Below are 53,036 nucleotides of genomic sequence, written 5' to 3'. Positions count from 1 at the left end.
CCCGAGTTGGCTCACTTGCTTAGTGCGTGACCTTCCCGGCCTTGGAGTGCGTCGAGGATCGCTTGCTGGGGTGCGGGGACAGCGGGGGCGAAGGTCTGGGTGGTGCCGTTGATCGCGATCGTCGCCGAGCGCAGCGGCCGGAGCTGTCGGATCAGGTTGCCGATCGCCAACCCGGTGCGGTTCTGGGCCTCTCGGGCAACGGCGAGGGCTGCGAAGACGACGGTCAGGTGAGCCTCGATCGCGTCGCGGGTGTGGTGGAACATCGGCCGGGCCCGCAGATCGGTTTTCGACATCCGGAAGGACTGCTCGACCCGCCACAGGTCGTGGTAGCTGGCGATGACCTCGCTGGCGGGCATCAGCTGGGCGCCGATGTTGGTGACGTAGCCCTTCAAGCCGACCAGCGACTGGGCGCGCGCCAGTGAGGTCTCGTCCAGCGTGCGTGTGCCGTTGGCGGTTTTGACGAATCGCGGGGTGCGGGCAGCCCGCTCGCCGGCGATGACCTCCCGGGCCCGGGTCTCCTGCAGAGCGAGGGTCTTGCGGTCCCGCGCGGCTCGCTTGGCCGAGTAGGCCCACACCGCCCGCCACGAGCGGGGGTGGGCTGCGGGGTCCCACACTGGTTCGGCCTTGCGCTTGACGTCGTTCTCGCTGCCCCCGCCGGCGCTCTTGCTGCCTCGGCTGGTCTTGGGGGTGAGGGTGTCGATGACCTGCCCGTCGGTGAACGCATCCCCGTGCCAGTGGAAGTGGGACTCCAGATCGACCGGGGCCTTGGTCACCCGGGAGCCGACGATGAACCGCAACTGCGCGTCATCCAGTGCGCGCAGGTTGGCCGCGGAGAGCATTCCGGCGTCGGCGACCACGACCATGTCGGCGATCCCGTGCCGTTCCTGGAACCGCTCGATGATCGGGACCAGGGTCGTGGTCTCGGCCTTGTTGCCTTCGAAGCAGCCGATCTCCAGCGGGAAACCGTGCCGGTCGACCAGCAGACCGACCACGACCTGCGGGTCGACTCGGCGCTCCTTGGAGTAGCCGACCTTGCGCAGGTCGTCTTCCTTCTCGGCCTCGAAGTACAGGGTGGTCACGTCGTACAGGCACAACGACAGGTCCCCGCTGGCGGCGGCGTGGGTGAAACAGGCGGCGGCGATCCGGTCGCGGTACTTGCCGGTCGTGGCCCGCGTCAGGGTTCGCTTCATCGTGGCGTAGCTGGCTGGGGCCCGGTCCAGATCGCGCAACACCCGGCCGGTGTCGAGCAGCGAGGTTGGCTCGACGACTCGGGCGATGACCAGATCGGTGAACACCTCGTCGTCGACCGCGTCGAACCCGAGCGCGGTGAACACTGAGGCCAGGGCGTCGAACAGCAGACGTGAACCGGTGCCCACGACCCGGCCGGCGGCATCACGCCCGACTGCCACCGCCGGAGTCTGCGATCCGGGGAGGACGCCCTGTCCGGAGGGGGTGCCCACCAGTCCGACCACCGGCGGTGTGGGCTCCACGCCGAGGTCCAACATCCCCTGCGCCGGGTCGGCCAGCAACTCCCGCGCCCGCTCCATCAGCACTCCGAGCTCGGCGTCGGTGTGCGCCGACCCGACGTGGGCGACGATCCGCTGCCGACCTGCGAAGTACTCCGCGACCTGCACGGCGGTGGCCCCCGACGCGGTCCGAACCCGCCGGATGAACGCCACACCACGACCCTAGGCCGACCCCGTTAGTGCGTGAACCACGCACCAAGACGACGCGTAGTCGCAGGTCAGCGCCGAGCAGTCGGAACGATCACGCTGCAGTGAGCCAAGTCAGGTCGGCAGGCCGCCGCAGGCGTCGAGGTGAACCTGACGACATGAACGCCTCCCGAATCATCGCCGTCATCCTCCTCGCCGTCGGCGATGGGCTGCTCCGCTGATCCGGCGAACGACGACGCGACCGCGGCAACCGCACCGGCGACGTCCACGCGGGTAGAGCCGGAGCCGAAGCCGACGACGGAGCCTGCGCTCCCCCGCCCGAGCCGCGCGCCTGACTGCACCAGCCCCACGAACTCACCGAGGTGCACCAGTCCAAGGCCTGGTCGAGCTCCGGTGCGCAGAACGCCACCAGGCAACTCCCCCGTTCCCTCGGGGCCGACGGTGCAGGTGCGGCATCGGCACGGACATTGCCCGCGCGCGCTCCGGTTGACAGCGGTCGGTTCGTGAGCACGATGACCTGGGCGGACGCCGCCGGGGCGCCGCGCGCCTGTCCCCGGAAGGGAGGGCGTCATGCACGCCCGCACCACCACGATCTCCGCCGACCCGAACCGCATCGACGCCGGCATCGCCGACGTCCGCGACAACGTCATGTCCGCCGTGAGCGGCATGGACGGCTACGTCGGGCTCTCGATGCTCTGCGACCCCGACTCCGGCCGCTCCATCGTCACCACCGCCTGGGAGAACGAGGCGGCGATGGCCGCGACCCGCGAGGCGGTCCTCCGGATGCGCGAGCAGGCGACGAAGCAGTTCGGCGCGGAGAAGCCGGAGGTGCGCGAGTGGGAGATCGCGGCGATGCACCGGCTGCACCCCGCAGGGGACGACTCCTGCGCCCGGGTCACCTGGTCCCGCGTCGACCCGGCCAGCATCGACAAGGTCCTCGACGTCTTCCGCACCGACCTCATCCCGCGGATGGACGAGATGCCCGGCTTCTGCAGCCTCAGCCTGATGCTCGACCGGCAGACCGGCGACAACTCCCTCACCGCCGTCTACGCCGACCGCCGGGCCATGGAGGCCTCCCGCCAACGGGCCATGTACATCCGCGACGAGTTCCGCCGGGCGCTGCACATGTCAGCCACCGACGTGGCCGAGTTCGACGTCGTCCTGCACCACCTGCGCGTCCCCGAACTGGTCTGACCGGCACGGAACCGCACCCGACCCCGACCGGCCGGGCGAGGGGCGGCTGCACCCGACGGTGACCGTCCACCGTCCGAGGGCGACGGACCGTGTCGCCTCGCCCGTCGCGCTGCTCACCACGCCCGCACCCCTGGGCGACGGGCCGGCCGCAGGCCCAGCATCGTGGTCCGTCCGCCCGCCACGGCGATGACCCGGGAAGCCCTCATGAGCGCCCGACGCGCACTGATCAGCACAGCAGCGGCCAGCGTGCTGCTGATCGCCCCGGCGACAGCCGCGTGGGCGGAACCCGGGTCCGGCGGGTGCCAGGCCTTCGGCCAGGGCGTCAGCACCCTGGCCAACACGGTGTTCCCGAAGGGCCAGTTCGGGGAGAACGCATCCACAGTGGCGACGTCGGGGCCGCGAGCCTTCCCGGAGCAGATCGTCTACCCGGAGCAGGACGCCGCCTGCCCGTAGGGCACCGGGTGACCGGTCACGGCGCCTCAGCCGCCCGCCGATGAGGCAGCCATGACCAGTCGACACGTCGGTCCTGCGGAAGCGGCGCACGCGGCGGCGGCCAGCGCCATCCAGGAGCTCTACGAAGAGGCGCTCCGTCACCTCGACGTCGTCGCCCGTTCCCTGGGGGCGGCCGCCCCTGCGGCGGAGGAGGCCGGCCAGCCGCACGAGCCCCACACGGATGGGGGCCACCCGACCCTCGAGCTCCCCCGCCGGCTGATCTCGCCGGTGGCCGCTGCGGCCTGACCCCTGCCGAATGGTCGTCCGCGGCCGGCTGGGTTAGGGATGCCTCATGCCCTTCATCCAGATCACCATGATCGCCGGCCGCACCGAGGAGCAGAAGCGCGACCTGCTCGCCGCGGTCAGCCAGGCCACGACCGATAGCATCGGCGCTCCGCCGGAGACGGTGCGGGCCTGGATCGTCGAGGTGCCGCCGACCGACATCGCGGTCGCCGGCGAGACGCACGCGGACCGCCGCGCGAAGGCCGACCAAACCTGAGGCGCGGGACGCCGGAGTGCTTCATTCGTCCAGCGACCGGATCCACAGCGCCGCCGCGCCGTAGGCGAGCGAGCTGACGACGGCGCGCGTGGTGGTCCGCCCGCCGGCCTTGCCCGCGCCAGCCAGCGCGGTCAGCGTGTCGAGCGCGTTCATCGCCGCCACCGCGGCCAGGCCGCGGTCGACCTCCTCGTCGGTCTTCGCGGTGAGCGCCAGCGCAGAGACCACCAGCGCCCGGCTGCCGAACAGCCGCTGCAGCTGGAGCCCGGCGGGCGTCACCGGGACGCCGTAGCCGCTCGCCACCGACCGCGGCGCCAGGACGCTGATCGCCCCGAACGCCACACCCACGGCGCCCAGCGCCTGCGCCATCGACTTCTTCGACGTCTCGGCAGCGGTCTTCTTCTTGGCCATCGTCAACTCCCGGAACTGGACAAGGACGGCGTCATCTCACCGCACCGGCCACTCAACCAGCGGCGCCGCCCGCCTGCAGCGCGAACGTCCCCACCGGCCGCTACCGTCCCGACCATGACCGCCGGCCACCGCAACCCCGGGTCGCACCCCCGGCCGGTCGACGCCCGGTAGACCGTGCCCTCGGCCCTCGATCTGCAACACCGCGCCACCTCCTGGGGCGCGATGCGCAGCCGGGTGGCCGGCGAGCGACGGCCCGGAGTCCCCGAGATCGTCGTCGTCCACGGGCTGGCGGTCGCCGACTACCTGGAGCCCGCCGTCCGCCAGCTCGGCACCTGGACCCGGGCGCACCTCGTCGAGCTGCCCGGCTTCTCCGGTAGTGCCGACCCGCCGCGCCCCATGGACGTCGCCGACCACGCCGACGCCGCCCTCGAGTGGCTGGCCGCCGCCGAGCTGGACGACGTCGTGCTCGTCGGGCACTCCAGCGGCACCCAAGTCGCCGCGCACGTCGCCGTCCGGGAACCCGACCGCGTGCGGGCGCTGGTGCTCGCCAGCCCGACCATCGACCCCGCCTACCGCAGCATGCGCCGCGTCCTGCTCGCCTGGCGTCGCAACCACGAGCTGGAGCCCCCGGAGCTCGACGTCGCGCACATCCCCGACCGGCGCCGCGCCGGCCTGCGCCGGGTCCGCCACGCGCTGGCCGTCCACCTGAGAGACCGGCTCGAGGACACCCTCGAGCGGGTTCCCCAGCCGGTGCTCGTCCTGCACGGCGACCGCGACCGCCTCTGCACCGAGGCCTGGGCGCGCGAGCTCAGCGAGCGCGCGCAGGACGGCCGGTTCCGCAGCGTCCCCGGCGCGCACAGCTTCGTCTGGACGTCGCCCGACGCCTGGTCCGCCCCGATCGCCGAGCTCGCCTCCGTCGCGCCGCCCGACGCCGATTGACCCCCGGTGGGGCGGACGACACGATGACCCGACCGCCGACCGAGAACCGTGAGGGACACCATGAGCGCCACGGAGGCCATCCAGATCCCCCACCTCGGTGGCTCGAACATCGGCTACCGGTTCGGCCGGCCCTACGACCCGTCGCTCCCGACCCTGGTGATGGTCAACTCCTTCACCACCTCCGTCGAGCTGTACCGGCCGCAGTTCGCCGACGAGCAGCTCTCCACCACCGCCAACCTGCTCGCCATCGAGCCCTACGGGCACGGGCAGACCCGCGCCGCGTACGCGCAGTTCACCTACTGGGACACGGCCGTCGCCGCGCTGCAGGTCCTCGATGCGCTCGGCATCCCCGATGCCTTCGTCCTCGGCACCTCGCAGGGCGGCTGGATCGCCGCCCGCATGGCGATGCTCGCCCCCGGCACCGTCAAGGGCATCATCCCGCTCGGCACCTCCATGGACTTCGAGAGCCAGCGCAGCCGCGAGCTGGGCTGCTGGAACGGCGTCGAGTTCTGCACCCCCGCCATCGACGCCCTCGCCCAGCCCGTCGGCGACGACTGGGTCATCCCGACCGAACTCGTCGACGCCACTCTCGCCGAGGGCATGGGCGACGACGTCCCGGACGACGAGCGCGCCTTCTGGCACCGGACGCACCAGCAGAACTACGCCGGCGACGCCGGGCGCGAGCGGCTGCGGATCAGCAGCATCAACCTCCGTGACCGGGACGGCCTGCACGGCCGGCTGGACGCCGTGCGGTGCCCCGTCCTGTGGATGCACGGCACCGCAGACCGCGTCTACTCGGTGGCGAACGCCGAGGAAGAGATCGGGCTCTTCACCGGCAGCGCCAAGGCCGAGCTCCGCGTCGTCGAGGGCGGCCAGCACTTCCTCAGCGCCACCCACCCCGAGGTCGTCAACGCCGCCACGGTCGAGTTCATCGACCGCTGGAAGTAGCGGCGTCGACGCGTCGCCGCGCTAGGCTCGCGGACGTCCCGAACGTCCGTGTGTAACTACCTGCTGCCGGCCCGACCGGCGGATCAAGGCGGCACGCCCGATCCGCAGCAGCAGAGGTCATGTTCCGCACGCGCCCCACCACCTCCGCGGTCATCCGCTCCGCCGGTCTCTCCTACTTCCCGCTCGCGTTCGTCGCGCGGCTCCCCTTCGCGATGATGACCGTCGGGGTGCTCACCCTGGTCGTCGCCGAGCGCGGCTCGGTCACCCTCGGCGGGCTCAACTCCGCCGTCGCCGGCATCGGCACCGCGTTCGCCGGCCCGCTCCTCGGTGCGGCGGCCGACCGCCTCGGCCAGCGCCGCGTCCTGGTCCCGGTCGGCCTGCTCCACGGCGCCCTGCTCGCCGCCTTCCCGCTCGTCGTCGCGAGCACCGCCGCGGACGCCGCCGTCCTCGCGCTCTCGGTGCTGATCGGCATGTCCGCGCCGCAGATCGCGCCCATGTCCCGCACCCGGCTGATGGCCGTCATCCGCCGCACGGTGCAGCGCGACCGCCGCGAGCGGGTGCTCAACGGGACGATGGCCTACGAGTCCGCCGCCGACGAGATGGTCTTCATCGTCGGCCCGTTCCTCGTCGGCCTCCTCGCCGTCGCGATCGCCCCGTGGGTCGCCATCGCCGGCGCCGCCGCGCTCACCCTCGTCTTCGTCACCGCCTTCGCCCTGCACCCCACCGGCCGGCTCCAGCCCGGCGCCCAGCACAGCCGCACCACCCAGGCGCCCGCCCGCGAGCTGGCCCGCTTCCCGCTGCTCACCGTCGTCGCCGGCACCCTCGGCGTCGGGCTCTTCTTCGGCGCCACCCTCACCTCGCTCACCGGTTTCCTCGCCGCGGACGACGGAAGCGGCGACCGGGCCGGCCTGCTCTACGGCGTCATGGGCATCGGGTCGGCGGTGCTGGCGCTCGGCACCGCGGCGCTCCCCCAGCGCTTCTCGCTGCGGGCGCGCTGGGCGACGTTCGGTTCCGTGCTCCTCGCCGCCGCGCTGCTCTACGCGACCGCGCGCTCGGTGCCGGCGCTCGTCGTCGCCCTCGCCGTCCTCGGCTGCGGCATCGGGCCGACGCTGGTCACCCTCTACAGCGTCGGCGCGCTGCTCAGCCCCGCCGGCCGCTCGGCGACCACCATGACGATGCTCAACTCGGCGGTCGTCGTCGGCCAGGCGCTGGCGGCCGCGGTCACCGGCGCCGTCGTCGACCGGCTCGGCGTGGGCACCGCGCTCGCCGCCCCGGCGCTGGCCGCCGCGCTCGTGGTCGCCGCCGCGGCGGCGTACGCGGTGTCGCAGCAGCGGGCAGCGACGCAGCCGGAGCCCGTCCCGGCCTGAGCAGGTCCCGACCGGACGTCACCCCTCCCCGAGCCGGCTCCGCAGCCAGTCGTGGAACAGCGCGAGGTGGTGCTCGACGGGCACCAGCACGCCGCCGGCCGCGTAGGCCCGCGAGCTCATGCCGGGCTGGGTGCGCTCGCAGGCGGCGAAGTCCTGCTGGTTGACCCGGTGGAACAGCTCGACCGACCGGGAGACGTCCAGCCCCGCGGCGACCACCTCCGGGGCGTACAGCCAGTCGCACTCGACTCCCGTCCGGTCGACGGCCAGCGGGGTCATCCGCAGCAGGATCACGTGGTCGGGCACCAGGTTGAGGAACACCGCCGGCTTGATCGTGGCCGCGTAATAGCGCCGGTCCCGGTCCTGGTCGATCCCCGGCAGCGCCGGGAAGCCGACCGACCCGTCCACGGTGAAGCCGTCGACACCAGCCGCGAACTCCGCCCCGTGCCCGACGAAGGACTGCGCGGCGTGCCCGCGGCTGAACTCCGGCAGGACGTCGGTCAGCTCGGGGTGGATCGTCGCGCAGTGGTAGCACTCCATGAAGTTCTCGACGACGAGCTTCCAGTTGGCCGCGACGTCGTAGCGGATCCGCCGGCCCAGGGCCAGCCGCCCCACGTCGTACCCCTCGATCGCCGCCGGGTCGCCGAGCCGCTCGGTCACCGCGCCGACCACGTCGTCCTCGAACGACGGCGGGTCGTCTGCCAGGCACACCCACGCGTAGCCCAGCCACTCGCGCAGGTGCACCGGCACCAGCCCGTTGGCCACCCGGTCGACGTCGGGCATCCGCGCCAGGTTGGGTGCGGCGACCAGCGCACCGTCCAGCCCGAACGACCAGGCGTGGTACGGGCAGCGCAGCGTCCGGGTCACCTGCCCCGACTCCTCGGAGCACAGCTGCGCGCCGCGGTGCCGGCACACGTTGAGGAACGCCCGCAGGCCGCCGTCCCGGCCGCGCACCACCAGCACGCTCTCCCGGCCGACCTGCACCCGCCGGAAGCTGCCGGGGGCGGCGACCTCGTCGGTGCGGGCGACGCAGCACCACATCGCCTCGAACACCAGCTCCTGCTCGCGGGTGAACAGCGCCGGGTCGGTGTAGTACCGCCCGGCCAGGGTCGGCATCAGGCTTGAGGAGGGAGCGGGGAGGGTCGCGGTCATGAGGTGGCCTCCAGCGCGGGCCGGCGGGGGTCGAACAGGTCGATCGGGTGCGTGGTCGTTCCCGTGGTGGCGAGGTCGGCGAGGATCTCGCCGACCACCGGCACGAACTTGAAGCCGTGCCCGGAGAAGCCGCAGGCCACGGTCACCTGCGGGTGCTCGGGGTGCGGGGCGATGATGAAGTGCTCGTCGGGCGTCGTCGTGTACATGCAGGTCGCGGCCTTCAGCAGCTCGCCCGGCAGGGTCGGCAGCACCCCGGCCAGGTGCCCGGCCATCGCCGCGACCTCCTCGGGGTGCACGTCCCGGTCGATCGTGTCCGGGGTGCACGGGATCCCCCGCCGGAAGAACGCGACCTTGGCCCCGCCGTCCGGTCCGTCGATCGCCGGGAAGCCGTAGACCTGGGTGCCGTCGGCCGCCTCGTGGATGTAGATCGGGTGCCGGTCCGGCGTCCAGGCAGCGGTGCCGCCGGTCGGCTGGAACCAGTACATGACCTGGCGCTCCACGGTCAGCGGGACGCCGAGGTCGGCCAGCACCTCCGGCGCCCACGAGCCGGGGCTCACCACCAGCGCACCCGCCTCGTACTCCCCCGCGGCCGTCCGCACCCGCACCCCGCCGCCCGGGGTCGCCGTCCAGGAGAGCGCCGGCTCGCGGAAGCGCAGCTCCGCCCCGCGCGCAAAGGCCAGGTCGAGGTGCGCGGCCACGGTCGCCTCCGGGCGGGCGAACCCGGCCGCGGCCTCGACCAGCCCCACCTCGTCGCCGGCCGGGGTCAGCGTCGGGAACCGGCGGCGGACCTCGGCCGCGTCGAGCAGCTCGTGGGCCAGCCCCCACTCGCGGGCCGCCCGCAGACTGCCGGCGACCGTGCGGCTGTCGGGCCGGCCGAGGAACACCCCGCCGGTGCGCACCAGCACGTCGGTGCCGGAATCGGCGCACAGCTGGTCCCACAGCTCGTAGGCGCGCAGCAGCAGCGGCACGTAGGCGGGGTCCTCGAAGTAGGCCTGCCGGGTGATCCGCGAGCCGCCGTGGCTGGACCCCTGGTCGTGCGCCGGGCCGAACCGCTCCAGCCCGAGCACGCGCTGCCCGCGGGCGGCCAGGTGCGCGGCCGCCGCGCTGCCCATGCCACCCAGCCCCAGGACGACGACGTCGTAGGCCATCGTCAGCACCGCATCCGCGTGCCGGAGGGATCGACCAGCGGCTCGGCGGCGACGGTCGCCGCGACCGGGTTCCCGAACCAGTCGATGGTCACCGCGGTGCCGGGTTCCGCGTGCGACGCCGGCAGCCAGGCGTAGGCGATCGACCGGCCGATCGTGCAGCCGAAGCCCGCGCTCGTGACGTGGCCGACCGGCGTCCCGTCGATCCGCACCGGCTCACGGCCCAGCACCGTCGTCGCCGGGTCGTCGAGGGTGAGGCAGGCCAGCCGCCGGTCGTGCGGCCGGTGCTCCAGCGCCGCCCGCCCGACGAAGTCCTTGCCCTGACGGACGGCGAACGACAGCCCCGCCTCGACCGGGTCGTGCTCGGCCGTCATGTCGATCCCCCAGGCGCGGTAGCCCTTCTCCAGCCGCAGGCTGTCGAAGGCCCGGCGGCCGGCGGCGACCAGCCCGTGCCGCTGCCCGGCGTCCCACAGCACGTCCCACAGCCGCAGCCCGGTGGCCACGTCGGTGTACAGCTCCCACCCGAGCTCACCGACGTAGGAGACCCGCAGCGCGGTCACCGGCACCCCGCCGACGGAGAGCTCCCGCGCCCGGAAGTACCCGAACGCCTCGTGCGAGACGTCGCTGCTCGTCAGCGGCTGCAGGACGTCGCGCGCCCGCGGGCCCCACAGCCCGATGCCGCAGGTGCCGGCGGTGGTGTCGCGCAGCTGCACCGAGCCGTCGTCCGGCGCGTGCTGGCGGAACCAGTCGAGGTCGAGCGGGCCGTTGGCGCCCACCTGGAACCGGTGCTCCCCCAGCCGGGCGACGGTCAGGTCGCTGCGGATCCCGCCGGCGGCGTCCAGCAGCAGGGTGTAGGTGACCCGGCCGACGGGCTTGGCGACGTCGTTCGTGGTCAGCCGCTGCAGGAAGTCGGGCGCCCCGCGGCCGGTCACCTCGATCCGGGTCAGCGGGGTCATGTCGTACATCGCGCCGTGCCTCCGGGTGGCCAGCGCCTCGGCGGCGACGGTCGGCGACCACCACCGCGAGGCCCACGCGTCGCGGGGCGGCAGGTCCAGCCCCTCGGCCAGCGGCGCGTTCGACTCGAACCACAGCGGCCGCTCCCAGCCGCCCACCTCGGTGAGGACGGCGCCGAGCTCCTGCTGGCGGACCCAGAACGGGCTCGTGCGCAGCGGGCGGAGCACCGCGGGCGGGTCCAGCGGGTGGACGATGTCGTAGACCTCGACGAACTGCTGCGCCCCGCGCCCGGCCACGTACTCCGGCGAGAGCTGGACGTCGGTGAACCGGTGCAGGTCGCACTCGTGCACGTCGGTGCGCGGCTGCCCCTCGACCAGCCACTCGGCCAGCGCCTTGGCGACCCCGGCCGAGTGGGTCACCCACACCGCCTCGGCGACCCAGAAGCCGGGCAGGTCGCGGTGCTCGCCGAGCAGCGGCATGCCGTCGGGGGTGAAGGAGAAGACGCCGTTGATGCCGGCCGCGACCTCGGTCCCGGCGAGACCGGGCAGCAACGCGAGGCTCTGCTTCCAGGCGTCGGCGAAGTCGTCGGGGGTGAAGGGCAGGCAGCTGTTCGCGTGCGCCTCGGCGTCCTGCGCGGTCACCGGCATCGGCCGGTGGCCGTAGGAGCCGATGCCGATCCGGTCGCCGTGCTCGCGGTAGTACAGGTCGGCGTCCTGGTGCCGCAGGATCGGCGCGCTGATCTCCCGCACCGCGCCGGCCAGCGCCGGCACCGGTGCCGTGGTGGCGTACTGGTGCGCCAGCGGCTGCAGCGGGACGGTCAGCCCGGCCAGCGCGCCGACGTCCGGGCCCCAGAAGCCGGCGGCGCAGACGACGACGTCGGCCGGCACGAAGCCCTGGTCGGTGTCCACGCCGGAGACGCGCCCGGCGGCCGAGAAGACGCCGGTGACGCGGTGCCGGGCGAGGAAGCGGGCGCCCCGCTCGATCGCCCGCCGGGCCTGCGCCTCGCCGGCCGGCACGGCGTGCGCCAGCCCGTCGCTCGGCACGTGCAGCCCACCCAGCACGGCGCCCGGGTCGAGCAGCGGGTGCAGCCGGGCGCACTCGCCGGGGTCGACCAGCCGGGCCTCGATGCCCCACGAGGTGGCCAGGCCGTGCCGGCGGGCCAGGTCGGCCCAGCGCTCCGGCGTCGTCGCCACCTCCAGGCCGCCGACCGGCCGGAAGACCGGTTCGCCGTCGAGCGCGAGGTTGCCCAGCTTGCCGACGGTGTAGCTCGCGAACTCCGCGAGCGTCTTCGACGGGTTGGTCTGGAAGACCAGACCCGGGGCGTGCGAGCTCGACCCGCCGGCCGCGAACAGCGGGCCCCGGTCGAGCACGGTGACGTCGGTCCAGCCGCGCGCGGTGAGCTCGTCGGCCAGCGAGCACCCGACGATTCCGGCGCCGATGACCACGACGCGGGGCGACGTCCTGCGGGGAGCCATGTCCATGGCCACGCCCTTCGTCCGTTGCGGCATCCGCAACTACTGGCGGGATGCGCAACAGGGTCCGGAGCGGATCCGCACCCCGTCAAGGGGCACCGGCGTGTCGGCGCGCGTCCTGACACGGTGTTCACACCGGCGCCACGGAGCGCCGCCCCGGTGCCTCAGCCGAGCTGCCGGCCGGTCTCCGTGGCGACGGCGCACAGCCGCTCCGCGATGTCGGCGAACCGGTCGCGGGGCAGCCGGTAGGACGGCGCGGACACGCTGAGCGCGGCGACCAGCCGCCCGTCCGGCGCGCACACCGGCGCGGCCACCGCGTTGAGGCCCAGCTCCAGTTCTCCCTCGGTGGCCGCCCAGCCCTGCTCGCGGACCCTGGCCAGCACCTCGTCGAGCACCGCGACGTCGGTGATCGTCGACGGGGTGTACCGCTCCAGCGCCGTGGCGGACATGGCCGCGCGCGCGGCCGCCGGCCCGTACGCCAGCAGCACCTTGCCGCTGGAGGTGGCGTGCAGCGGGGTGCGCCGACCGACCCAGTTCAGCACTCCCACCGAGGCGCTCCCGTGCACCTGGCTGATGTTGACCGCGCTGTCGCCGTCGAGCACCGCGAGGTTGACGGTCTCGTCGAGCTCGGCGGCCAGCCGCTCGCACACCTCGCGACCCAGCCGGCTGAGGTCCAACTGCGCCGCGCTCGCCCCGGCCAGGCGCACCAACCCGAACCCGAGCCGGTAGGTGCCCCGCTCCCCCAGCTGCTCGACCAGCCCGTGGGCCTCCAGGGTGGCCAGCAGCCGGGAGGCGGTGGACTTGTGCACGCCGAGCTCGGCGCCGAGGTCGGTGGCACCGGCGCTGCCGCGGTCGGCCAGGACGGAGAGCATCGCGAGCGCCCGGTCGACGGACTGGACGAGCGGAGGTTGGCCGCCGCCGTCGGCACCGTTGCGCATGACGCAACGCTAGCCGAGGGCGCGACCTGCGGGCAGGGCCGCTGCCGGGCGGAGATGCCGCGAACAAGTCCTCGTCGCATTCTGCTAGCAGCCAGCTAGCATCTTGCCCATGCGAACCCTGTACCTGCGCAACGTCCCGGATGAGGTCGCTGAAGCTCTCGAACGGCTGGCGGCGCGTGAAGGCATGTCGGTGAGCGCGGTCGCCCTGCGGGAGCTCACGGAGGTCTCCCGCCGGGCGGACAACCCCCGGCTGCTCGCCACACTCCCCGATCTCGGCGTTCCTACCCCCGACGTCCTCGCAGACATCGACGACGACCGCGCTGCTCGGTGATCGTCCTCGACGCTTCGGCCGCCGTCTCCGCACTGTTGAACGACGGTCAGGCGCGGGCGGTCGTCGCCTCGGAGTCGCTGCACGTCCCGCACCTGATCGATCCCGAGATAGCGCAGGCGCTCCGCCGGCAGGTGGTCAACCGGACGGTGAGCCCCGACGACGGCTGGCGGGCGCTCGACACGTGGCGGCGGCTGGGCGTCGCACGGCATCCGATCACCGGGCTGCTCGACCGGGTCTGGCAACTGCGGGACAACGTCTCCGCGTACGACGCTTCCTACGTCGCGCTCGCCGAAGCGCTCGGCTGTGCGCTCCTCACGGCGGATGCACGGCTCAGCCGCGTCCCGGGGCTGCGCTGTGCGGTCACCGTCGTCCCGCGCTGACCCACCGCTCCGGCGGTGGCCGGACGGACGACGTCCACCCCGACGTCGATCAGGCGAACAGGCCGCGGATGTCCTCGGCCGTCAGCGCCCCCGACAGCGTCCCGCCGTCGTCGTCCAGCACCCGGGAGAACAGGTCGCGCTTGCGCTCCTGCAGCGCCAGCACCTTCTGCTCGATCGTGTCGGCGGCGACCAGCCGGTAGACCATCACCGTCTTGTCCTGCCCGATCCGGTGCGCGCGGTCGATCGCCTGCGCCTCCGCCGCCGGGTTCCACCACGGGTCGAGCACGAACACGTAGTCGGCCTCGGTGAGGTTGAGCCCGAACCCGCCGGCCTTGAGGCTGATCAGGAATACCGGCGCGCCGCCCTCGCGGAACTCCTCGATCCGCCGCTCCCGGTCCCGCGTGCGCCCGTCGAGGTAGGCGTAGGGCAGCCCCGCCTCCTCCAGCCGCCGGCGCACCGTGCCGAGGAAGCCGGTGAACGAGCTGAACACCAGCGCGCGGTGCCCCTCGGCGACGACCTCCTGCAGGTGCTCGAGGAACGCCTCGGCCTTGCTCGACCGGATATCCGCGTAGCCGTCGTCCACCAGGGAGGCGTCCAGCGCCAGCTGCCGCAGCAGGGTGAGCGACCGGAAGATCGTGAAACGGTTGCGGTCCAGGTCGTCGACCAGGCCGAGCACCTTGCGCCGCTCCCGCTGCAGGTGGGTGTCGTAGACCTTGCGGTGCTTCGGGTCGAGCACCACCTCGAGCACCTGCTCCTGCTTGGGCGGCAGCTCGGCGGCGACCTGCTCCTTGGTGCGCCGCCGCATCAGCGGCCGGATCCGCCGGCGCAGCGCGGCGAGCACCTCCGGGTCGCCGCCGCGCTCGATCGGCGTCCGGTAGTGCTCGGTGAACCGCTGCGGGCTGGGGAACAGCCCCGGCGCGACGATCGAGAGCATCGCCCACAGGTCCATCAGGTTGTTCTCCACCGGCGTGCCGGTGATGGCCAGCTTGAACCGCGCGGGCAGCCGCCGCGCGGCCGCGTAGGTCTTCGCCTGGTGGTTCTTCACGAACTGCGCCTCGTCCAGCACCAGCCCGCGCCACGGCAGCGCCCGGTACTCCTCCTCACCGAGCCGCAGCAGCGTGTACGAGGTGACCACCAGGTCCCCGCCGTCGACCGCCTCGGCCAGGGCGGTGCCCCGCTTGCGGCCGGTGGCCTCGATGGTCCGGACGACGAGACCCGGCGCGAACCGGGCCGCCTCCCGCGCCCAGTTCGCCACCACGCTCGTCGGCGCCACCACCAGCACCGGCGCGGTCAGCTCCCCGGACTCCTTCGCCCGGCACACCAGCGCGAGGGTCTGCAGCGTCTTGCCCAGCCCCATGTCGTCGGCGAGCACCCCGCCCAGCCCGGCGTCCCACAGCACCGAGAGCCACTGGTAGCCCTCCAGCTGGTACGGCCGCAGCTGCGCGGCCAGCCCGGCGGGTGCCGCGGGCGGCCCTGCACCGTCGACGTCGAGCAGCGCCCCGACGTCGCGCGCCCACCGCCGGCTCTGCTCTGCGACCACGCCGAGCTCCACCAGCTCCTCCCAGAGCCCCGCCTGGTAGCGGCTGATCCGCAGCCCCGGCCGGTCGGCATCCTGCAGCGCCCGCGCCTCCTCGATCAGCGCGCGCAGCCGGTCGAACTCCGGCCGGCGGACGTCGAACCAGGTGCCGCTGGGCAGCAGCAGGTGCTCCTCCCCCGCCGCCAACGCCGCGAACAGCGGGGCGAACGGGATCTCCTCGCCGTCCACGCTCACCGTCACGCCGAGGTCGAACCAGTCGCCGTCCTCCCCGTCGGTGGCCGACACCGCCACCACCGGCGCGGCCTCGGACCGCCGGTAGCCCACCGGCTCACCGGTCTCCTCGACGAGCACGCCGGCGTCCGTCAGCCTGGGCAGGAACTCGGAGACCAGGACGACGACGTCCATCCCCGCGACCTCGGCGCTCTCGATCGGCCGGGGTCGCGGGCCGACGTGCCAGATCCGCAGCAGCCGCTCCGGTGGGGCGGGCAGGGCGCGCAGCTGCTCGTCCTCCGCTTCGACGTCGCGCCCCGGGTCGGGCGCGGCACCGGCCTCGCGCGCCAGCGGCAGCCGGGGGCCGTCGTCGCCGTAGCGCACCGACCAGGTCAGCCGCGCCCGCTGTCCGGGCAGGTGCTCCACGGAGAGGCCCAGCCGAGGCGCCACCACCTCCGGCAGCTCCACCGACCCGTCCGACGACCGCACCGGCAGCGCGCGGCGCAGCGCCGGGTAGAAGGCGGTCAGGAAGCGGTCGCGGTCGGCCGCCGGCACCCGCACCGGCCCGCTGCCCGCCAGCCGCTGCGCGCTCCGGGGCACCCGCTGCAGCGGCACGAGCACCAGCCCCTCGCGCGAGATGATCTCCCCCGGGACACCGGTGCCGGGGGCCAGGGCGGCGCCGTGCGGGGGGCTGCCCAGCAGCAGCACCGACTCGGCCGGGACGCGCACGTCGTCGCCCAGCTCCACCACCGCCTCCACCCGCAGCTCCCCGCCCTCCTCGCGGACGTCCACGGCCAGCTCCCCCGGCGCGCCGACCCGCACCCGCCCACCCCACTTCGTGAGCAGGGGCACGCCGTCCTCCACCGCCTGCCGCAGCGCCGGCCACAGCGCCGGACCGAAGTCCTCCAGCAGTACCGGCGGTTCCCCGGAGCCGTAGTAGTAGCCGGGTGGGTCCGCGGCCTGGTGCGCCTGGTGCAACCCGCGCAGCGCGGCCGCGTGCGCGGGATCCCGCTCGGAGAAGTAGTCGCGCTCGAGGTTCCGCCACGACACCCCGGTGCGGACCCAGCGCCCCTTCGCGCCGGGCACGACCGGCCGCAGCCGCACCGACGCCGGGCCGGGTCCGGCAGCGCGCTCGACGTCGAACTGCAGGCCGACCGGGGTGCCAGCACCGGACGGCGCGGCCTGCACCAGGTCGCCGAGGACGAGTTCCCAGTCGGGTGTGCGGGCCACCGGCGATGCAGCCGAGGCGGCGAGCCGGACGGTCAGGAGCACCGCCGCGACGTGCTTGCAGTCGTACCCGACGGGGCAGCTGCACTCGCCCCACCAGCGGGCGGCCCCGGCATCGTGCTGCGCCACGGTCCGGTAGATCCGCCGCTGGCTGCCGACCACGATCGCCGTGAGCTCGCCGGTCGTGCGCGAGCGGGTGATCTCCGAGACCCGGCCCTCCCGCGCGTAGGCGACGCCGCGGCGCCACGCGTCGTCCCCGACCGACCGGCGGATGACCGCATCGGAGAGCGCCGGGCGCAGCTCGTCGAACACCACCGGAGGCTATCGACGCCGACGACCGTCCCGGGCGTTCGTCCACAACCCGAGCCGGAGGCGGTTTCGCTGCCCCACGGATCGGGGAGTCGGGATCCCATGGCTGCACACGACGTCGTGATCATCGGCAGCGGGATCAACTCCCTCGTCGCCGGCGCCACCCTGGCGAAGGCCGGGCGGGACGTCGGCATCTACGAACGCGCACCCCGCCTCGGCGGGGCGATCCGCACGGAGACCGACACCCCGGCGCCGGGCTACACCACCGACCTCTTCTCCTGCTGGCACCCGCTGTTCGTCGGTGGCCCGGCCTACCCGGCGCTCGCCGACGACCTCGCCGCCCGCGGCGTCGTCTACCGCAACACCGACCTGCCCGCCGCGGCCGCGCTGCGCGACGGGTCGACGGCGGTGCTCTCCACCGACGCCGACGTCACCGCCGCCGAGTTCGACCGGCTCGCCCCCGGCGACGGCGACGCCTGGCGCTCCTTCCTCGAGGAGTTCGGCAGCTTGGCCGGCATCGCGTTCGGCGCGCTGGGCACCGAGCTGCTGTCGCTGGACGGGCTGAAGCTCGCCGGCCAGGCGGTCCGCCAGCTGGGCCCCCGCGGGCTGCAGCAGTTCGGCGCCGAGGGCCTGGAGTCCGCGCGCACCTGGCTGTCCGGCACGTTCGAGTCCCCCGCGGTGCACGGGTTGCTCTCCCCGTGGGTCGGCCACGAGGGCCTGGGGCCGGACGACGCATTCAGCGGCTTCATCAACAAGGTCATCGCGCTCGCCCTCGCCCAGGGCGGCTGCCCGGTGCCCGAGGGCGGCGGGGTGCGGGTCGTCGAGGCGCTGGCCGGCATCGTCACCGACGCCGGCGGCAGTACCCGCACCGACGCCGACGTCGTCGCCGTCCAGACCACCGACGGGCGAGCCACCGGCGTGCGGCTGGCCGACGGCGAGGTGGTGACCGCGCGGGAAGCGGTGCTGGCCAGCGTCACCCCGCAGTCGCTCTACCTGGAGCTGCTGGACGGCGTCGCGGCGGTGCCCGACCGGGTGCGGGAGGCGGCCCGCGGCTACCGCTACGGCCGCGGCGACATGCAGATCCACCTGGCGCTGTCCGAGCCGCCGCGGTGGGCGGAGGACCACGACCGGTTGTCGCGGGCGGCGATCGTGCACGTCAGCGACGGGCTGGACAGCGTGAGCCGTGCGGTCAACGAGGCGCAGCGGCACCTGCTGCCCGTCCACCCGACGATCGTGACCGGGCAGCCCGCCGCGCTGGACCCCACCCGGGTGCCCGACGGCGCCGGCGTGCTGTGGCTGCAACTGCAGGAGACCCCGGGCCGGCCGACGGGCGACGCCGCCGGGAGCATCGACGTCGGCGACGGCACCTGGACCGAGGAGCTGCGCGAGCGGTACGCCGACCGCGTGGTCGAGGAGCTCTCCCGCCACGTGACCAACCTGGACTCCGCGCTCACCGCCCGCCGGGTGCTCTCCCCGGCGGACCTGCAGTCCTGGAACCGCAACCTGGTCGACGGCGACCCGTACTCCGGCGCCTGCACCATCGACCAGTTCCTGCTCTGGCGGCCCACCCCGCAGACCCGCGGGCACCGCACCGCCGTCGACGGGTTGTGGCACATCGGCGCCTCCACCCACCCCGGACCGGGCCTGGGCGGGGCCAGCGGGCTGCTGGCCGCGCAGCAGGTGATCCGGGCGGCGAAGCCCGGGCTGCTCGCGGCCGGCCGCCGGGCGCTGGGCGGCTGACCCGCGGTCCCGGGAACGCCGGCAGCCGGCGCAGCACGACAGTCGGTGGGCGCCGGTAGCGTCCGCCGCGATGGCGAAGAACAAGAAGCGGGCCCGGTCCCGGCAGAAGCAGCGGCGGCACACGACGCCGGAGGTCGGCCTGCTCGATGCGCTGGGCGCGGGCATCGATGCGCCTGCCCCGGGGCCCCTGCTCGGCGTCGTGAGCCTGGCGCTCTCCGTGGCCGCGGCCGACGACGATCCCTCAGCAGCGTTCGGCACCCTGGTCCGCAGCTTCTCCGCCGCGGACCGGGTCGAGACGTCGGCCGCCCTGCTGGCGATCGCCACCCTGACCGTGGATCCCGACCTGCGCCGGCGGGTGCGCCGCGAGATCGCCGAGCGCGGTCACGTCCTGCCCCAGTGGCTGGCCGAGCTGCACCGGTCCGAGCCGGTGGACCGGGCCGGCGAGGTGAGCACGGTGTTCCGGGACGTCGACGATCTGCTCGTGGGCGTCACCGTGCCCGGAGGCGGGCCGCTCACCGCCGTCGTCCGCGTGAACAACGAGTTCGGGGCTGTCGCCACCGACGGGTACGTCGTCGGGGCACCGCTCGACGAGGTCGTCGGCCTGCTGGGCGAGACGGACGACCCGGACCTGCGCGTGCGCGACATCTCCCCCGCCGACGCCCGTACCCGCCTCACCCACGCCCTCGCCGAGATCGCCCTCGGCCCGGGGTGGGTCACCTCCGAGCAGCTGACGGAGGCACGCCCGCTGGTGGAGTGGATGCTGTCGCTGCTCCCGGAGGGCGGCCAGGACACCGGGCTCCGGGAGTTGTCCGAGGAGGAGCTCGACGGCATCGCCGAGGCGTTCCTCGCCTCGCCCTTCGGCCCGGCGTGGGCCCGCCTCGAACTCCGCCCGCTCGTCGACGACGTCCTGACCGCGGGGAGCGCCAACGGCATCGGCGATCCCCTCGTCTGGAGCCGCAAGAACGTCCGGGGGCTGCTCGACCTCGACCGGACCGCCCTGGACCCCGACGTGGTCCACGTCGAGCGGACCCCGGAGCTGCTCCGCGACCTGATCCGCTACGGGCACGCCGAGCGCGGCCTCCACCCGCAGCTCACCGCCGACGCGCTCTCCGAGGTCGACGCGCGCGCCGACGCCTTCCAGGCAGCCCTGCGTGCCCTGGCGGACGACGAGGCCTGACGAGGCGGTTCAAGCGGCGGTGCCCGGCGTCGGCTACGCCGCCGACGCCTTCAGCCCTGCACGGAGCCCGAGTACGTCCCGCCCGCGCCGGCCGTCGCCTCGACCCGGAGCAGCCCGCGCGCGTCACCGGAGAGCAGCATCAGGCCGCGCACCTCGCCGCCGGGCCGCGTGATCCCGGTGTAGACCAGCCGTGCGTCGGCCGGCTCCCCCGCCACGGTGCCGGTGAAGGTGCCGGAGAAGAGGAAGACGTCGGCGAACGTGCCGGGCGGGACGGCGAACGCCTGGTCGCACGGCGCGTCGACGGCGATCCGGATCGTGCCGGGCGCCGTCCCCTCGAGCGTGCCCTCGAAGGCGAGCGTCACCGGGACGGTCGCCAGGCACCGGTCCCCCGGCAGCGGCTGGAGGTCGGGAGCCCCGGTGATGGCGACCGTGAACGCGCCGTCGGCGGGGACCCGCGCCGACGCTGCGGCCGGGGCGACGCCGACCCCGACCAGCGCCGCACAGAGGACCAGGGCGAGCAGCAACCTGCGCATGGCGCGACGCTACGAGCGCTTCACCATCCGCCCCAGAGACCTAGGGCCCCGGACAGCGGGACGCCGCGCCGACCAGGACCCGGCTCACACGCCGACGTGCGCCAGCGCCTGCAGCAGCAGCGCGCTCTGCCCGTTCGCGAGCTCCGCCAGCACGGTGGCCTCCCGCACCTCGTCCGGGCTGAACCAGGTCAGCTCGAGCGCGTCCTGCTGCGGCGAGCAGTCGCCCTCCACCGGCACCACGTACGCCAGCGACACCGCGTGCTGCCGCGGGTCGTGGAACGGCGTCACCCCCGGCGTCGGGAAGTACTCGGCCACGGTGAACGGCTGGGGCGCCGGCGGGACGCGCGGCAGCGCCAGCGGCCCGAGGTCCTTCTCCAGGTGCCGCAGCAGCGCCGCGCGCACCCGCTCGTGGTACAGCACCCGCCCCGACACCAGCGCCCGCTTGATCTGCCCGTCCTCGCCGGCCCGCAGCAGCAGCCCGATCGAGGTCACCGTGCCCTGCTCGTCGACCCGCACCGGCACCACGTCGACGTACAGGATCGGCAACCGCTCGCGCGCCGCGTCCATCTCCTCGCGGGCCAGCCAGCCCCCGCCTGCCGCCGTCGTCAGCTCGGTCATGGCACCTGTCTAGCCGACGCACCCGGCCGCCCGACACCCGCGCGGCCGGACCGGGGACGTGCTCCCGGTCACGCCGCCCCCTTCCCTTCCGCACCCCAGGAGTAGGCAGATCACCATGACCGCCGTCGCCACGGGGACCGCCACCCACCCGCTCGCCCGGCTCACCGCCGAGGAGGTCACCGCCGCAACGGGGATCGTCCGCGCCGCGGGCCTCTGCGCCGACTCCGGCACCTCCGTCTACGTCGCCCTGGAGGAGCCGCACAAGGCGCAGGTGCTGGCCTGGCAGCCGGGCGACGCCGTCGAGCGCCGCGTCCGGGCGCTGCTGCTCGACCGGGCCACCGGTGCCGGCCGCGACGTCACCGTCTCGCTGACCACCGGCGCCGTCGTCCGGGGCTCGCGGTCGTTCCGCCCGGCTGACCAGCGGGAATTGTCGTAGGTCGGGTCTACGGTCGCGGGCATGGAGGACGACGGGGTGCCGGGGCCGCTCGACGGCGTGCCGATGCCGCTGCTGCCCGGCGAGGTGGTGCCGCCGGCGTCGGGTGAGTTCGAGCTGGTGTGCGACATCTGGTCGGCCGATGCCCACATGGCCCGGGAGTACGCCCGGCAGGCGGCCGCGATCGCCGAGCTGGCGCGTCGGCGCTCGGCCGAGCGGGATGCCGACTACGGCCCCCGCGGCGGGCCGGGGCCGGATTCCCGGGCGATGCGCCCGGCCGCGCTGGCCGATGTCTGCGACGACTTCGTCTCCGAGCTGGCGACGATCCGCGGCTGCTCGGAGGCCGAGGCCGGCCGCCTGGCCGCCGAGTCGATCCTGCTCACCACCAAGCTGGCCGCCACGTGGGCGGAGCTGTTCGCCGGGCGGCTGACGATCCGCAAGGCACGGATCCTGCTCGACCTGCTCGGTGACGCCTCCGACGCCGTCGCCGCCCAGGTGCAGGCGCGGGTGCTCCCCGGTGCTGGGAACTGCCCGCCGTCCCGGCTGGGCGACCGGGTCCGCTACCACCTCTACCGGGTGGACGCCGAGGCCAGGGAACGCCGCCGCAGGGACGCCGAGCGCACGGCCGACGTGCGGGTCGAGCGCACCGCCGACGACCTGGGCCGGCTGGTCATCGAGGGCCCGCTGCCGGCGGTGCACGCAGCCCGCGACGCGGTCGACCAGTACGCGCGGTGGATGCGCGCCGACGGTGATGACCGGCCCATCGGCGTGCTGCGCTCCACGGCGGCGCTGGACCTGATCCTGCGGCCGTGGGACACCAGCCGCCCACCGGTGACCGCCCACCTGCACCTCCACGCCGCGCTGCCCTCGCTGCGGCCCGACGCCCCGGCCGGCGCCGCGCCGGCGGAGCTGGACGGGCAGCTGATCTCCGCCGCCCAGTGCCGGGAACTGCTCGACACCCTCGACATGCTCGGCCTGTCGGCGGCGCCGGCCGGCGGATCGGTCCACGTCGCGATCGACGACCCGGCCACCGGCGAGACCCTCGCGGTGGCCACCCGCGCCGAACTGGCCCGCGCCGCCGGCCGGGGCCGGCGCGTGCGCCGCGGGAAGGCCTCACGCGGCGCGCACCCGCCCGGGCAGCCCGACGGGCCCGGCCTCCGGCCGCCACCTGCGACCCGCGGGTACCGGCCCACCGCCGCTCAGGACAGGCTCGTCACCGTGCGCGACCGGCACTGCCGCATGCCCGGCTGTCGCCGCCGCGCCGGCCGCTGCGACATCGACCACGGGCAGGCCTTCGCCGACGGCGGCCCCACCGACTGCTGGAACCTCTGCTGCCTGTGCCGGCGCCACCACCGCATCAAGACCTTCGCCCGCGGCTGGTCGTTCACCCTGCACCCCGACGGCCGGCTCGTCGTCCGCACCCCCTCAGGGATCTCCCGCACCACCCGCCCGCCCGGCTGGTACCACGACCCCGAACCCGACCCGCCCTGGCTGGACGACCTCGCACCCCCGGATCCGCTCCGCACCTGAGGCCCGCAGGTGGTCGACACGGTGCCCGGCGACGCGACGGTGGCCGCGGACCTGCCTGGACGCACCCCCCGGCGTACCGTGCAGTGACCGTCGTCACGGGGGCGCCATGAATCTGCTGCACCGGCTGGGCTCCGCCGCCCGCCAGGCCACGCAGGTGGCCGTCGGTGCCGCTGCGCTGGCCACCCTGCCGGTGGTCGTGGGCGCCGGCCTGGTGGGCGGGACGGCGTCGGCCGCCACGCGGGCCGCCCGCGCCGGGGTCGCGGGTTCGCTGCACGTGGCGCACGGGGTCGCCGTCTCCGGCACCCGCGCGGTCGGCACCCTCGTCACCGGTGCCGACCCGCTCCCCAGCGGCCACCTGCACGACCTGGTGGACGCCGCGAAGGGCCTGCTGGAGCCCCCGCCGGCCCGGCACACGCGGCGGGTCTGGCGCGACGGCGACCGCCTGCAGATCGAGGTCGAGGACCCCGCCGACGACGACGCCCCCGCCGCCCGCGCGGCACTGCGCCGCCAGCTGGAACGGCTCGAGGGCGTCGAGTGGGCCACCGTCAACGACGTCGTCGGCCGGGTGCTGGTCGCCGTCGACGCCCGCCGCGTGGGCATCGAGGACGTCGTCGGCGTGGTCACCGAGATCGAGCAGGCCCGCGGCGGCACCGGCGTCTTCCCGCAGCGCCCCGACCACCCGGCCGACGTGGAGCCGCTGATCGCCGCCGTCCTCGCCGCCGCCGTCGACGTCGCCGCCTTCGGGTTCGCCACCGCCGGGAAGTACCTGCCGATCCCGGCGGTGCACCGGCACGCCACGCTGGTCATGGCGCTGCTGGACACCCAGCAGTGGCTCAAGCGCGCGCTGTCCGACCGGATCGGCCCGGTCGGCACCGACCTGGTCTTCGAGGGCACCGGCGCGCTGCTGCACTCGCTCACCCAGAGCCCGACCGTGCCGGCGCTCAACGCCGCCGCCGCGGTCCAGCGGGCACTGGAGGTGCGTGCCCGCCGTCGGGTGTGGTGCCGCCGCGAGCGCGAGCTGTGCGGCCCCGAGCCGGACGACGACAGCGCCCCCGGCCCGCTGCCCGGCACGCGCCCCGGCGCGCTCCCGCGCGGGCCGGTCGAGACCTACCGCGACCGGCTCGGCCCCGCCGAGCTCGGCACGGCGCTCGGCCTGCTCGCGCTCACCCGCAGCCCGGGCCGCTCCGCCGACCTCATCCGGGCGCTCACCCCCAAGGCCGCGGTGCAGGGCCGCGAGTCCTTCGCCGCCACGCTCGACCTGCTGCTCTGCCGGCAGGGCGTGCTCCCCCTCGACGGCTCGGTCTACCGCCGGCTCGACCGGGTCGGCGCCGTCGTCGTCGACAGCGCCGCCCTCTGCACCGGCCCGCCGGTGGTCGTCGAGGCCGTCGCGGAGGCCGACGGGTGGGACGACGCCGCCGTCTGGTCGGCCGCCACCCGCCTGCTCACCGGCGACGGGGAGGAGGAACGGCTCCGCCTCGGGCCGGTCCGCCGCAGCGACGACACCCCCGGCGGCGAGGTGCGCTCGCTGCTGCAGGGCCGCCGCCGGGTCGGCAGCGTCACCGTCGCCGCCGAGCTCGACCCGCACGCCGAGGCGCTGCTCACCACCGTCGCCGACGCCGGCCTGCGGCTGGTGCTCACCCGGCACGTCGGTGCCCGCGACGTCGCCGGGCTCGCCGACGAGGTTCCCGACGCGGGCACGCCACTGGTGGACGTCGTGCGGGGAGCGCAGGCCGACGGGCACGGCGTGCTGCTGGTCTCGGCCACCGACGGGCCCGCGCTGATGGCCGCCGACGTCGCGGTGGCCCCGGTGCTGCGCGGCCGGGCCCCGACGTGGGGCGCCGACCTGGTCACCGACCCCGGGCTCGCCGACGCCTGCCGGATCGTCGCCGCCGTCCCCGACGCGAAGGCGGTCAGCCGCCGGGCCACCGCGGCCGCGCTCACCGGCAACGTCCTCGGCGGGCTGCTCGCCGCCGTCGGCAGCCCCCGCGTCGGCCAGGCCCGGGCGACGACGCCGGGCAAGTGGGCGACCGCCGGCACGATGGCCGGCGGCACCCGCGCCGCCGTCCGGGCCGCCCGCCGCCCGCTCCCGGCGCCGACGGTGCACACCCCCTGGCACGCGCTCGACCCCGACGACGTCCTGCGCCGGCTGGCCGACGCCCCGATCCCGCCCGACCACCCCCCGGGCCGGCTGCCCGCCCTCGCCCGCCGGGCCGCCGCCCATCCCACCGTCCGGGTGCCGGCCCGGTTCGCCCGTACCGTCGGCGCCGAGCTCGCCGACCCGCTCACCCCGATCCTGGCCACCGGCGCCGCGGCCACCGCCGTGCTGGGCGAGGTCACCGACGCGGTGCTGGTCGGCAGCGTCACCGCCATCAACGCCGTCGTCAGCGGGCTGCAGCGGATGCGCGCCGAGAGCACGCTGGAGTCGCTGCTGCTGGAGCAGGCGCACTGCGCCCGCCGGGAGACCGACGGCGGCACCGAGGAGGTGCCCGCGACCGCACTCCGTCTCGGGGACGTCGTCCTCGTCGAACCCGGGACCGTCGTGGCTGCGGACGCCCGGCTGCTGGACGCCGAGGACCTGGAGGTCGACGAGTCCAGCCTCACCGGGGAGTCCCTGTCGGTCGCCAAGTCGGTGCCCGCCACGCCGGGGGCCGAGCTCGCCGACCGCACCTGCATGCTCTTCGACGGCACCACCGTGGTCGCCGGCCGCGGGCGGGCCGTCGTCGTCGCCGTCGGGCCGGCCACCCAGGCCGGGCGGGCCGCGCGCGCCGCGGGGGGCGCCGCACCACCGGCCGGCGTCCAGGCCCGGCTGGCCGAGCTCACCCGCGCCGTCCTCCCGCTCACCCTCGCCGGCGGCGGCGCGGTCACCCTGCTCGGGGTGCTGTGGGGCCGCCCGCTGCGCGAGTCGGTCGCGGCCGGGCTGGCGATCGCCGTCGCGGCCGTGCCCGAGGGGCTGCCGCTGGTCGCCACCGTCGCCCAGCAGGCCGCGGCCCGGCGGCTGTCGCGGCGCGGCGCGGTGGTGCGCAGCGCCCGGGTGCTCGAGGCGCTCGGCCGGGTGGACACCGTCTGCTTCGACAAGACCGGCACGCTGACCGAGAACCGGCTGCGGGTCACCCGCCTGCTGCCGCTCGACGACGGCGGCGAGGACGAGCTGCTGCGGCTCGCCGCGACCGGCATGGGCAACGGCCACGACCACGCGCACGAGACCGACCGCGCGGTGCTGGAGGCCGCCGGCGACGCGTGGGAAGGCCCGCCCGACGCGAGCCTGGCCTTCGCCGCCGGCCGCGGCTTCTCCGCCGCCGTCCGCGAGGGACGGCTCGTCGTGAAGGGTGCGCCCGAGGTGGTGCTGCGCCGCTGCGCCGACGCCCCCGAGATCCGCGACCGCATCCGGCAGCTGGCCGGCGAGGGGCTGCGGGTGCTCGCCGTCGCCGACCGCGCCGTCGAGGGGACGCCGGACGACCTCGACGAGGCCGCCGCCGACCTGACCCTGCGCGGGCTGGTCGGGCTGTCGGACACGCTGCGGGAGTCCTCGGTGCGGGCCGTCGAGCAGCTGCGGGCCGCCGGCGTACGGGTGGTGGTGGCCACCGGTGACCACCCCGAGACCGCGAGCGCCATCGCCGCGCAGGCCGGCGTGCCCGATGCCGACCGGGTGGTCACCGGCGCGGAGCTGGCCCGGGCGACGGACGCCGAGCGGGCGCGGCTGGTCGCGGGGACCGCCGTCTTCGCCCGGCTCTCCCCCGAGCAGAAGGTGACGCTGGTGCAGGCGCTGCGGCGGGCCGGCGCGACGCTGGCGATGACCGGCGACGGCGTGAACGACGCCGCCGCGATCCGGCTGGCCGACGTCGGCGTCGGCGTCGAGGGCGCGGAGTCCCCCGCCGCCCGCACCGCCGCCGACCTGGTGCTCACCGACGTGGACCTCACCCGGCTGGTCGACGCGATCGCCGAGGGCCGGGCCATGTGGTCGCGGGTGCGCGACGCGGTGTCGGTGCTCGTGGGCGGGAACGCCGGCGAGGTGGCGTTCACCGTGCTCGGCACCGCCGTCGGCGGCCGCGCGCCGGTGAACACCCGCCAGCTGCTGCTGGTCAACCTGCTCACCGACATGTTCCCGGCGCTCGCCGTCGCGGTGGCGGCTCCCCGGCAGGCCGCGGTCGGGGAGGACGACGGGCCGCTGGCCGGGCACCCACTCGCCCCCGTGCTGCGGGCCGGCCCGCACCGGGGCTTCACCGCGGCGGTGCAGCGGATGGTGCTCGTGCGGGGCGCGGCGACGACGGCCGGGGCCACCGCCGCCTGGCTCGTGGGCCGGGCCACGCCGCTGTTCCCCGGCCGGGCCAGCACGATGGGCCTGGCTGCGCTGATCACCACGCAGCTCGCGCAGACCGCGTGGTCGGGGCGGCGCAGCCCGCTGGTGCTGGTCACCGTGGTGGGGTCGCTGGCGGCGCTTGTGGCGATCGTGCAGACGCCCGGGGTGAGCCGGTTCTTCGGCTGCACCCCGCTGGACCCGGTGTCGTGGGCGGTGGTGCTCGGCTGCGCCGCCGCCGGAGCCGCGGGCGCCGAACTGGTGCCGGGGCTCGTCACGCGCCGGAGCCCCACTGTCCACGGGAGATGAGCGACCGGGACGGAGAAGGGCGCCTCGGGCCACCCAGGTACATGCATGACGGATCCGCAGCACGTACCAGCGCTGTCGCAGTCTGCTAGCAGCGCGCTGTGCGTACCGGGGCACCGCTGCCCGGTCACGGTCGTCCCGCGCTGAGCGGCTACCCCTGCGATCGGTGGTGCTGATCGGGTATCCCGTACCGGGTTCGATGGACGACCGGGGGTGCTCCCATCGCCGTCCTCGGGCCTCTAGCCTGGCCGGGTGAGCAAGCGCTCCCACCCCCGCAAGCAGCGCCGGGTCAGGAAGAACCGGCCGCACGGCCGGTCCCGTGCCCCGGGGCGGCAGCAGGTCCTGCAGAACCCGCTGGCCGACGTCGCCGCGGCCCTGGCCTCCGACGAGCCGATGGCGCTGCTCGGGCTGGCCAGCGCGCTGCTGGCCGGCTTCGACGAGCGCCCCTCGCCGGGGCGGCGGGACGAACCATCGGCGCCGCCGCTTGACGAGCTCCTGCAGGTCTTCTTCGCCATCGACGTCGTCGAGACGTCGGCCCTGCTCGCCGCACTGGCCGGTCTCACCGGCGACGAGGCCCTGCGCCACGAGGTCCGGCGGGAGATCGCCGCCCGCGGGCACGTGCTGCCCCGCTGGCTCCTCGGCCTCGACGACGCCGAGCCGGTGGAGCGGGCGTTCGAGATGCGCCACGTGCTCGGCGACGGCGAGAACCTCGTCATCGGCGTACGGCTCCCCGGTGACTCCGAACTGTGCGCCGCGGCCTACGTCGACCACAACCTCGGCACCCTGGTGAAGGACGCCTTCGTGTCCCCGGATTCCCTGCCGGAGCTGATCGACATGATGCGTGAGGGCGTCGACGATCCAGACACGCTGCTGACCGATCTGCCTCCCGCCGACGCCCGGGCCCGCATCACCGAGGCGATCGAACTGAGCCGCATCACGTTCCCGCCGATCGAGACCGATACCTGGCCGGCCTGCCGCCCCCTGGTCGAGTGGATGATCGGCCTGCTGCCTGCCGGGGGCACCGGCTACGTGCGGCCGGAGTGGCCCGAGGATGCGCGGCAGGCCTTGGCCGACCGCTTCTTCTCGTCGCCCTTCGGCGCCGGGCTCGACGACGCCGACCACCGGAGTCTGCTGGAGTCGCTGCTGTGGTTCGGCGCCGACTACGGTCCCGGTGACCCGCTGCGGTGGAGTCCGGTGGCCGTGGAGATCCTGCTGGCCGACTGGATCCCCCGCAAGATCGTCGCCGACGTGCCCCACCTGACCCGGGCGCCCGAGCTGCTGCGCGCCTTGATCCGGTTCTGCCACGCCGAGCGCGGCATCCGGGCCGAGCTCACCGCCGAGACCCTCGCGGCGGTCGACGAGCTCGAGGACGTGTACCAGGCGACGATCCGCACCCCGCGCCCGCAGGGACCGGCCGCGCTGCTGGCGCGCATGGGCGCGCTCGATCCGGACGGTCTCTGGCCGGCGGTGGACGACGCGTCGTGGGACTTCGACTCCCTCGACACGCTGGCCGAGGCCGTCGGCGGCCGCGACGCGCTGGCCGCGCTCGACGGGAAGCCGCTGCCCGAGGAGGCGTTCGACTGGGACCGGGTGCCGAACGACGTCCGCCCGCGGGTCGGCCAGGTGCTCGACCTGATCGACCGCTGCTGCGACGAGCTGCTCGGAGCCGAGCTGCGGACCGCGGCCCGCCGGCTGCTGGCCCGGGTGGCCGCAGCCGACCCGGAACTCTTCCTCCGCCGCGCCCGGCCCGAGGGAACCGCCGCCGCGGTCTGCTGGATCATCGCCACGGCCGACCACCTCTTTCGCGACCGCCGCCTCACCGTCAAGCAGCTGACCAGCTGTCTCGGCACGTCGGGCTCCCCGTCATCACAGGCCAAGGCCGTGCTGAAGGCCATCGGCGTGGAGCCCGACGGCTACGCCTACGGCGACGGCCACCTCGGCTCCCCGGACTACCTCACCGGCGATCACCGGGCCGGCATGGTCGCGGCCCGGGACCGGCTCGCGTGAACGAGGGTCTCGCCGGCGCTGGGGCCACCGAGGGGCCGGCCGTCCGGAACACCGAGCCGGAAGCCCTGGCCAACCTCGCCGCCGTCCTCCGGCTCTGCCAGGCCGGGCGGTTGCAGTGCAGCGCGAAGACGTCGCGGCCGTCGGCCGCCACCGTGCGCGCCGTGGCCGGCGTGCTCGTCGCCGGCGACTTCTACCCGGACGACGCGATCGCCGCCTTCGCCTGGCCGCTGCTGCTGCAGGCCGGCGGGCTGGCCCGGCTCAACGGTTCCCGGCTGGCGCTGACCCCGAAGGGACGGCGCGCCCTCGGGCAGCCAGCACACGAGGTCATCCGCGACATCTGGCAGCGCTGGCCGCGGCACGCGCCGATCGACGAGCTCAGCCGGGTGGAGCAGATCAAGGGCCAGAAGGCCGCGGCGGTGCTCAGCGCGGCGGGTCCCCGCCGGGAAGCGGCCACGGCCGCCATCCGGCACTGCCCGCCCGGGGAGTGGGCCGGCGTCGACGGCCTGTTCACCACGCTGCGCCGCCACGAGCACCGGCTGACCGTCGCCCGATCGGAGCGGGCGCTGTGGAAGCTCTACATCGTCGACCCGGAGTACGGCAGCCTCGGCTACGACGGCTACCACGACTTCCGCGTCCTGGAGGGCCGCTACGTGCTCGCGGTGCTGTTCGAGTACGCCGCGACGCTCGGGTTGATCGACGTCGAGTACGTGGCGCCGGCGCAGGCGCGCGACGACTTCCGGCACATGTGGGGCGCCGACTGGCTCGACGCGCTGAGCCGCTACGACGGGTTGGGCGCCGTCCGGTTGACCGCTCTCGGCGCATACGCCTGCGGGTTGGCGTCCGAGTACGCGCCACCCGCGCCGCCGGTGGCCGAACGGGCCCTGGAGGTGCTGCCCAACCTCGACGTCGTCGTCCTCGGCGACCTGCCCGCGGCCGACCGCCTCCTCCTGGACGCCTTCGCCACCCGCGGCTCCGACCGGGTGTGGACGCTGTCTGCTCCCAGCTTGCTCGCCGCCGCCGACGCGGGCCACCCACCCCGCGAGCTGGCCGGCTTCCTGGCCGACCGGGCGGTCCACGGGGTACCGCCGGTGGTGCAGACCCTGATGGACGACGTCGAGGCGCGGCTCCAGCGGGTCCGCGACCTCGGCCTGCACCGGGTCGTGGAGTGCGCCGACGTCCAGACGGCCACCCTGCTGGCCGCGGACCGGACCCTCCGCGGGCTGTGCACGCGGATCGGCGATCGGCACCTGCTCATCGAGCCCACCGGCGAGGCCAAGGCCCGGGCCGCGTTGCTGCGGCTGGGCCACCCGCTGGGACCGCCGTCCTGACGTTCCGGATCGCCGGCCCCGATACGGTCGCGGTGGCCGGTGAGGTCGACCCGATCCCGGCGTGACGTGAGGAAAGCGTTCAGGTCATCGACACGCGTGCCTGGGCGTCGCCCGCGCCGGGAACCAGTCCTGTCGGTGGCCGTCCCTAGCATCGCCGTCGGGTCCGGCACGAAAGAGGTGGGCATGCACTACGACGACGTCGCGGCACTGCAGCGCCACAGCTCCGCCTGGCGGCTGGTCCGCGCCGACCACGCCCCGCTGATCATCAGCTTCATCGACCAGGTCTTCGTCGAGGGCAACGTCCGCGGCATCGCCGCCGGCGAGCTGGCCGACCGGCTCGACGACGTCCTCCATGCCCTGAACGAGGGGCAGGATCCGCCGCTGTTCCCCAAGCCGGCGCGCGCCTACCTCGATGCCTGGGCCGCTCCCGACGCCGGCTGGCTGCGCAAGTACTACCTGGCCGGCTCCGACGAGCCGCACTTCGACGCCACCCCCGCCGCCGAGAAGGCGGTCGCGTGGTGCGCCTCCCTGCGGGCGCGCACCTTCGTCGGCACCGAGTCCCGCCTCAACACCGTCGTCGATCTGCTGCGCCAGATGGTCTACGGCGCCGAGGCCGATCCCGACACCCGCCTCGCCGAGCTCGAACGCCGTCGGCAGGAGATCGACGACGAGATGGAACGCGTCCGCCGCGGCGAGGTCGACGTCATGGACCCGTCTGCGCAGCGCGACCGCTACCAGCAGTTCGCCGGCACCGCGCGCGAGCTGCTCGCCGACTTCCGCGAGGTCGAGGGCAACTTCCGCGCTCTCGACCGCGACCTCCGCGAGCAGATCACGATCTGGGACGGCGCCAAGGGCGGTCTGCTCGAGCAGGTGGTCGGCGGCCGGGCCAGCATCGCCGACTCCGACCAGGGCAAGAGCTTCCACGCCTTCTACGACTTCCTCCTCTCCCCCACGCGCCAGGAGGAGCTCGCCGACCTGCTGCGACGGGTGCACGAGCTGCCCGCCCTCGCTGACGGCGACGACCGTCTGCGGGCGATCCACCACGAGTGGCTGGCCGCCGGCGAGCGCACCCAGACCACCGTGCGCACCCTGTCCGAACAGCTGCGCCGCTACCTCGACGACCGGGTCTGGCTGGAGAACCGCCGGGTCATGGACATCCTGCGCAGCATCGAGACATCGGCGCTCCAGCTCCGCGGGGAACGCCGCGTCGAACTGGACGTGGAGATCGACGCGCTGGCCCCGACGGTCGTCCTGCCGATGGAACGCCCCCTCTACAGGCCGCAGACGCGGATCGCCGTCCACAGCAGCGACCTGCAGAGCGGGGACGACGACTTCGACGCCACCGCGCTGTTCGGCCAGGTGCACGTCGACCCGGCACCCCTCACCGCCCACGTCCGACGGGCCCTGCTGCAGCGACCGCAGGTCGGCCTGGCCGCGCTCCTGCACGACCACCCGCTCGAGCAGGGCCTCGCGGAGCTGGTCACCTACTTCTCCCTCACCGACGGCGCCTTCGACGTCGTCTTCGACGACACCCCGGAACAGGTCGCCTGGACCGACCACGACGGCCGCAGCCGGCGGGCCACCGTTCCTCGGGTCACCTACGCCCGAGCAGCCGTGCGACCGCAGCCGACACCGACGTGACGACCGAACCACCACACCCGTGGGGTCTCCGAGCACATCACGATCCGGCACCGTCATGGGACGAGCGAGCAGATCGCCGTGCGGTGGTGCCCCACGCAGGGGAGCGTGCGCGGCGCAGGGACGTGGCGGCGCGGGATGCCGGGATCCTCGCCGCCGACCCCGACGATCCTGACCTCGGCGCCCTCGCCGCCCTCGCCGCAACCGTCCGGATGGATGACCTCGACTGATGGGAGTCGGCCCGCCCCCATCGCAGGCGTCGACGTCGCCGTGCCGACACGCCGAACCGGGCGCGGTTCTGTCGTATCCGCTTCTTAGCATCGGCAGCGGTTCTCGATCCCTACCCGGAGGTGGCACGTGACCGCACCGCCCGCCCACTCCGAACTCGACCTCCCGCTGGTTGCCACCTCGCTGATGAAGGGAGTGGTCTACCGCGACACCCATGAGCAGGTCTGGCGTCACCTGCTGCCACTGCAGAGCCGGCTGCGCGAGTACATGTCCACCATCGGCCTGGTCCCGGTGATCGACGAGGCCGAGGGCTACGCCTTTCTCCGGCAACGGGACGACGACGCCGCCGAGCAGAACGCCACCTCCGTGCCGCGCCTGGTGGCCCGCCGCTCCCTGTCGTTCCACGTCAGCCTGCTGCTCGCGCTGCTGCGCCGCCGGCTGGCCGAGTTCGACGCCACGGACGCCGGCAGCCGGCTGATCCTCACCCGCGAGCAGATCGTCGCGATGCTCCGGGTCTTCCTCCCCGCCACCAGCAACGAGGCCCGCCTGGTCGACCAGGTCGACCAGCACGTCACCAAGGTCGTCGAGCTCGGCTTCGTCCGCCGGGTGCCTGGTTCGGACGGCGCGGTCGAGGTGCGCCGCATCCTCAAGGCCTTCGTCGACGCCCAGTGGCTGGCCGACTTCGACACCCGGCTCGCCGCCTACGCCGCCCAGCTCCGCGGCGAGCCCGATGCAGCCGCCGGAACCGAAGAGGGTGCACAGCCGTGACCTCGCCCGTCCACCTCGCCGCCGACGAGCAGCCGAGGCCCGACGTCTCGCCGGGTTTCCGGCTCGACCGCCTCGAGCTGCTCAACTGGGGGACGTTCGACCAGAAGGTGTGGACCCTGCGGGCCGGCGGCGCCAACACGCTGCTCACCGGCGACATCGGGTCGGGCAAGTCCACCGTCGTCGACGCCGTCACCACCCTGCTGCTCCCCGCGCAGCGGATCTCCTACAACAAGGCCGCCGGCGCCGACACCCGCGAGCGCAGTCTCCGCTCCTACGCGCAGGGGCACTGGCGCTCCGAGCGCAACGAGGCCACCGGCACCACCCGGCAGGTCGGCCTGCGCGCGGGTAGCACCTACTCGGTCCTGCTCGCCGTCTTCACCAACCCCGGCTACGACGCCACCGTCACCCTCGCGCAGGTGTTCTGGCTCAAGGACGGCGACAGCGGCCAGCCCGACCGCTTCTACGTGACCGCCGACGGGGACCTCGCCATTGCGGCCGACTTCGCCGACTTCGGTACCGATGTCGCTGCCCTCAAGCGTCGCCTGCGGGGCCGAGCCGGGGCCTCGGTGCAGACCTCCTTCCCCGAGTACGGCCGCGACTACCGCCGCCGGCTCGGCATCGACTCCGAGCAGGCGTTGGAGCTGTTCCACCAGACGGTGTCGATGAAGGCGGTCAGCGATCTCAACGGGTTCGTCCGCAGCCACATGCTCGAGCCCTTCGACGCCGCCGGCTGGATCGACCAGCTGGTCGGCCACTTCGACGACCTCACCCGCGCCCACGAATCCGTGGTCCGCGCCCGCACGCAGCTCGACCAGCTGCGCCCGGTGCTCACCGACGCCGACGCCCACGACCGGCTCGCCGCCGAGATCGCCGCGCTCGACGCCCAACGCGAAGCCCTGCCGGTGCATACCGCCCGCCTGCGCGCCGAGCTGCTGGCCCACCGCATCGAACAGCTGCGGGAGTCCGTGGCCGAGGACGATCGCGAGCTCGCCCGGCTGGCCGACGACCTCGGCCGGCACCGGGCGCGAGAGAGGGAGCTGATCGTCGAGCGCGCCGGGCACGGCGGCGATCGGCTGGCCCGCATCGACGAACTGGTCGATGCGGAGGAACGCGCTCTCGACGCCCGCCGGCAGAAGGCAGCCACCTTCGGCGACCTGCTCACCACCGTCGGCCTCGACCCGGTCGCCGACGAGCGCGGCTTCAGCGCCCGGCGGGCCGAGATCCGGGCCGCGGCGGCAGCCGCCGAATCGGACGCCGCCGAGGCCCAGAACCGGCTCCGGGAACTGGCCGTCGACGCGCGCGGCCTGCAGGACGAGTCCGACGACCTGCGCGCCGAGCTGGCCAGTCTTCGCCAGCGCACCAGCAGCCTTCCCCGGCAGAGCTTGGAGCTGCGGCAGCGGCTGGTCTCCGAGCTCGGCATCCCCGGGGCGGCACTGCCGCTCGCCGGTGAGCTGATCCAGGTAGCGCCGGCCCACCGCGCCTGGGAGGGCGCCGCCGAGCGCCTGCTGCGCGGGTTCGCCCTGTCGCTGCTCGTCCCCGACGAGCACTACCCCGCCGTCTCGCGATGGATCGACGCCCACGACCTGCGCACCCGGCTGGTCTACTACCGCGTCCCCGCCCGCGTTCCGGCGTTGCCTGCCCTGCCGTCCGCCGATTCACTCGCCGCGAAGCTGGAGATCAAGGACTCCGCGGTACGGCCCTGGCTGGAGGCCCAGCTGGCCCACCGGGCCGACCACGCGTGCGTCGACTCCATCGAGGCCTTCCAGCGCACCCCGAAGGCGCTGACCCGCGCCGGCCAGATCAAGGAACCCGGTGGCCGGCACGAGAAGAACGACGCCACCCGCATCGACGACCGCCGCTCCTACGTGCTGGGGTGGAGCAACGCGGAGAAGATCGAGGCGCTGCTCGCCCAGGCCCAGCGGCTGCAGGAGCGGCTCAACCGGCTGGCCGACGACCGCGCCCGGGTGGAGGCCACCTACCGCACGGCGGCCGAGCGAGGCCGCACGCTGAGCAAGCTCGACGTCTTCGACACCTGGTCCGAGCTGGACTGGCCGGCCGTCGTCCGGCGCATCGCCGACCTGACCGCCGAACGCGAGCGGCTGCTGTCCGCCTCGGGCAAGCTCGGGCGCATCGACCGCGAGCTCGGGGCGGTCCGGTCCGCCATCAGCGAGACGGACGGTGCGCTGTCGGCCTGCCAGCAGCGACGCGGCGGGCACGGCACCGAGCTCGCGGACGCCGAGCAGCGCGCCACCGCGGTCGCCGCCCGGCTCGGGACTGCCGGGGCCGTGCCCGCCCAGCATCTGGACGCTCTTGCCGGCCGGGCCGCGGCGCGCCCCGGCGGACCACCCACCACGCTGCCGGACGTCGACGCCTGGGAAGAGGCGCTGCGCAGCCAGCTGACCGACGAGCGTGACCAGCGGGCCAAGCGCCAGTCCGGCGTGGAATCCCGGCTGGTCCGCGCGATGGCACGGTTCATCGGCGACCATCCCGTCGAGACCAGCGAGATGGACGCCTCCGTGGCTGCGGCCGACGAGTTCCGTGCGCTGCACGAGCGGCTGACCGGCGACGACCTGCCCCGCTTCGAAGCCACCTTCAAGCGGTACCTGAACGAGAACACCATCCGTGACATCGCCGGCTTCCTCGCCGAGCTCAACAAGCGCGCCGAGCTGATCGCCCAGCGGGTCGCGACGATCAACGCCTCGCTCGTCGGCATCGACTACAACCCCGGCCGCTACATCCGGCTGGACACGCAGCTCACCCCGCACCCGGAGATCAAGGACTTCAAGCGAGACCTGCGCGCCTGCACCGACGACGCCCTCGCCGACGGCGACGACCAGTACTCCGAGCAGCGCTTCCTCCAGGTGAAGGCCATCGTCGAACGGCTTCGCGGCCGCCCCGGACACGCCGACGTGGACCGGAACTGGTCGCGGTTCGTGACCGACGTCCGCAACTGGTTCGTCTTCACCGCCTCCGAGCGATGGCGGGAGGACGACACCGAGTACGAGACCTACAGCGACTCCGGCGGCAAGTCCGGCGGGCAGAAGGAGAAGCTCGCCTACACCATCCTGGCGGCGTCACTGGCCTATCAGTTCCGCCTCGATCCGGCCGCTGCCCGGTCGAAGACGTTCCGCTTCGTCGTCATCGACGAGGCGTTCGGCCGCGGCTCGGACGAGTCCACCCGGTTCGCGCTCACCTTGTTCACCCGGCTCGGCCTGCAGCTGCTGATCGTCACCCCGCTGCAGAAGATCCACGTCATCGAACCGCACGTGGCCGCCGTCGGGTTCGTCGACAACCCGACCGGCAGATTCTCCCGGCTGCAGAGCATGACCATCGAGGAGTACCGCGAACAGCAGGCACTGCGCCGGGCCGCCGGCGACGCGGGCTGACGTGCCTGGCGCGGGGAGTGCTCGGACGGCAGGGCGACGGGGCAGCGAGTGGACCACCTGGCCCGCTGTCCGCGAGCAGCTGCGCCGCCGCTGGGACCGTGGCGTGTTCCTGAGCGCCCACGCTGCCGGCCTGCCGTTCGAGCCGTTGGACCTGCCCATCCACGGGCCCGGTCCCCGCGACATCGGCGACCGGTTCGACGACGTCCGCGCTTGGCGGGCCGGCTGGGGCGGTGTGCCCAGCGGCGTCCGGGTGGTCGAAGCGCCGGTCGGCGGGCGGCTGATCGGGGTCAACCACCTGCCGGCCCGGGTCGTCGTCGAGACCTGGGCCGACCTGACCGCCGTCCTCGGAGTCCGACGTGACGCCGAAGCGTTCGACGCCCGACTCGCATCCGCTCGGGAACTGGCACCGGCCCTGGTCGACTGGATGACCCGCTTCCCCATGCGGGTGCTGGCGGCCGGCGAGGACTGGACCAGGCTGGTCACCACGGTGCTCTGGATCGACCACCGGGCCCGGCCCGGCAGCTATCTGCGCGAGATCGACGTGCCGGGTGTCGACACCAAGTTCGTGGAGACACACCGCGGGCTCCTCGCCGACCTGCTGGAACAGCAGCTGGCGCCGGGACGGATCGACGCCACCCGTCCCCGGTCGGACTTCGCCGGCAGATTCGGCTTCCGGAGCAAACCCGACTACCTCCGCCACCGGCTGCCGCCGGAGCACGCCGGGCCGTTCCGCGAGATCGCCGTCCGCATCGAAGAGCTGGCACACCAGCCCGTCGACGCCGAGACCGTGATCGTCGTGGAGAACGAGATCACCTACCTCGCCCTGCCGCCCCGACCCCGCACCGCGGTGCTCCTGGGTGGGGGCTACGCAGCCCGCCGGCTCACCCCGCTGAGCTGGCTGGCCGATGTCGACCTCCGGTACTGGGGGGACATCGACACCCACGGCCTCGCCATCCTCGACCGGCTCCGCGCGGCCTTCCCGCAGACCCGATCGATGCTGATGGACCAGGCCACGCTGCTGGGCCACCGCACGCAGTGGGTGCGCGAGCCGACCCCCACGTCAGCGACCCTCACCCGGCTCACCCCCGAGGAGAGCGAGTTGTACACCGCCCTGGTCACCGACGTCTTCGGCTCGGCCGTCCGGCTGGAGCAGGAGCGGGTGCGAATGTCCCTCGCCGAACAAGCCCTGCGCACCGGCGCATGACGGTTCCGGGGACCCGACGACGCCAGCCGACTGCTACACCTGTGCTACGGATACGCTACAGTGAGCGCCGTGAAGGTCGCCTCGCGGGAGTTGCGCAATGACACCGCCGGAGTGCTGCGCCGCGCCGCGGGAGGGGAACGGGTCCAGATCACCGTCAACGGTGAGCCGGTGGCCGAGCTGGGGCCGTTGAGCCAGGGCCGGCCGCACTGGACGAGCAGCGCGCTCCTGGCCGAACGGCTCGAGGGCGTCCAGGCCGATCCCGCTCTCGGCGAGGAGTTGCAGACCCTCTCCGGCGGCACGGACGAGCTCCGGCCGCTCGAGTGACCCGCGGCCTGCTGGACACCAGCGTGTTCATCGCCCGCGAGGGCCGCCGGCTGGACAGCGCGCAGCTGCCCGAGCAGGTCGCCGTCTCGGTAATCACCTACGGGGAGCTGCGCGCCGGCGTCCTCGCCGCCACCGACCTGTCCGTGCGCTCGCGCCGGCTGAGCACCCTGCAGGCCGTGGCGGAGCTGAACCCGCTGCCGATCGACGCGGCCGTCGCCGACGCATGGGCGGAGCTACGACTGCGGATCGCCCAGGCAGGCCGGCGGATGAACGTGAACGACACGTGGATCGCGGCTACCGCGCTCGCGCACGACGTCCCGGTCGTCAGCCAGGATGCCGACTTCGACGTCCTCGCCGGGATCAGCCCGCTCCGCGTCGTCCGGGTCTGAGAACACCTTGTGCTCCGACCCTTCGCAAGCTAAGGAAGGGGATCGGGGTCGGCGCCGGCCGGTCCGGGATCAGGTGAACAGGCCGCAGATGTCCCCGGCCGTCGGCGGCCCCGGACAGCGTCCCGCCGTCGTCGCACTCCGCCACGGTGGTGCAGGGGTGCGTGCCGGCTGCCGACCACCGTGGCGGCGAGCCGGCTGTCCCGGCGGGAGCAGGAGTGGTCGAGATGCGGTCCTGCGCCGCGCAGGTCGTGCCGCAGCGGAACGCCTCGCCGCCCACCGAACGGCGGATGACGGATCGGGTGAGCATCGGCTGCAGTTCCTGCAGCACGGCCGGAGGCCATCGACCGGCGGGTCCACGGCGGCCGTCGCCCACAGGCCCCGCGACCGATGCACGGCGCGGCGCCGCCCGGCGCGCTAGCGCCCCCCGCCCGGCGCGAGGCGGACCAGGCCGGCCTCGACGGCGACGGCCGCCGCCCCGGCGCGGTTGCCCACGCCGAGCTTGGTCAGCAGGTGCTCGACGTGGGTGGCCACCGTCCGCTCGGTGACGCCGAGGGCGCGGGCGATCATCCGGTTGGTCGCCCCGGCCGGCAGCGCGGCGAGCACGTCCAGCTCGCGCCGCGACAGCCCGGACGGCGGGGACACGACCCGGTGCTCGACCACCATCCACCGACCGGCCGGCCGGGCCTCGACCGCCAGCAGCTCGGCACCGCGGATCACCAGGAGGTGCCGGCCCAGCCGCGACGGCCACGCCGTCGGGGTGAGCAACGCCGCCAGCGGCGACCCCGGGGCCACGAGCTCCGGCCGGGCCTCGGCGGTCAGCGCCACCGGCGGTCCGCCGTCCGGCCGCCAGCACAGCACCCCCACGCCGGCGGGCACCGGTGCCGCCAGCGGCAGCCCGTCGAGCGGGTCGACCAGCCCGGTGAGGTCGGCGGACAGCAGCCGCAGCAACCCGGCCACCTCGTCGTCCACGCTCTCCGCTGCGGTGCTGGCGTGCACCGAGCCGACGTACCGGCCGCCGGCCGACAGGCACAGGCTCACCCCGTCGGCGAACCGCGCCGGGGTGATCACCTGGTCGAACATCGGCCCGCGCCGGTCGGCCGGGGCGATGTCGCGCACCCGCAGCGGCCGCCCGGAGTCGCGGACGACGGGGAAGAGCGGGTCCTCGTGGAAGGCGAGCTCCATCGCGGCCAGCGCCTCGTCGCCGTACCCGGCGGCGGCGAGGGTCTCGTGCCGGCCGGCGACCGGGTCCCAGCGCTCCACCGCCGCGCCGCAGCAGGGCAGCAGCGCCTCCAGCGCCCCGAGCACCGTCTCGGCGCGGGCGGTCCCGGTCGGACCCTCGCCCCGCGCCACCGCGTCGGCGGCCTCACGCACGGCCAGCGCCGCCACCATCCGCTCCGTGCGCACGACGCACCTTCGCACGAGCAGAGCACACCGCACATCCATCGTGCACTCGGCAGTTCGACCGATGCACGACCGTCCGCGGCCACGGCACGCTCCCCGCACCCTGCGAGCGAGAACGAGGAGCACCCATGGACGTCGCCGAGTACACCGAGCACGACGCCACCGGCCTGGCCGAGCTGATCGCCGCCGGCAAGGTCAGCGCGGCCGAGGTCCACGACGCCGCCCGCACCGCGATCGAGTCGGTGAACGGCGAGCTCAACGCGCTCGTCGGCCCGCTGTTCGACCGGCCCCTGCGGCACGACGAGGGCGGCCGGTTCGCCGGCGTCCCGTTCGCCATCAAGGACCTCGTGCTGCACGCCGAGGGCGTTCCGCAGCGGGCCGGCAGCCGCATGCTCGGCCCCGGCGTCCCCTTTCCGTACGACACCGCGCTGATGGCCCGCTTCCGCCGCGCCGGGCTGGCCGCCATGGGCGTCACCGCCACCCCCGAATTCGGCTTCAACGCGACCACCGAGTCGGTCGCCAACGGCCCGACGCGCAACCCGTGGGACACCACCCGCTCCCCCGGCGGCTCCAGCGGCGGGTCGGCCGCGCTGGTCGCCGCCCGCGCGCTGCCGGTGGCGCACGCCAATGACGGCGGTGGTTCGGTGCGCATCCCGGCCGGCGCCTGCGGTCTGGTGGGGCTCAAGCCGACCCGGGGACGGACGACGGTCGCCCCCGACTACCAGGACCCGCTGCTCGGCCTGGGCGTCGAGTTCGCCGTCACCCGCACCGTGCGCGACGCGGCCGGACTGCTCGACGCCGTGCACGGCGCCGAGCCCGGCGACCGCTACCTGCTGCCCGCACCGGCGTCCACCTTCGCCGCCGCCGCGCGCCCGCCGTCCGGGACGCTCCGCATCGCCGTCTCCACCGCCGCACCCAACGGCGCGCCGGTCGACGCTGCCTGCGTCGAGGCGGTGCAGGCGGTGGCCCGGGCGCTGGCCGACACCGGGCACACCGTCGAGGAGGCCGCGCCGGCGTACGACGTCGCCGCCTTCGACGAGGCCAACCTGGTCGCCTGGTGCAGCTTCCTGGCCGATGCCGCGTACGGCATCGCCGCCGTGCTGGGCACCGAACCCTCGGCCGAGGTGCTCGAGCACACGACGCTCGCCTGCGCCGAGCACGGCAAGCGGCTCAGCGCCCTGGACCTCTACGCCGCCGACCGCGCGTTCAACGCGACCACCCGCGCCGTGGCCGGCTTCTTCACCGGCTACGACCTGCTCCTCACCCCGACCGCGGCGGCCCCGAACACCGCTCTGGGGCACCTGGACGCCGACGACGCCTCCCTCGACGCCCGCGGCTGGTACGACCGGCTCTTCGCGTTCGCGCCGTTCACCGCGCTGGCCAACGTCACCGGCGCCCCCGCGATCAGCGTCCCCGGCCCCACCTCGCCCGATGGCTGGCCCGTGGGCGTGATGTTCCTGGGCCGCCCCGCCGCGGAGGAGACCCTGCTGGGCGTCGCCGCGCTGCTCGAGGAGGCGCTGCCGTGGGCCGACCGGCGTCCGCCGGTCGTCGCGCACTGACAACCGTTGACCGCCGCCGCGCCAGGGGGAAGCGTGGGGCGCTCCGTGCCCGAAGGAGCTGTCATGACCACGACGCCCGTTCCGTCCACCGGCACCGCCACCCGGCCCGGCCACCCGCTCGCCCGGCTCACGGCCGCAGAGATCACCGAGGTCCGCGGCCTGGTCGCCGACCTGCTCACCGGGTCGACGGCGTTCGTCTACGTCGGCCTGGAGGAGCCGCTGAAGGACGACGTCCTCACCTGGGAGCCGGGCGTCGAGCTGGACCGCCGGGTGCGCGTGCTGCTGCTCGACCGGGCGACCGGGGACGCGCGCGACCTGTCGGTCTCGCTGACGCAGCGCTCCGTCGTCCGCGACGTGGTGGTCGACGCCGCCGCCGAGGGTCAGGTACCGATCCTGGAGGCCGAGTTCGAGGCGATCGAGCCGATCCTGGCCGAGGACGAACGGTGGGTCGCGGCCATGCGCAAGCGCGGGCTGGACGTGGCCGACGTCCGGGCCGTGCCGCTGTCGGCCGGCATGTACGGGTTCTCCGACGAGGTCGGCCGGCGGATGATCCGCGTGCTCGGCTTCCACCAGCGCGACGAGCAGGACCTGCCGTGGGCGCACCCCGTGGACGGCGTCGTCGCCTACGTCGACCTGATCGCGGGGACGGCGACGGCCGTGCACGACGTGCTCGACCTGCCGGTGCCCGGGGAACCGGGCCAGTGGGACGCCGAGCCGCACGCGCAGCCGCCCCGCACCGACCTGAGGCCCATCGAGATCACCCAGCCCGAGGGGCCCAGCTTCACCGTCGACGACGACGAGGTGCGTTGGGCCGACTGGCGGTTCCGCATCGGCTTCGACGCCCGCGAGGGGCTCTCGCTGCACCAGCTCGCCTTCGACGGCCGCTCGGTCGTGCACCGGGCGTCGATCGCCGAGATGGTGGTGCCCTACGCCGACCCGTCACCGGTGCGGTTCTGGCAGAACTACTTCGACACCGGCGAATACCTGTTCGGCCGGTTCACCAACTCCCTCGAGCTCGGCTGCGACTGCCTCGGCGAGATCCACTATTTCGACGCGGTGCTGGCCGACGAGAGCGGCAGCCCGCGGACGATCGGCAACGCGATCTGCATGCACGAGGAGGACTTCGGCGTCCTCTGGAAGCACACCGACCTGTTCACCGGCATGGCCGAGACCCGGCGGCAGCGACGGCTGGTGATCAGCTTCTTCACCACGGTCGGCAACTACGACTACGGCTTCTACTGGTACCTCTACCTCGACGGCCGCATCGAACTGGAGTGCAAGGCGACCGGGGTGCTGTTCTCCTCCGCCTACCGCGACGGGCACCCGTACGCCACCGAGGTCGCGCCCGGGCTCGGGGCGCCGTTCCACCAGCACCTGTTCTGCGCGCGGCTGGACATGGCCGTCGACGGGCGGCACAACGAGGTGCACGAGGTCGACGCCGTCCGGGAGCCGGTCAGCGACGCCAACCCGTACGGCAACGCGTTCGGCCGCCGGGCCACCGTGCTGACGCGCGAGGCCGAGGCCCAGCGGACAGCCGACGCCTCGGTCGGGCGCACCTGGCACGTGGTCAACCCGTCGGTCACCAACCGGCTCGGCCAGCCGGTCGGGTACGCGCTGTACCCGCAGCAGCAGCCGACGCTGCTGGCCGACGAATCGTCGTCGATCCACAAGCGGGCGACCTTCGCGGCGAAGCACCTGTGGGTCACCGCCTACGACGACGCGGAGCGCTATCCGGCCGGGGAACTGGTGAACCAGCACCCCGGAGCCGGCGGGCTGCCGAGCTGGACGGCCGCCGACCGCCCGCTGACCGGTCCGGACGGCGCAGGTGCCGACCTCGTGCTGTGGCACGTGTTCGGCCTGACCCATTTCCCGCGGCCCGAAGACTGGCCCGTCATGCCCGTCGACCGGACCGGCTTCAGCCTCGTGCCGGTCGGCTTCTTCGAACGCAACCCGAGCCTGGGCGTGCCGCGGTCGACCTCCTCGCACTGCGGCTGACACACGCCGGCATCAGAAGCCCGACCGGGGCACGCCCTTACCCGGGTCGATGCGGGTCGGACCGGACGCCGACGGCTCGACCGGGAAGTCGAAGATCCCCGTCGGCAGGTAGACCGTCGCGCACGAGTTCGGGATGTCGACCACCCCCGACAGCCGGCCCTCGATCGGCGCCGCACCCAGGATCATGTAGCCCTGCTCGGGCGTGTAGCCGAACTTCGTCAGGTAGTCGATCGCGTGCAGGCAGGCCCGCTGGTAGGCCAGGTCGGAGTCGAGGTAGCGCTGCTCGCCGTCCACGGTGACCGAGGTGCCGGAGAAGGCCAGGTACCGGTCGTAGCGGGGCTCGACGTTGCCGGGGATGAAGATGGCGTTCTGGCTGACCCCGTAGGTCTCCATCCCGCCGCGGATGAGGTCGACGTGCAGGTCGATGAACCCGCCCATCTCGATGGCGCCGCAGAAGGTGATCTCGCCGTCGCCCTGGGAGAAGTGCAGGTCACCGACCGAGAGGTTGGCGCCGGGCACGTAGACGGGGTAGAAGACGCGGCTGCCCTTGGAGAAGTTCTTGATGTCCTGGTTGCCGCCGTTCTCCCGTGGTGGCGCCGTGCGCGCGGCCTCGCCGGCCACCCGGTCGAAGTCCGCGCCGGACAGCGCGCCGAGGATCGCGTCGTCGGGCAGCGGCGGCAGCGCCAGCGGCGGATTGCGGTCGGGGTCGGTGGCGATGAGCGCGGCCTCGCGCCGGTTCCACGTCGCGAGCAGGTCGGCCGAGGGCGCCGTCCCCATCAGCCCGGGGTGCACGATGCCGGTGAAGGAGACGCCGGGGATGTGCCGGGAGGTGGCCGTCTGCCCGGCGAAGTCCCAGATCGTCTTGTAGGCGTCGGGGAAGAAGTCGGTGAGGAACCCGCCGCCGTTCTGCTTTGCGAAGATGCCGGTGTAGCCCCAGCCCTGCCCGGCCAGCGGCCCCGAGTCCTCCTGCGGGATCGGCCCCAGGTCGAGGATGTCGACCATCAGCAGGTCGCCGGGCTGCGCGCCTTCCACGGCGATCGGCCCGGACAGGCAGTGCACCCGCGACAGCGGCGCGTCCCGCACGTCGTCGGCCGAGTCGTCGTCGTGGATCGCCCCGTCGAACCATTCCCGGCAGTGCACCCGGAACGACTCTCCCGGCCGCACGGTCACCGCCGGCGGGATGTCGGGGTGCCAGCGGTTGTGCCCGACCAGCTCCTGGTCGGTAAAGCTGCGGCTGGAGTCCAGCGGGAAGACGACCTCGGGCATCACGGACCTCCGGAAGTGGGTCAGGGACGGGGCAGCCGGGCGAGCGCCGGATTCGTCGCCACCTGCGGCGGAGTTCGCCGGGAGGGGACGGCGGAGACGACCGCGGGCTCGTCGGCCGTGCACTCCGTGCGGTCGAGCAGCGCCCGGTTGGCGGCCGACCCGAAGGACAGCTGCGGAGTGGTGAACACCCGGGGCGCGAAGCTAGCGCAGTCGGGGCAGGGCTCGCGATCGGCCGCGGTGCCGATCGGGCGGGCGACCTCGAGCAGACCGTGGTCGACGCAGCGGTACTGGTAGACGGCCATGACGACCCCTCCTGTCCGGTCGGCGGACATCCACCGGCTGGGCGGGCGCCCGACCCGAGCCTCTGGGGAACACCACGGCGCGGCCAGCCGAGGAGGGATCACCCTGTCGTGGCCGGGCGCGTCGTGACGGAAGGGTCCGGGTCGGTGACCAGCCGGCGCCCGGATCAGTCGCCGGTGTAGGCGGCGACGCCGAAGTGCTGCTCGCCGTCCTCGTCCACCTGGACCAGCACCGTGTAGGCCTGGCCGCCGATGATGGCCGCGCAGGTGTCGCCGTCGCACTCGATGGTCTCCACCTCGCCGCCCTGCTCGGCCAGCGCCCGGGTGACCGCGGCCTCGGTGGCGGCGTTGTCGTCGTCGATGCCGCCGCGCCACAGGATGAGGCCGGCGATGGCGATCGCCGCGACGACGATCGCGACCAGCGCGGCGATCAGCAGGCCGCTGTTGCGCGACGCCCAGCCGGGCTCGCTCGCCTGCTGCCCGTCCGGGGCGGGTGCCGCGCCGCCGGGGACGCCGGCGCCGGGGACGACCCCGCCGGGCAGGACGCCGGCGCCGGTGCCGTCGGTGGGCCCGGCGGCGGCCGGCACGGGCGGGACCACCGTCGGGTCGGGGCGGCCCGAGCCCGCCGTGGCGCCGCTCGGATTCGGGTTGTCGGTGCTCATGGGAGGGCGTCCTTCATCGGGGTGCAGGTCATCGGGTACGCGGGCACCCGGGAGCCGGGGGGCGGCCGGCTGACGCGGGAGACCCTGCCACAGCGGAGCGGCCGCGCCGCGGCACGGGCGGCGATCCACAGCGAACTGCCAGCGGACGCACAGCGCCCCGGACCTCGCGGAGGTCCGGGGCGCGGGTGCGGTCAGACGGTGGTCGGCGTCCGGTCGGCCGGGCGGCGACGCACCGAGCGCACCGTGCGGACGGCGGCGCTGCGGGCGAGCTCACGGATGGGCCCGGTGTCCCACAGCTGGCGGGGCGCCTCGGCCGGCTCCTCGGCGGCGGGCGCCTCCGGCTGCGCCCGCGCGGCCTCGGTGCGAGCGGCGACCTCGGCCAGCGCGGCCCGGCGGCGGGCCAGGATCGCCTCCTTCTGCCGGTCGACCCGCTCCCGCTCGGCGAGCACCAGCAGCTCCTCCTTGGCCTGCGCGACGGTGCGCCGCGACTCCTGCGCCATCTCCTCGAGCTCGACGTCGCCGGAGTCGCGCAGCTGCACCAGCCGGTCGTAGGCGGTGGGCGGGCTGAAGTTCAGCAGCAGCTTCATGAGCACGGGGAGCACCTCGACGCACATGAACAGCAGCGAGAGCATGAACTGCGCGGCGGCGAGCGTCATGTTGCGGCCGCCGAGGCGGTCGAGCGCCTCCAGGCGCAGCAGGATGCCGCCCGAGCCCTCGTTCTCGACGTCGAACGCGGCCTGCTGCCGGTCCAGCTCGGCGGTCAGCCGGGTCAGCTCGGCCCGGTCGGCGTCCAGCGAGGAGCCGGCGAGGGCGGCGCTGCGCCCCTCGGCGGCGGCGACGGCGGCGACCGCGGTGTCGAGTTCGGCGCGCGCCGCGGTGACGACGGCGGTCTGCGCGTCGGCCGCGGCCCGGGCCTGCAGGTAGGCCTCCCCGGTCCCGGCGTCACCCGTGCCGCAGGTGCCGTCCAGCTCGCACTGCGCCTTGGCGTCCAGCTCGCGCTGCAGCGTGACGGCCCGGTCGTAGGCGGCCTGCTTCTCGGTGACGCCGGCGCGCACCACCGCCAGCCCGGGGTCCGCCACTCCCCCGCTGGCGACGACCGCCTCCTGCGTGGCGATGCGCTCGCGCAGGTCGGGGAGGCCGGCGAAGCGGCTGTCGGACTCCAGCGCCACGCGGTGCGCGTCGGCGGCCTCGGCCTGCATCGCCACGATCTCGGTGTCGATCTCCTTGCTGAACACCTGCAGCGTCAGCGGCGTGGCGACGACGACGCCGAGCACCAGCGCCAGCCCGACGCGGGGCACGGCCATGACCAGGTTCCGCTTGAGCGAGGAGTCGTGCGCCATGCCGACCAGCAGCATCCGGTCCAAGTTGACCACGACCGCACCCCAGCCCAGCCCCACCAGCACCGCCAGCGGCCACCAGACGCCCAGCGCCATGCCGACGGCGAAGGCCGCGGAGACCGCGGCCAGCGCGCCGGTGCTCAGCAGGACACCGCCGAGCGCCACGAACCGCTGCCGCGCCCCGGGTGCGGCGGCCAGCACGTCCGGTCGCGCGCCGGCCAGGACGGCCAGCCCGTCGCCGATGCGCCGTCGTCGCTCGCTCATGCAGTGCACCCCCGGGTGACGGGGATCGAGAAGGACCGTCACCCACGAGTGCTCATCGGCAGGCCGAGCCGGTCACGGCACCGTGATCCGGCTCGCCCCGCCGGAGGTCACATCCCTTCCTCGGTGCTCGGGGTGCCGTCCTCCCCGTCGACGCTGTTGTCGTCGGTCTGCCCGGGCGGGACGTCCTCGTCGAGCACGGTGTCGTCGTCCTCGTCGAGGCCGCCGGTCCCCGGGTCGGTGCCGTCGGGGTCCTCGTCCCCGCCGTCCACGGGGTCCTCCGAGCCGACCTCCTCCTCCTCGAACTGCTCCTCCGTCACGCCCTCGTTGACGTCCGCCTCGTCGTCGCCCCCGCAGCCGCTGAGGCCCAGTCCGGTGGCGAGCAGCGCGCCGGCGAGCGCGCGTGTGGTCCTGCGCATCGGTCCTCCCGTGGTTCGTGTGCCTGGCCCTCCGGTGCCCACCGGCGTCGCTCGCCACGCACCGGGGACCGGAGATGACACGGCTTCGACACGAGGACCGGGACGGGACGTCAGCCGGGTGCGCTCCACCCCGGGTCGCGTCCGGTGCGGCCGAGCAGCCGGTGCAGGGCGGGCGCGTCGTCGGGCACCGGCACGACCGGCCCGAACAGGCCCTCGGGGTCGTCGGCCGGGTCGCTGCGGTCGCCGACGAACTCCAGGCACGCCTGCACCGCGGCCGGGTCCGGGCGGTAGGGCTGCCCGGTGGCGGCGGCGAGGTCCCAGCCGTGCACGAGCACCTCGTCCAGCGCCACCAGCGCCATGGCCGCCGCGGGCATCCGCACCCCGGCCACTTCGGCCTCGCCGGCCCGGGCACCCGGTCGCCGCCAGGCGGTGGTCAGCGCCTCGAGGCGGGCGGGCAGCAGGGTGCGCCAATCGGGCGCGAGGGCGTCCGCGTCCGCCGACGGGCCGCCGTCGAAGGGTGCCTTCTCGGCGGCGAGCCGGAACGCCAGCGCGAGCCCGAGCAGGTGGTCGAGCAGGCCGGCCACCGGCATGCCGGAGCACGGTGTCGGGTCGCGCAGCTGGTCGTCCCGCACGCCGGCCACCACCCGCGCCAGCTCGGTCGTCGTCGGTCCCAGGTCCACGGTCGTCGTCTCCATGCGGATGGGACGGCCGGGAACACCGGAACTCATCGCGTGCGGCAGGCTGGACCGGTGAGCGATCCCTTCGACCTCCGCCGGTTCGTCGACGCCCAGACCCAGACCTACGACCAGGCGCTCGGCGAGCTGCGCGCCGGCCAGAAGCGCACCCACTGGATGTGGTTCGTCTTCCCGCAGGTCGAGGGCCTGGGCAAGAGCGGCATGGCCCAGCGCTACGCGATCTCCGGGCTCGACGAGGCCCGGGCGTACCTGGCGCACCCGGTGCTGGGGCGGCGGCTGGCCGAGTGCGCCCGGGCGCTCACCGCGCTCGACACCGAGGACGCCGTCGCCGTGCTCGGCCCGGTCGACGCCCAGAAGCTGCGCTCGTCGATGACGCTGTTCGCACGGGCCGACCCCGGGCAGCCGGTGTTCCGCGAGGTGCTCGACCACTACTTCGGCGGCGCGGAGGACGACGCGACGACGAGCCGCCTCCGACCGTCGTAGGCGCGCGGCGGCGACCGCGGTCACCGGAACGCAATGACCGCCCGCGTGTGAGCCGGTGCGGCACCGGGCACGGCCCCCCGGTGAGTGAGAACACGAGCGGATCCGGATACGTCGAAGCCGAGTTCACGCGCGACTCCAAGTACATCTCCGACCGCATCACCGCCGACGGCTCCAGCCCCTGGCCGGTCGAGCCGGGGCGCTACCGCCTCGTCGTGGCCCGGGCGTGCCCCTGGGCGAACCGGGCGGTCATCGCGCGCCGGCTGCTGGGCCTCGAGGACGTCATCTCGATGGGGCTGTGCGGGCCCACCCACGACGAGCGCAGCTGGACCTTCGACCTCGACCCCGCCGGCCGCGATCCGGTGCTGGGCTACGAGCGGCTGCAGGAGGCCTTCCTCGCCCGCGACCCGGGGTACTCGCGCGGCATCACGGTGCCGACGATGGTCGACGTCCCCAGCGGCGCCGTCGTCACCAACGACTTCCCGCAGATGACCCTGGACCTCTCCACGCAGTGGACCGCCCACCACCGCGAGGGTGCACCCGACCTCTACCCCGAGCACCTGCGGGAGGAGATGGACGAGGTGATGGAGCGGATCTACCAGGAGGTCAACAACGGCGTGTACCGGTGCGGGTTCTCCGGCTCGCAGCGCGCCTACGACAAGGCCTACGACCGGCTGTTCACCGCGCTGGACCGGCTCAGCGACCGGCTCGAGCACCGCCGCTTCCTGATGGGCGGGCAGGTCACCGAGGCCGACATCCGGTTGTTCACCACGCTGGCGCGATTCGACACCGTCTACCACGGCCACTTCAAGTGCAACCGGCAGAAGCTCAGCGAGATGCCGGTGCTCTGGGCGTACGCGCGCGACCTGTTCCAGCTGCCCGGGTTCGGCGACACGATCGACTTCCCGCAGATCAAGGAGCACTACTACGTCGTCCACGCCGACATCAACCCGACGCAGATCATCCCGCAGGGCCCCGACACCTCCGGCTGGCTGATGCAGCACAACCGCGACCAGCTCAGCGACCGGCCGTGGGGCGACGGCACGCCGCCCCCGCCCCCGCCGGCCGGTGAGCGGGTGCCTGCTGACCACGGCCCCGGGGGCATCGGCCACCGCTGACCGGCTGACCGCACCGGGTCCCGACGTCCTGCGGACGGCGGACGGCGGAACCCGGTGCGGTCAGCCGGTCAGCGCCTGGCGAAGTGGCTCACGCAGGCGCCCTGGTTGCGGAACACCGGGTCGGTGCTGGTGGCCCAGCCGCCGTCCTTGCAGTCCTGCTTGCCGGTCAGCCGCACGGCCGGCTGGACGTCGTACGTGGTGGTGTCCCCGCCCACGGTGATCCCGATGCCGTCCACGTACGCCGTCATCGCACCGTGCCGCCCCACGTTCACCGCGAACCCGGTGATCGTCGATCCCTCGCCGTAGAACTCGACCAGCGTGGCGAGGTCGGTGGGGGTCCGGTTCGAGCCGGGGGTCGCCGAGCTGAACGGCTGGATGCTGGGCGTCCACCAGCCCCCCGCGCTGCTGCCGGCGCTGGTCGTGGTGTCCCAGTCCTGCCAGGTCCCGTCCGCCATCGCGAAGCCCGCCTTGTTGGCCTCCCACACCAGCGTCACGAAGTCGTCCTCGCCCTCCGGGTCGATCGTCACGTTGATCGACGGGCCGTAGCCGGGCAGGCCGGTGCTGTACGTGGAGTAGGTGACCCCGTTCAGCTCCGCCAGCGGACGGCCGTTCAGGAGGCTGGTCTCCAGGCGTGCCTTCTGGGAGGTGTCGACCGCGAGCTGGTAGACGTGGGTCCCCCACGGGTCACTCCCGGCCGCGGGCGTGGCCACGACCTCCCCGGTGCCCGTCGTGGGCGTCGGCGCACCGGTCTCCGTGTGATGGGTGCTGCTGAAGTACCAGTCCGCCCCCTCCTCCGGGGTGATCGTGACCGTCCCGGCCGCGAGAGCCGGGCCGGCGGCCAGGATCCCCGCGAAGGCGGTGGCGCTGCAGACGGCGGTGAGGCGTCGGGTGGTCGGCATGGAGGTCTCCCCGTGGGGTGAGCAGGCGGTTGGCCGCCGCATCAGACCACCCCGGACAGCCCGCGTCCATCACCTGGCGCAGCACCTCGCGACCGGCAGGTCGTGCTCGCGTGGGGACAGGGGCACCTGTGGACGACGCCGTCGCCGCTCCCCGCGACCTGCCACGGTGTCGGGCATGACGACCTCCCCGCTCGCCGATGCCCGCGTCCGCTCCGCCGCCGAGCTCACCGACCGCTGGCGGTCGGTGCTCGACCCCGCGACCTTTCCCGCCCGCAGCCTGTGGCTGACCTGGTTCGACGCCGGTGGCCGCCAGCTGCCGGTCGTCGTCCCCGTCGACGACCTCCCCGCCCTCCCGGAACCCGCCCTGCTGGTGGGGCTCCGGGAGGTGCACGGCTCGGTCGTCGACGACCAGCTCGGCGGCACCGGGCACCTGGCGCTGGCGCTGTGCCGGCCGGGCGAGCCGGTGGTCACGGCGGAGGACGAGGTCTGGGCCGCGGAGCTGCGGGCGGTGCTGGACGACGACCTCGTCGCGGGCACCTGGAGCCTGCACGTGGCCGCCGCGGGCACCGTGCTGCCGCTGGTCGAGGGGTGGGGCCGCTAAGAGCCCCCGCCAGTAGGTGAGGTCGCGCCGTTCGGCGTGGCTGATCGGCAAGGGCAGGCACGAGGGCCACGCTCGCGAAGGTGCTAACGCTCCGTGAACTGTGGACGCCTCGTGCCTGCCGTCCCATCGTGCATCCTTGACCCGCTGCGCGAGGAGTTCCTCACCCTGCTGCCTGTGCGTGTCGATGAGCATCCGTTGGGCTGTCACCGGCCGCGCATCGACGATGCCGTGGTGTTCGGCAAGCTCGTCGAGGCGCTGGTGTTCGGCGCCGGCTACGAGCGCATCGCCGACGACTCGTGCTCGGCCACCACCATGCGTCGCCGCCGGGACGAGTGGATCGCCCTGGGAGTGTTCGACCGGCTGCGACTGGCCTGCCTGGATGCCTACGACAAGATGATCGGCTTGGACCTGGCCGACGTGGCCGTCGATGGATGCACCACCAAGGCCCCGTGCGGCGGGGAATGCGCCGGTCGCAGCCCGGTGGACCGGGGCAAGGGCGGGCTGAAACGGTCCCAGCTCACCGACGGCGGCGGCATCCCGCTGGCCACGGTGTCCGCGCCGGCCAACACCGTCGACCACGCCCTGCTGCCCCAGACGCTGGACGCGCTCAAGGACTTCCAGCCGCTGCCGGCCGGTGCGACGGCGCATCTGGACGCCGGCTACGACTACCGCCCCTGCCGCGAAGCACTCGACGAACGAGGCCTGCTCGGTCAGATCGCCCACCGCGGCGAACCCGCTCCCATCCAGGTCGGCAAGCGTTGGGTGGTGGAGCGGACCAACTCCTGGCTCAACAACTTCGGAAAGCTGCGCCGCTGCACCGAACGCCGCCAGGTCTGCGTCGACGCCTACCTGGCGCTGGCTGCCGCCATCGTCACCGTCCGTGCACTGTGCCGGGGCGCCTGGCGCCTCTACCGCTGGGACACCCGGCCAAGATCACCACGCATCCGCTGACCTACTGGCGGAGGCTCT

The 53,036-nt window shown here is 74.4% G+C and carries 46 protein-coding genes; 29 read left to right on the top strand and 17 right to left on the bottom strand.

Annotated elements, in window-relative coordinates; translation table 11 throughout:
- Nucleotides 1-11 precede the first annotated feature (11 nt).
- A complete protein-coding gene (locus QOZ88_RS21140) occupies nucleotides 12-1,679 on the bottom strand; it encodes an IS1634 family transposase (RefSeq protein ID WP_306001670.1) in 1,668 nt (555 codons plus the stop codon).
- A 564-nt stretch (nucleotides 1,680-2,243) separates the two neighbouring features.
- Here QOZ88_RS21140 and QOZ88_RS21135 point away from each other — a divergent pair.
- From QOZ88_RS21135 to QOZ88_RS21120, 4 genes are all read left to right on the top strand, one after another.
- Nucleotides 2,244-2,867: an antibiotic biosynthesis monooxygenase family protein gene (locus QOZ88_RS21135; protein ID WP_306001669.1), complete on the top strand. Its 624-nt coding sequence runs from the start codon at nucleotides 2,244-2,246 to the stop codon at nucleotides 2,865-2,867.
- Between the two features lie 204 nt (nucleotides 2,868-3,071).
- Nucleotides 3,072-3,320 carry a hypothetical protein gene (locus QOZ88_RS21130; protein ID WP_306001668.1) on the top strand — a complete coding sequence of 83 codons (249 nt, stop codon included), beginning with the start codon at nucleotides 3,072-3,074 and terminating at the stop codon, nucleotides 3,318-3,320.
- Nucleotides 3,321-3,371: 51 nt separating this feature from the next.
- Entirely contained in the window at nucleotides 3,372-3,605 is a 234-nt protein-coding gene (locus QOZ88_RS21125) for a hypothetical protein (protein WP_306001667.1), read from the top strand.
- A gap of 46 nt (nucleotides 3,606-3,651) precedes the next feature.
- On the top strand, nucleotides 3,652-3,858 hold the full coding sequence (locus tag QOZ88_RS21120) for a 2-hydroxymuconate tautomerase (RefSeq protein WP_306001666.1): 207 nt from the start codon (nucleotides 3,652-3,654) through the stop codon (nucleotides 3,856-3,858).
- Nucleotides 3,859-3,879: 21 nt separating this feature from the next.
- Here QOZ88_RS21120 and QOZ88_RS21115 read toward each other — a convergent pair whose 3' ends face one another.
- Complete coding sequence (locus tag QOZ88_RS21115; protein WP_306001665.1) at nucleotides 3,880-4,266, bottom strand: hypothetical protein; 387 nt, start codon at nucleotides 4,264-4,266, stop codon at nucleotides 3,880-3,882.
- A gap of 174 nt (nucleotides 4,267-4,440) precedes the next feature.
- Here QOZ88_RS21115 and QOZ88_RS21110 point away from each other — a divergent pair, with 174 nt between their 5' ends.
- From QOZ88_RS21110 to QOZ88_RS21100, 3 genes are all read left to right on the top strand, one after another.
- The gene (locus tag QOZ88_RS21110; RefSeq protein ID WP_306001664.1) at nucleotides 4,441-5,205 is read left to right on the top strand and encodes an alpha/beta fold hydrolase; all 765 of its coding nucleotides are present in this window, start codon (nucleotides 4,441-4,443) and stop codon (nucleotides 5,203-5,205) included.
- Nucleotides 5,206-5,265: 60 nt separating this feature from the next.
- Complete coding sequence (locus QOZ88_RS21105) at nucleotides 5,266-6,153, top strand: alpha/beta fold hydrolase (RefSeq protein ID WP_306001663.1); 888 nt, start codon at nucleotides 5,266-5,268, stop codon at nucleotides 6,151-6,153.
- A 119-nt stretch (nucleotides 6,154-6,272) separates the two neighbouring features.
- Nucleotides 6,273-7,520, top strand: coding sequence for an MFS transporter (locus QOZ88_RS21100; protein ID WP_306001662.1), 1,248 nt, complete (start codon nucleotides 6,273-6,275; stop codon nucleotides 7,518-7,520).
- Between the two features lie 18 nt (nucleotides 7,521-7,538).
- On the opposite strand, the gene QOZ88_RS21095 is transcribed toward QOZ88_RS21100, so the two are convergent.
- The 4 genes from QOZ88_RS21095 to QOZ88_RS21080 all read right to left on the bottom strand — a co-directional run bounded on the left by QOZ88_RS21095 (nucleotide 7,539) and on the right by QOZ88_RS21080 (nucleotide 13,178).
- Entirely contained in the window at nucleotides 7,539-8,669 is a 1,131-nt protein-coding gene (locus QOZ88_RS21095) for an aromatic ring-hydroxylating oxygenase subunit alpha (protein WP_306001661.1), read from the bottom strand.
- Nucleotides 8,666-9,817: an N-methyl-L-tryptophan oxidase gene (gene solA / locus QOZ88_RS21090; protein WP_306001660.1), complete on the bottom strand. Its 1,152-nt coding sequence runs from the start codon at nucleotides 9,815-9,817 to the stop codon at nucleotides 8,666-8,668. The genes QOZ88_RS21095 and solA overlap by 4 nt, the downstream gene beginning before the upstream one ends.
- A gap of 2 nt (nucleotides 9,818-9,819) precedes the next feature.
- Nucleotides 9,820-12,276, bottom strand: coding sequence for a GcvT family protein (locus QOZ88_RS21085; RefSeq protein WP_306001659.1), 2,457 nt, complete (start codon nucleotides 12,274-12,276; stop codon nucleotides 9,820-9,822).
- Nucleotides 12,277-12,404: 128 nt separating this feature from the next.
- A complete protein-coding gene (locus QOZ88_RS21080) occupies nucleotides 12,405-13,178 on the bottom strand; it encodes an IclR family transcriptional regulator (RefSeq protein WP_306001658.1) in 774 nt (257 codons plus the stop codon).
- Nucleotides 13,179-13,287: 109 nt separating this feature from the next.
- Between QOZ88_RS21080 and QOZ88_RS21075 the strand changes: the two genes are divergently transcribed.
- Both QOZ88_RS21075 and QOZ88_RS21070 read left to right on the top strand, forming a co-directional pair.
- Nucleotides 13,288-13,509, top strand: a complete 222-nt coding sequence (locus QOZ88_RS21075) for a FitA-like ribbon-helix-helix domain-containing protein (RefSeq protein ID WP_306001657.1) — start codon at nucleotides 13,288-13,290, stop codon at nucleotides 13,507-13,509.
- Nucleotides 13,506-13,889: a type II toxin-antitoxin system VapC family toxin gene (locus QOZ88_RS21070; protein ID WP_306001656.1), complete on the top strand. Its 384-nt coding sequence runs from the start codon at nucleotides 13,506-13,508 to the stop codon at nucleotides 13,887-13,889. Before QOZ88_RS21075 ends, QOZ88_RS21070 begins: the two co-directional genes overlap by 4 nt.
- Before the next feature lie 49 nt (nucleotides 13,890-13,938).
- On the opposite strand, the gene QOZ88_RS21065 is transcribed toward QOZ88_RS21070, so the two are convergent.
- The gene (locus QOZ88_RS21065) at nucleotides 13,939-17,175 is read right to left on the bottom strand and encodes a DEAD/DEAH box helicase (protein ID WP_306001655.1); all 3,237 of its coding nucleotides are present in this window, start codon (nucleotides 17,173-17,175) and stop codon (nucleotides 13,939-13,941) included.
- 99 nt (nucleotides 17,176-17,274) lie between these two features.
- Here QOZ88_RS21065 and QOZ88_RS21060 point away from each other — a divergent pair, with 99 nt between their 5' ends.
- Entirely contained in the window at nucleotides 17,275-18,912 is a 1,638-nt protein-coding gene (locus QOZ88_RS21060) for a phytoene desaturase family protein (protein ID WP_306001654.1), read from the top strand.
- Between the two features lie 70 nt (nucleotides 18,913-18,982).
- On the top strand, nucleotides 18,983-20,089 hold the full coding sequence (locus tag QOZ88_RS21055; RefSeq protein ID WP_306001653.1) for a hypothetical protein: 1,107 nt from the start codon (nucleotides 18,983-18,985) through the stop codon (nucleotides 20,087-20,089).
- A 50-nt stretch (nucleotides 20,090-20,139) separates the two neighbouring features.
- On the opposite strand, the gene QOZ88_RS21050 is transcribed toward QOZ88_RS21055, so the two are convergent.
- The gene (locus QOZ88_RS21050) at nucleotides 20,140-20,622 is read right to left on the bottom strand and encodes a hypothetical protein (protein ID WP_306001652.1); all 483 of its coding nucleotides are present in this window, start codon (nucleotides 20,620-20,622) and stop codon (nucleotides 20,140-20,142) included.
- 84 nt (nucleotides 20,623-20,706) lie between these two features.
- Nucleotides 20,707-21,240: an NUDIX hydrolase family protein gene (locus tag QOZ88_RS21045; RefSeq protein WP_306001651.1), complete on the bottom strand. Its 534-nt coding sequence runs from the start codon at nucleotides 21,238-21,240 to the stop codon at nucleotides 20,707-20,709.
- A 115-nt stretch (nucleotides 21,241-21,355) separates the two neighbouring features.
- Between QOZ88_RS21045 and QOZ88_RS21040 the strand changes: the two genes are divergently transcribed.
- The 12 genes from QOZ88_RS21040 to QOZ88_RS20985 all read left to right on the top strand — a co-directional run bounded on the left by QOZ88_RS21040 (nucleotide 21,356) and on the right by QOZ88_RS20985 (nucleotide 39,075).
- The gene (locus tag QOZ88_RS21040) at nucleotides 21,356-21,676 is read left to right on the top strand and encodes a hypothetical protein (protein ID WP_306001650.1); all 321 of its coding nucleotides are present in this window, start codon (nucleotides 21,356-21,358) and stop codon (nucleotides 21,674-21,676) included.
- Nucleotides 21,677-21,697: 21 nt separating this feature from the next.
- Complete coding sequence (locus QOZ88_RS21035) at nucleotides 21,698-23,203, top strand: HNH endonuclease signature motif containing protein (RefSeq protein WP_306001649.1); 1,506 nt, start codon at nucleotides 21,698-21,700, stop codon at nucleotides 23,201-23,203.
- Nucleotides 23,204-23,309: 106 nt separating this feature from the next.
- Nucleotides 23,310-27,806 carry a cation-translocating P-type ATPase gene (locus QOZ88_RS21030; RefSeq protein WP_306001648.1) on the top strand — a complete coding sequence of 1,499 codons (4,497 nt, stop codon included), beginning with the start codon at nucleotides 23,310-23,312 and terminating at the stop codon, nucleotides 27,804-27,806.
- Between the two features lie 249 nt (nucleotides 27,807-28,055).
- A complete protein-coding gene (locus tag QOZ88_RS21025) occupies nucleotides 28,056-29,810 on the top strand; it encodes a DUF6398 domain-containing protein (RefSeq protein WP_306001647.1) in 1,755 nt (584 codons plus the stop codon).
- Nucleotides 29,807-31,138 (top strand): helicase-associated domain-containing protein, encoded by a 1,332-nt coding sequence (locus QOZ88_RS21020; protein ID WP_306001646.1) that lies wholly within the window; start codon nucleotides 29,807-29,809, stop codon nucleotides 31,136-31,138. The genes QOZ88_RS21025 and QOZ88_RS21020 overlap by 4 nt, the downstream gene beginning before the upstream one ends.
- 135 nt (nucleotides 31,139-31,273) lie before the next feature.
- Complete coding sequence (locus tag QOZ88_RS21015) at nucleotides 31,274-32,779, top strand: DUF3375 domain-containing protein (RefSeq protein ID WP_306001645.1); 1,506 nt, start codon at nucleotides 31,274-31,276, stop codon at nucleotides 32,777-32,779.
- An 86-nt stretch (nucleotides 32,780-32,865) separates the two neighbouring features.
- Nucleotides 32,866-33,006 carry a hypothetical protein gene (locus QOZ88_RS21010; RefSeq protein WP_306001644.1) on the top strand — a complete coding sequence of 47 codons (141 nt, stop codon included), beginning with the start codon at nucleotides 32,866-32,868 and terminating at the stop codon, nucleotides 33,004-33,006.
- A 127-nt stretch (nucleotides 33,007-33,133) separates the two neighbouring features.
- Nucleotides 33,134-33,772 (top strand): DUF4194 domain-containing protein, encoded by a 639-nt coding sequence (locus QOZ88_RS21005; RefSeq protein ID WP_306001643.1) that lies wholly within the window; start codon nucleotides 33,134-33,136, stop codon nucleotides 33,770-33,772.
- On the top strand, nucleotides 33,769-37,158 hold the full coding sequence (locus QOZ88_RS21000; protein ID WP_306001642.1) for an ATP-binding protein: 3,390 nt from the start codon (nucleotides 33,769-33,771) through the stop codon (nucleotides 37,156-37,158). The genes QOZ88_RS21005 and QOZ88_RS21000 overlap by 4 nt, the downstream gene beginning before the upstream one ends.
- 1 nt (nucleotide 37,159) lies before the next feature.
- Nucleotides 37,160-38,362 (top strand): DUF3322 domain-containing protein, encoded by a 1,203-nt coding sequence (locus tag QOZ88_RS20995; protein ID WP_306001641.1) that lies wholly within the window; start codon nucleotides 37,160-37,162, stop codon nucleotides 38,360-38,362.
- 69 nt (nucleotides 38,363-38,431) lie between these two features.
- Nucleotides 38,432-38,686: a type II toxin-antitoxin system Phd/YefM family antitoxin gene (locus QOZ88_RS20990; protein WP_306001640.1), complete on the top strand. Its 255-nt coding sequence runs from the start codon at nucleotides 38,432-38,434 to the stop codon at nucleotides 38,684-38,686.
- Entirely contained in the window at nucleotides 38,683-39,075 is a 393-nt protein-coding gene (locus QOZ88_RS20985; protein WP_306001639.1) for a type II toxin-antitoxin system VapC family toxin, read from the top strand. The genes QOZ88_RS20990 and QOZ88_RS20985 overlap by 4 nt, the downstream gene beginning before the upstream one ends.
- 414 nt (nucleotides 39,076-39,489) lie before the next feature.
- On the opposite strand, the gene QOZ88_RS20980 is transcribed toward QOZ88_RS20985, so the two are convergent.
- Nucleotides 39,490-40,479: a helix-turn-helix transcriptional regulator gene (locus QOZ88_RS20980; RefSeq protein ID WP_306001638.1), complete on the bottom strand. Its 990-nt coding sequence runs from the start codon at nucleotides 40,477-40,479 to the stop codon at nucleotides 39,490-39,492.
- A 125-nt stretch (nucleotides 40,480-40,604) separates the two neighbouring features.
- Between QOZ88_RS20980 and QOZ88_RS20975 the strand changes: the two genes are divergently transcribed.
- Entirely contained in the window at nucleotides 40,605-42,035 is a 1,431-nt protein-coding gene (locus tag QOZ88_RS20975; protein ID WP_306001637.1) for an amidase, read from the top strand.
- A 63-nt stretch (nucleotides 42,036-42,098) separates the two neighbouring features.
- Nucleotides 42,099-44,030: a primary-amine oxidase gene (locus QOZ88_RS20970; protein ID WP_306001636.1), complete on the top strand. Its 1,932-nt coding sequence runs from the start codon at nucleotides 42,099-42,101 to the stop codon at nucleotides 44,028-44,030.
- 12 nt (nucleotides 44,031-44,042) lie between these two features.
- Here the strand turns inward: QOZ88_RS20970 and fmdA are convergent, their stop codons facing one another.
- The 6 genes from fmdA to QOZ88_RS20940 form a co-directional block, all read right to left on the bottom strand.
- The gene (fmdA, locus tag QOZ88_RS20965; RefSeq protein ID WP_306001635.1) at nucleotides 44,043-45,296 is read right to left on the bottom strand and encodes a formamidase; all 1,254 of its coding nucleotides are present in this window, start codon (nucleotides 45,294-45,296) and stop codon (nucleotides 44,043-44,045) included.
- 20 nt (nucleotides 45,297-45,316) lie between these two features.
- Complete coding sequence (locus QOZ88_RS20960) at nucleotides 45,317-45,598, bottom strand: zinc ribbon domain-containing protein (RefSeq protein ID WP_306001634.1); 282 nt, start codon at nucleotides 45,596-45,598, stop codon at nucleotides 45,317-45,319.
- A gap of 164 nt (nucleotides 45,599-45,762) precedes the next feature.
- Entirely contained in the window at nucleotides 45,763-46,257 is a 495-nt protein-coding gene (locus tag QOZ88_RS20955) for a hypothetical protein (RefSeq protein ID WP_306001633.1), read from the bottom strand.
- Between the two features lie 191 nt (nucleotides 46,258-46,448).
- Entirely contained in the window at nucleotides 46,449-47,858 is a 1,410-nt protein-coding gene (locus tag QOZ88_RS20950) for a DUF4407 domain-containing protein (protein WP_306001632.1), read from the bottom strand.
- Nucleotides 47,859-47,965: 107 nt separating this feature from the next.
- A complete protein-coding gene (locus tag QOZ88_RS20945; RefSeq protein WP_306001631.1) occupies nucleotides 47,966-48,274 on the bottom strand; it encodes a hypothetical protein in 309 nt (102 codons plus the stop codon).
- A gap of 110 nt (nucleotides 48,275-48,384) precedes the next feature.
- Complete coding sequence (locus QOZ88_RS20940; protein WP_306001630.1) at nucleotides 48,385-49,002, bottom strand: TIGR03086 family metal-binding protein; 618 nt, start codon at nucleotides 49,000-49,002, stop codon at nucleotides 48,385-48,387.
- Nucleotides 49,003-49,023: 21 nt separating this feature from the next.
- Between QOZ88_RS20940 and QOZ88_RS20935 the strand changes: the two genes are divergently transcribed.
- Together QOZ88_RS20935 and QOZ88_RS20930 are read left to right on the top strand one after the other, a co-directional pair.
- Nucleotides 49,024-49,452, top strand: a complete 429-nt coding sequence (locus tag QOZ88_RS20935; protein WP_306001629.1) for a DUF1810 domain-containing protein — start codon at nucleotides 49,024-49,026, stop codon at nucleotides 49,450-49,452.
- A gap of 80 nt (nucleotides 49,453-49,532) precedes the next feature.
- The gene (locus QOZ88_RS20930; protein WP_306001628.1) at nucleotides 49,533-50,567 is read left to right on the top strand and encodes a glutathione S-transferase family protein; all 1,035 of its coding nucleotides are present in this window, start codon (nucleotides 49,533-49,535) and stop codon (nucleotides 50,565-50,567) included.
- A 68-nt stretch (nucleotides 50,568-50,635) separates the two neighbouring features.
- Here the strand turns inward: QOZ88_RS20930 and QOZ88_RS20925 are convergent, their stop codons facing one another.
- Complete coding sequence (locus QOZ88_RS20925; RefSeq protein WP_306001627.1) at nucleotides 50,636-51,466, bottom strand: hypothetical protein; 831 nt, start codon at nucleotides 51,464-51,466, stop codon at nucleotides 50,636-50,638.
- A gap of 175 nt (nucleotides 51,467-51,641) precedes the next feature.
- Here QOZ88_RS20925 and QOZ88_RS20920 point away from each other — a divergent pair, with 175 nt between their 5' ends.
- Together QOZ88_RS20920 and QOZ88_RS20915 are read left to right on the top strand one after the other, a co-directional pair.
- Nucleotides 51,642-52,067 (top strand): hypothetical protein, encoded by a 426-nt coding sequence (locus QOZ88_RS20920; protein WP_306001626.1) that lies wholly within the window; start codon nucleotides 51,642-51,644, stop codon nucleotides 52,065-52,067.
- Nucleotides 52,068-52,178: 111 nt separating this feature from the next.
- Complete coding sequence (locus tag QOZ88_RS20915) at nucleotides 52,179-53,018, top strand: IS5 family transposase (RefSeq protein WP_306001625.1); 840 nt, start codon at nucleotides 52,179-52,181, stop codon at nucleotides 53,016-53,018.
- Nucleotides 53,019-53,036 lie beyond the last annotated feature (18 nt).

Origin of the sequence: Blastococcus carthaginiensis, from assembly GCF_030731085.1 — a bacterium.
GTDB classification, from domain to species: domain Bacteria; phylum Actinomycetota; class Actinomycetes; order Mycobacteriales; family Geodermatophilaceae; genus Blastococcus; species Blastococcus carthaginiensis.
Note: the sequence above shows the minus strand (reverse complement) of the source record. Positions and strands in the feature narration are given on the sequence as shown.

Bases quoted from the DNA above. Each gene is read 5' to 3' on its own strand.
- QOZ88_RS21060 (WP_306001654.1), top strand. From the start codon at position 17,275: ATGGCTGCACACGACGTCGTGATCATCGGCAGCGGGATCAACTCCCTC.
- solA (WP_306001660.1), bottom strand. From the start codon at position 9,817: ATGGCCTACGACGTCGTCGTCCTGGGGCTGGGTGGCATGGGCAGCGCG.
- QOZ88_RS20925 (WP_306001627.1), bottom strand. From the start codon at position 51,466: ATGCCGACCACCCGACGCCTCACCGCCGTCTGCAGCGCCACCGCCTTC.
- QOZ88_RS21085 (WP_306001659.1), bottom strand. From the start codon at position 12,276: ATGCCGCAACGGACGAAGGGCGTGGCCATGGACATGGCTCCCCGCAGG.
- QOZ88_RS21100 (WP_306001662.1), top strand. From the start codon at position 6,273: ATGTTCCGCACGCGCCCCACCACCTCCGCGGTCATCCGCTCCGCCGGT.
- QOZ88_RS20960 (WP_306001634.1), bottom strand. From the start codon at position 45,598: ATGGCCGTCTACCAGTACCGCTGCGTCGACCACGGTCTGCTCGAGGTC.
- QOZ88_RS21095 (WP_306001661.1), bottom strand. From the start codon at position 8,669: ATGACCGCGACCCTCCCCGCTCCCTCCTCAAGCCTGATGCCGACCCTG.
- QOZ88_RS20970 (WP_306001636.1), top strand. From the start codon at position 42,099: ATGACCACGACGCCCGTTCCGTCCACCGGCACCGCCACCCGGCCCGGC.
- QOZ88_RS21080 (WP_306001658.1), bottom strand. From the start codon at position 13,178: ATGCGCAACGGTGCCGACGGCGGCGGCCAACCTCCGCTCGTCCAGTCC.
- QOZ88_RS21040 (WP_306001650.1), top strand. From the start codon at position 21,356: ATGACCGCCGTCGCCACGGGGACCGCCACCCACCCGCTCGCCCGGCTC.
- QOZ88_RS21125 (WP_306001667.1), top strand. From the start codon at position 3,372: ATGACCAGTCGACACGTCGGTCCTGCGGAAGCGGCGCACGCGGCGGCG.
- QOZ88_RS21055 (WP_306001653.1), top strand. From the start codon at position 18,983: ATGGCGAAGAACAAGAAGCGGGCCCGGTCCCGGCAGAAGCAGCGGCGG.
- fmdA (WP_306001635.1), bottom strand. From the start codon at position 45,296: ATGCCCGAGGTCGTCTTCCCGCTGGACTCCAGCCGCAGCTTTACCGAC.
- QOZ88_RS21050 (WP_306001652.1), bottom strand. From the start codon at position 20,622: ATGCGCAGGTTGCTGCTCGCCCTGGTCCTCTGTGCGGCGCTGGTCGGG.
- QOZ88_RS20955 (WP_306001633.1), bottom strand. From the start codon at position 46,257: ATGAGCACCGACAACCCGAATCCGAGCGGCGCCACGGCGGGCTCGGGC.
- QOZ88_RS21075 (WP_306001657.1), top strand. From the start codon at position 13,288: ATGCGAACCCTGTACCTGCGCAACGTCCCGGATGAGGTCGCTGAAGCT.
- QOZ88_RS21030 (WP_306001648.1), top strand. From the start codon at position 23,310: ATGAATCTGCTGCACCGGCTGGGCTCCGCCGCCCGCCAGGCCACGCAG.
- QOZ88_RS21135 (WP_306001669.1), top strand. From the start codon at position 2,244: ATGCACGCCCGCACCACCACGATCTCCGCCGACCCGAACCGCATCGAC.
- QOZ88_RS21130 (WP_306001668.1), top strand. From the start codon at position 3,072: ATGAGCGCCCGACGCGCACTGATCAGCACAGCAGCGGCCAGCGTGCTG.
- QOZ88_RS21115 (WP_306001665.1), bottom strand. From the start codon at position 4,266: ATGGCCAAGAAGAAGACCGCTGCCGAGACGTCGAAGAAGTCGATGGCG.
- QOZ88_RS21120 (WP_306001666.1), top strand. From the start codon at position 3,652: ATGCCCTTCATCCAGATCACCATGATCGCCGGCCGCACCGAGGAGCAG.
- QOZ88_RS20975 (WP_306001637.1), top strand. From the start codon at position 40,605: ATGGACGTCGCCGAGTACACCGAGCACGACGCCACCGGCCTGGCCGAG.
- QOZ88_RS20945 (WP_306001631.1), bottom strand. From the start codon at position 48,274: ATGCGCAGGACCACACGCGCGCTCGCCGGCGCGCTGCTCGCCACCGGA.
- QOZ88_RS20940 (WP_306001630.1), bottom strand. From the start codon at position 49,002: ATGAGTTCCGGTGTTCCCGGCCGTCCCATCCGCATGGAGACGACGACC.
- QOZ88_RS20920 (WP_306001626.1), top strand. From the start codon at position 51,642: ATGACGACCTCCCCGCTCGCCGATGCCCGCGTCCGCTCCGCCGCCGAG.
- QOZ88_RS21035 (WP_306001649.1), top strand. From the start codon at position 21,698: ATGGAGGACGACGGGGTGCCGGGGCCGCTCGACGGCGTGCCGATGCCG.
- QOZ88_RS21045 (WP_306001651.1), bottom strand. From the start codon at position 21,240: ATGACCGAGCTGACGACGGCGGCAGGCGGGGGCTGGCTGGCCCGCGAG.
- QOZ88_RS21105 (WP_306001663.1), top strand. From the start codon at position 5,266: ATGAGCGCCACGGAGGCCATCCAGATCCCCCACCTCGGTGGCTCGAAC.
- QOZ88_RS20950 (WP_306001632.1), bottom strand. From the start codon at position 47,858: ATGAGCGAGCGACGACGGCGCATCGGCGACGGGCTGGCCGTCCTGGCC.